The organism is Oribacterium asaccharolyticum ACB7, assembly GCF_000238075.1.
Classification (GTDB): Bacteria; Bacillota; Clostridia; order Lachnospirales; family Lachnospiraceae; genus Oribacterium; species Oribacterium asaccharolyticum.
The window spans coordinates 115,344-173,014 of record NZ_JH414505.1 but is presented as its reverse complement, the minus strand read 5'-3'; the positions used below and the strand labels follow the sequence as shown (position 1 = coordinate 173,014).

41 protein-coding genes and 1 tRNA gene (2 of these 42 cut by a window edge) are annotated in these 57,671 nt (G+C 44.9%); 23 read left to right on the top strand and 19 right to left on the bottom strand.

All coding sequences use genetic code 11. The features are described 5' to 3' along the window. From HMPREF9624_RS05815 to HMPREF9624_RS05765, 11 genes are all read left to right on the top strand, one after another. Nucleotides 1-452 carry the final stretch of a diacylglycerol/lipid kinase family protein gene (locus HMPREF9624_RS05815; protein ID WP_009536947.1) on the top strand. 517 nt of this gene lie to the left of the window's left edge, so the window shows 452 of its 969 coding nt (coding positions 518-969); its start codon lies beyond the left edge, outside the window; it ends in the stop codon at nucleotides 450-452. 71 nt (nucleotides 453-523) lie between these two features. Then, nucleotides 524-1,003 carry a 2-C-methyl-D-erythritol 2,4-cyclodiphosphate synthase gene (gene ispF / locus HMPREF9624_RS05810; protein ID WP_009536946.1) on the top strand — a complete coding sequence of 160 codons (480 nt, stop codon included), beginning with the start codon at nucleotides 524-526 and terminating at the stop codon, nucleotides 1,001-1,003. A gap of 81 nt (nucleotides 1,004-1,084) precedes the next feature. After that, the gene (locus HMPREF9624_RS05805) at nucleotides 1,085-2,488 is read left to right on the top strand and encodes a S1C family serine protease (RefSeq protein ID WP_009536945.1); all 1,404 of its coding nucleotides are present in this window, start codon (nucleotides 1,085-1,087) and stop codon (nucleotides 2,486-2,488) included. A 151-nt stretch (nucleotides 2,489-2,639) separates the two neighbouring features. Continuing rightward, nucleotides 2,640-4,058, top strand: coding sequence for a cysteine--tRNA ligase (cysS, locus tag HMPREF9624_RS05800; RefSeq protein ID WP_009536944.1), 1,419 nt, complete (start codon nucleotides 2,640-2,642; stop codon nucleotides 4,056-4,058). After that, on the top strand, nucleotides 4,043-4,462 hold the full coding sequence (locus HMPREF9624_RS05795; protein WP_009536943.1) for a Mini-ribonuclease 3: 420 nt from the start codon (nucleotides 4,043-4,045) through the stop codon (nucleotides 4,460-4,462). The genes cysS and HMPREF9624_RS05795 overlap by 16 nt, the downstream gene beginning before the upstream one ends. After that, entirely contained in the window at nucleotides 4,459-5,202 is a 744-nt protein-coding gene (gene rlmB / locus HMPREF9624_RS05790; protein ID WP_009536942.1) for a 23S rRNA (guanosine(2251)-2'-O)-methyltransferase RlmB, read from the top strand. The genes HMPREF9624_RS05795 and rlmB overlap by 4 nt, the downstream gene beginning before the upstream one ends. A gap of 92 nt (nucleotides 5,203-5,294) precedes the next feature. After that, a complete protein-coding gene (locus HMPREF9624_RS05785; protein WP_009536941.1) occupies nucleotides 5,295-5,969 on the top strand; it encodes a YoaK family protein in 675 nt (224 codons plus the stop codon). A 61-nt stretch (nucleotides 5,970-6,030) separates the two neighbouring features. Beyond that, nucleotides 6,031-6,906: a shikimate dehydrogenase gene (gene aroE / locus HMPREF9624_RS05780; protein ID WP_009536940.1), complete on the top strand. Its 876-nt coding sequence runs from the start codon at nucleotides 6,031-6,033 to the stop codon at nucleotides 6,904-6,906. A gap of 111 nt (nucleotides 6,907-7,017) precedes the next feature. Further along, nucleotides 7,018-10,233: a beta-galactosidase subunit alpha gene (locus HMPREF9624_RS05775; protein WP_009536939.1), complete on the top strand. Its 3,216-nt coding sequence runs from the start codon at nucleotides 7,018-7,020 to the stop codon at nucleotides 10,231-10,233. Nucleotides 10,234-10,284: 51 nt separating this feature from the next. Further along, on the top strand, nucleotides 10,285-11,157 hold the full coding sequence (locus HMPREF9624_RS05770; protein WP_009536938.1) for a DMT family transporter: 873 nt from the start codon (nucleotides 10,285-10,287) through the stop codon (nucleotides 11,155-11,157). A 17-nt stretch (nucleotides 11,158-11,174) separates the two neighbouring features. Further along, nucleotides 11,175-12,164: a LacI family DNA-binding transcriptional regulator gene (locus HMPREF9624_RS05765; RefSeq protein ID WP_009536937.1), complete on the top strand. Its 990-nt coding sequence runs from the start codon at nucleotides 11,175-11,177 to the stop codon at nucleotides 12,162-12,164. Between the two features lie 6 nt (nucleotides 12,165-12,170). Here the strand turns inward: HMPREF9624_RS05765 and HMPREF9624_RS05760 are convergent, their stop codons facing one another. The 5 genes from HMPREF9624_RS05760 to mgtE all read right to left on the bottom strand — a co-directional run bounded on the left by HMPREF9624_RS05760 (nucleotide 12,171) and on the right by mgtE (nucleotide 21,306). Next, entirely contained in the window at nucleotides 12,171-12,530 is a 360-nt protein-coding gene (locus tag HMPREF9624_RS05760; RefSeq protein WP_009536936.1) for a hypothetical protein, read from the bottom strand. A gap of 135 nt (nucleotides 12,531-12,665) precedes the next feature. Then, nucleotides 12,666-14,870, bottom strand: a complete 2,205-nt coding sequence (locus HMPREF9624_RS05755) for a methyl-accepting chemotaxis protein (protein WP_009536935.1) — start codon at nucleotides 14,868-14,870, stop codon at nucleotides 12,666-12,668. A 255-nt stretch (nucleotides 14,871-15,125) separates the two neighbouring features. Continuing rightward, a complete protein-coding gene (locus HMPREF9624_RS05750; protein ID WP_009536934.1) occupies nucleotides 15,126-17,324 on the bottom strand; it encodes a methyl-accepting chemotaxis protein in 2,199 nt (732 codons plus the stop codon). A gap of 221 nt (nucleotides 17,325-17,545) precedes the next feature. After that, a complete protein-coding gene (locus HMPREF9624_RS05745) occupies nucleotides 17,546-19,744 on the bottom strand; it encodes a methyl-accepting chemotaxis protein (RefSeq protein WP_009536933.1) in 2,199 nt (732 codons plus the stop codon). Nucleotides 19,745-19,908: 164 nt separating this feature from the next. Next, a complete protein-coding gene (gene mgtE, locus HMPREF9624_RS05740) occupies nucleotides 19,909-21,306 on the bottom strand; it encodes a magnesium transporter (RefSeq protein ID WP_009536932.1) in 1,398 nt (465 codons plus the stop codon). A gap of 271 nt (nucleotides 21,307-21,577) precedes the next feature. On the opposite strand from mgtE, the gene HMPREF9624_RS05735 reads away from it, so the two are divergent. The 3 genes from HMPREF9624_RS05735 (at nucleotide 21,578) to HMPREF9624_RS05725 (ending at nucleotide 30,032) form a co-directional block, all read left to right on the top strand. Further along, a complete protein-coding gene (locus HMPREF9624_RS05735) occupies nucleotides 21,578-22,255 on the top strand; it encodes a response regulator transcription factor (protein WP_009536931.1) in 678 nt (225 codons plus the stop codon). Then, complete coding sequence (locus HMPREF9624_RS05730; RefSeq protein ID WP_009536930.1) at nucleotides 22,248-23,495, top strand: sensor histidine kinase; 1,248 nt, start codon at nucleotides 22,248-22,250, stop codon at nucleotides 23,493-23,495. Before HMPREF9624_RS05735 ends, HMPREF9624_RS05730 begins: the two co-directional genes overlap by 8 nt. A 225-nt stretch (nucleotides 23,496-23,720) precedes the next feature. Beyond that, nucleotides 23,721-30,032, top strand: coding sequence for a Spy0128 family protein (locus HMPREF9624_RS05725; RefSeq protein WP_009536929.1), 6,312 nt, complete (start codon nucleotides 23,721-23,723; stop codon nucleotides 30,030-30,032). Between the two features lie 158 nt (nucleotides 30,033-30,190). On the opposite strand, the gene HMPREF9624_RS05720 is transcribed toward HMPREF9624_RS05725, so the two are convergent. From HMPREF9624_RS05720 to HMPREF9624_RS05705, 4 genes are all read right to left on the bottom strand, one after another. Next, nucleotides 30,191-30,562: a hypothetical protein gene (locus HMPREF9624_RS05720; protein WP_009536928.1), complete on the bottom strand. Its 372-nt coding sequence runs from the start codon at nucleotides 30,560-30,562 to the stop codon at nucleotides 30,191-30,193. Further along, complete coding sequence (locus tag HMPREF9624_RS05715) at nucleotides 30,559-31,683, bottom strand: phosphodiester glycosidase family protein (protein WP_009536927.1); 1,125 nt, start codon at nucleotides 31,681-31,683, stop codon at nucleotides 30,559-30,561. The genes HMPREF9624_RS05720 and HMPREF9624_RS05715 overlap by 4 nt, the downstream gene beginning before the upstream one ends. A gap of 132 nt (nucleotides 31,684-31,815) precedes the next feature. Next, nucleotides 31,816-32,907 (bottom strand): bifunctional glycosyltransferase family 2/GtrA family protein, encoded by a 1,092-nt coding sequence (locus HMPREF9624_RS05710; RefSeq protein ID WP_009536926.1) that lies wholly within the window; start codon nucleotides 32,905-32,907, stop codon nucleotides 31,816-31,818. A 23-nt stretch (nucleotides 32,908-32,930) separates the two neighbouring features. Further along, nucleotides 32,931-34,994 (bottom strand): carbohydrate-binding domain-containing protein, encoded by a 2,064-nt coding sequence (locus HMPREF9624_RS05705; RefSeq protein WP_036594978.1) that lies wholly within the window; start codon nucleotides 34,992-34,994, stop codon nucleotides 32,931-32,933. Between the two features lie 307 nt (nucleotides 34,995-35,301). On the opposite strand from HMPREF9624_RS05705, the gene HMPREF9624_RS05700 reads away from it, so the two are divergent. Together HMPREF9624_RS05700 and HMPREF9624_RS05695 are read left to right on the top strand one after the other, a co-directional pair. Next, the gene (locus HMPREF9624_RS05700) at nucleotides 35,302-36,405 is read left to right on the top strand and encodes a Fic family protein (protein ID WP_009536924.1); all 1,104 of its coding nucleotides are present in this window, start codon (nucleotides 35,302-35,304) and stop codon (nucleotides 36,403-36,405) included. Between the two features lie 176 nt (nucleotides 36,406-36,581). Further along, complete coding sequence (locus HMPREF9624_RS05695; protein WP_009536923.1) at nucleotides 36,582-36,995, top strand: AEC family transporter; 414 nt, start codon at nucleotides 36,582-36,584, stop codon at nucleotides 36,993-36,995. Here the strand turns inward: HMPREF9624_RS05695 and HMPREF9624_RS05690 are convergent. The 5 genes from HMPREF9624_RS05690 to HMPREF9624_RS05670 form a co-directional block, all read right to left on the bottom strand. Continuing rightward, on the bottom strand, nucleotides 36,973-38,352 hold the full coding sequence (locus tag HMPREF9624_RS05690; protein WP_009536922.1) for an ABC transporter ATP-binding protein: 1,380 nt from the start codon (nucleotides 38,350-38,352) through the stop codon (nucleotides 36,973-36,975). The genes HMPREF9624_RS05695 and HMPREF9624_RS05690 overlap by 23 nt on opposite strands. 153 nt (nucleotides 38,353-38,505) lie before the next feature. Next, nucleotides 38,506-39,240, bottom strand: coding sequence for an energy-coupling factor transporter transmembrane component T family protein (locus tag HMPREF9624_RS05685; RefSeq protein ID WP_009536921.1), 735 nt, complete (start codon nucleotides 39,238-39,240; stop codon nucleotides 38,506-38,508). Nucleotides 39,241-39,332: 92 nt separating this feature from the next. Beyond that, nucleotides 39,333-39,917: an MptD family putative ECF transporter S component gene (locus HMPREF9624_RS05680; protein WP_009428968.1), complete on the bottom strand. Its 585-nt coding sequence runs from the start codon at nucleotides 39,915-39,917 to the stop codon at nucleotides 39,333-39,335. Between the two features lie 29 nt (nucleotides 39,918-39,946). After that, nucleotides 39,947-41,683 (bottom strand): ABC transporter ATP-binding protein, encoded by a 1,737-nt coding sequence (locus HMPREF9624_RS05675; RefSeq protein WP_009536920.1) that lies wholly within the window; start codon nucleotides 41,681-41,683, stop codon nucleotides 39,947-39,949. Then, on the bottom strand, nucleotides 41,680-43,422 hold the full coding sequence (locus HMPREF9624_RS05670) for an ABC transporter ATP-binding protein (RefSeq protein WP_009536919.1): 1,743 nt from the start codon (nucleotides 43,420-43,422) through the stop codon (nucleotides 41,680-41,682). Before HMPREF9624_RS05670 ends, HMPREF9624_RS05675 begins: the two co-directional genes overlap by 4 nt. Nucleotides 43,423-43,723: 301 nt before the next feature. Between HMPREF9624_RS05670 and HMPREF9624_RS05665 the strand changes: the two genes are divergently transcribed. Further along, nucleotides 43,724-44,206, top strand: coding sequence for a pyridoxamine 5'-phosphate oxidase family protein (locus tag HMPREF9624_RS05665; RefSeq protein WP_009536918.1), 483 nt, complete (start codon nucleotides 43,724-43,726; stop codon nucleotides 44,204-44,206). 103 nt (nucleotides 44,207-44,309) lie between these two features. Here HMPREF9624_RS05665 and HMPREF9624_RS05660 read toward each other — a convergent pair whose 3' ends face one another. Continuing rightward, nucleotides 44,310-46,340, bottom strand: a complete 2,031-nt coding sequence (locus HMPREF9624_RS05660) for a leucine-rich repeat domain-containing protein (protein ID WP_009536917.1) — start codon at nucleotides 46,338-46,340, stop codon at nucleotides 44,310-44,312. A 370-nt stretch (nucleotides 46,341-46,710) separates the two neighbouring features. On the opposite strand from HMPREF9624_RS05660, the gene HMPREF9624_RS05655 reads away from it, so the two are divergent. After that, the gene (locus HMPREF9624_RS05655) at nucleotides 46,711-50,649 is read left to right on the top strand and encodes a hemoblobin-interacting domain-containing protein (protein WP_009536916.1); all 3,939 of its coding nucleotides are present in this window, start codon (nucleotides 46,711-46,713) and stop codon (nucleotides 50,647-50,649) included. Nucleotides 50,650-50,849: 200 nt separating this feature from the next. Here the strand turns inward: HMPREF9624_RS05655 and HMPREF9624_RS05650 are convergent, their stop codons facing one another. Together HMPREF9624_RS05650 and HMPREF9624_RS05645 are read right to left on the bottom strand one after the other, a co-directional pair. Beyond that, nucleotides 50,850-51,053 carry a hypothetical protein gene (locus tag HMPREF9624_RS05650; RefSeq protein ID WP_009429100.1) on the bottom strand — a complete coding sequence of 68 codons (204 nt, stop codon included), beginning with the start codon at nucleotides 51,051-51,053 and terminating at the stop codon, nucleotides 50,850-50,852. A 127-nt stretch (nucleotides 51,054-51,180) separates the two neighbouring features. After that, a complete protein-coding gene (locus tag HMPREF9624_RS05645) occupies nucleotides 51,181-52,263 on the bottom strand; it encodes a hypothetical protein (RefSeq protein ID WP_009536915.1) in 1,083 nt (360 codons plus the stop codon). Between the two features lie 247 nt (nucleotides 52,264-52,510). Between HMPREF9624_RS05645 and HMPREF9624_RS05640 the strand changes: the two genes are divergently transcribed. The 4 genes from HMPREF9624_RS05640 to HMPREF9624_RS05625 all read left to right on the top strand — a co-directional run bounded on the left by HMPREF9624_RS05640 (nucleotide 52,511) and on the right by HMPREF9624_RS05625 (nucleotide 55,474). Continuing rightward, nucleotides 52,511-52,583 (top strand) — tRNA-Thr (locus HMPREF9624_RS05640). 133 nt (nucleotides 52,584-52,716) lie between these two features. After that, complete coding sequence (locus HMPREF9624_RS05635; protein WP_009429370.1) at nucleotides 52,717-52,995, top strand: helix-turn-helix transcriptional regulator; 279 nt, start codon at nucleotides 52,717-52,719, stop codon at nucleotides 52,993-52,995. Nucleotides 52,996-53,125: 130 nt separating this feature from the next. Next, a complete protein-coding gene (locus HMPREF9624_RS05630; protein ID WP_009429865.1) occupies nucleotides 53,126-54,064 on the top strand; it encodes a DNA-directed RNA polymerase subunit alpha in 939 nt (312 codons plus the stop codon). Nucleotides 54,065-54,118: 54 nt separating this feature from the next. Next, on the top strand, nucleotides 54,119-55,474 hold the full coding sequence (locus HMPREF9624_RS05625) for a UvrD-helicase domain-containing protein (protein WP_009536914.1): 1,356 nt from the start codon (nucleotides 54,119-54,121) through the stop codon (nucleotides 55,472-55,474). Here HMPREF9624_RS05625 and HMPREF9624_RS05620 read toward each other — a convergent pair. After that, nucleotides 55,451-55,903, bottom strand: coding sequence for a hypothetical protein (locus tag HMPREF9624_RS05620; protein ID WP_009536913.1), 453 nt, complete (start codon nucleotides 55,901-55,903; stop codon nucleotides 55,451-55,453). The two genes, HMPREF9624_RS05625 and HMPREF9624_RS05620, sit on opposite strands and share 24 nt — an antisense overlap. 296 nt (nucleotides 55,904-56,199) lie before the next feature. Here HMPREF9624_RS05620 and HMPREF9624_RS05615 point away from each other — a divergent pair, with 296 nt between their 5' ends. After that, on the top strand, nucleotides 56,200-56,856 hold the full coding sequence (locus HMPREF9624_RS05615) for a methyl-accepting chemotaxis protein (protein WP_009536912.1): 657 nt from the start codon (nucleotides 56,200-56,202) through the stop codon (nucleotides 56,854-56,856). A gap of 86 nt (nucleotides 56,857-56,942) precedes the next feature. On the opposite strand, the gene HMPREF9624_RS05610 is transcribed toward HMPREF9624_RS05615, so the two are convergent. Then, nucleotides 56,943-57,671, bottom strand: the 3' portion of a protein-coding gene (locus HMPREF9624_RS05610) for an IS256-like element ISOrsp1 family transposase (RefSeq protein ID WP_009536911.1). 393 nt of this gene lie beyond the right edge of the window; 729 of the gene's 1,122 nt are visible here — the last part of the coding sequence; its start codon lies beyond the right edge, outside the window; its stop codon occupies nucleotides 56,943-56,945.

Genomic DNA, 57,671 nt, shown 5'->3' with positions numbered 1-57,671 from the left:
ACAGAGGACTCGTGAGCTCCATTTGCAATCATTCCGGTACCCTAAGCTATATCTATGCCTTTTTAAAGGGGATTGTCGGAGCCAAAAAGTGCAGAGGAACCATAGTTTTGGACGGAGAAGAGAGAATTGAGTTCAATCACATCCTTTTTCTTTCCGTGCATAATCACCCTTATGAAGGACACTATGCTTTCGGAAAAGGTGCCTCGGGAGAAGACGGTTTTCTGGATCTCTGCTTGGTGAGTACTACTCATAAACTTCGTTTACTTCGCTTTATGCTGGCTGCACTTTTCGGCATACATCGTTCTTTGCCGGGAGTGCACTGCTATCGCTTTAAGAAGGCGGAGATTCATATGGAAGAGGGACTGCTCTGTCATGTGGACGGAGAAACAGTGGGGAAAAAGCAGGATTTAAGCATTTCCTGTCGCCCCAGAAAATTGCGGATACAGATTTAATATTGCATATTACGGATTTTTCACATTACGGATTTTTCCCGTTACGGATTGAGCAAAGTGAGGAGACAGTCATGCGAGTAGGTTTGGGCTACGATGTACATAGATTGGTGGAAGGAAGAGATTTGATTTTGGGAGGCGTGAAGATTCCGCATGAAAAAGGGCTCCTCGGGCACTCGGATGCGGACGTCCTTCTCCATGCTCTGACGGATGCTCTTCTTGGTGCCGCGGCACTGGGGGATATAGGGAGACATTTTCCGGATACCGATGAACGGTATAGGGGAATATCCTCCCTTATTTTGTTGGAGAAGGCCTATGCACTGGTAAAGGGGCAAGGCTATACCTTGGGGAATGCGGATATGGTGCTTCTCATGCAGAAACCGAAGGTGAAAGACTTTATTCCTCTGATGGAGGAAAATATTGCCAAGGCACTATCCTGTGAGAGGGAAAGAATTTCCGTGAAAGCGACAACGGAAGAGGGCTTGGGCTTTACCGGACAGGAGGAAGGCATTGCGGCGAAGGCCATCGTGCTTTTGGAGAAGCTTGCAGACTGAGAAAATGCAATTTTATGTCTGCCTCGTCACAAAGTTGACACAAAATTTTTATACGATGTGCCCGAAAGAGAGGGAAGTGGAATGAAGAAAATAATAGGGGTTATCTTGTCTGCCCTGCTTTTTGGTCTTGTAGCAGGAGGGATGATGGTGGGGGTGAACTATATTGCCCAGGAACGGAATATCTATTCTATTTTACGAGATAGCGGAGTAGAAAATCCGGAAGCGATGCTGTCCAGTCCTTCCGTGATGCCGGAAACGGAGAAAAGCACACAGGCTTCGGAGAATACGGTAACTGCCTCTTCTCAAGGAAGCGAAAAAACCGTTGCGGAGGTGGCAAAGGAGGCTATGCCTTCCGTTGTTGCCATCACCAATATGATGCGTTATCAGCAAAACGGATTTTCCATTTTCGGAGAAGTACAGAAAGAGACGGAATTACCGGCCAGCGGTTCCGGGGTTATTGTGGGACAGAACGATACGGAACTTCTGATTGCGACCAACAACCATGTGATTCAGGACTCCAATTCTTTGACGGTCAGCTTTATCGATGAAAGTACGGCAAACGCACAGGTAAAGGGAACCGATGCGACAGTCGATTTGGCGCTGGTTTCCGTGAAGCTTTCAGACATTTCACCGGAAACAAGAGAGAAGATTAAGGCCATTAAAGTGGGTTCTTCCGATGATATGGAAGTAGGAGACCCTGTTGTGGCAATCGGAAATGCCCTCGGCTACGGACAATCCGTAACCAGCGGAATCATTTCCGCAAAAAACAGAGATGTACAGACGAAAGAGGGGGTATCCAAGGGGCTGATTCAAACGGATGCGGCAATCAATCCGGGAAATTCCGGCGGTGCGCTTCTGAATATGCAGGGAGAGCTGATTGGAATCAATGTAGCAAAATATGCGGATACGGATGTAGAGGGCATGGGCTATTCCATTCCGTCCTCTGCAGCGGAAGGCATTCTTTCTTCTTTATCCAACTTAACGACCAGAGATAAGGTACCGGAGGGCGAGCAGGGCGTTCTTGGAGTGCAGGTAAAAGATATTGATGCACAGACGGCGGAAAGCTTTGCGATGCCGAAAGGAATCTATATTTTCAAAGTATTGGAAGATACCGGTGCCGAGAACAGTGCAATCCAGGAGAGAGACATTATCACCAAGCTGGACGGGCAGGGCGTTTATACCACTGCGGATTTAAAGTCTCTGCTTTCCAAGTACAGAGCGGGAGAAGAGGTGAGGCTCACGCTGATGCGTCAGGACGGATCCGGAAAGTACAACGAGATGGAGGTCAAGGTGGTACTCGGAAAGGCTTCCGCCTTAAGCGGAAATACCGGAAACAACGGAAATGCACCCTCTCAGAACGGCGGTCAGGGTAATCAAAATACACCTGAAGAAACGGAGCCTTCTACCGAAAACGGAAATGGCAGTACAGGGGAAGAGAATCCTTTTAAGAGTTTCCAGGATTTCTTCAACGAATATAAGAGATAGAAAAAGAGATATAAAAAGAGATATAAGAAAAGATATAAGAAAAGCTGCTATGACAGGAAAAAGCGTTCATGGCAGCTTTTCCCTTTCTTGACTAAAATAGGGTGAAGATATAAACTACAAAGAACGTTAGGACTTAAGAAAAGAGGATTTTATGAAGATTTATAATACCATGTCAAAGGAAAAGGAAGAGTTCGTTCCGATTGAAGAAGGAAAGATCAGAATGTATGTCTGCGGGCCGACCGTATACAATCTGATTCATATCGGAAATGCTCGTCCTATGATTGTATTTGATACCTTTCGCCGTTTTATGGAGTACAAGGGTTATCAGGTAAAATATGTTTCGAATTATACGGATGTAGACGATAAAATCATCAAGGCTGCGGTAGAAGAAGGCGTAGATTGCCAGACCATTACAAAGCGCTATATTGCCGAGGTGGAAAAGGATATGGCGGATCTCAACATCGAAGCAGCTTCCGCCCATCCGAAGGCAACGGAAGAAATTGGCGGCATGGTAAGCCTCATCGAGGACTTGCAGAAAAAAGGCTTTGCCTATGCGGTAGACGGTACAGTCTATTATGATACGACCGCTTTTAAACCCTATGGGAAGCTTTCTCATAAAAATATGGAGGATTTGCAATCCGGACTTCGAGAGCTCAAGGTTTCCGGTGAGGAAGAGAAGAAGAGTCCCACCGACTTTGTGCTTTGGAAGCCGAAGAAGATGGGAGAGCCGTATTGGAATTCTCCCTGGAGTGAAGGAAGACCGGGCTGGCACACGGAGTGCTGTGTTATGGCACCGAAGTATTGCGGAGGGGCTCTGGATATTCATGCCGGCGGAGAGGATCTTATTTTCCCGCATCATGAAAATGAGATTGCCCAGTATGAGGCGGCTCACGGTGAACAGTTTGCCCGCTACTGGATGCACAATGCTTTTATCAATATTGATAACAAGAAGATGTCGAAGTCGCTCGGAAATTTCTTTACCGTGCGGGATGTGACATCCCAGTTTGATCCGATGGTTCTCCGCTTCTATATGCTTTCTGCGCACTATAGAAGCCCGCTCAATTTCTCTAAGGAACTGATGCAGTCCGCGAAGGCCTCTCTCGACAGAATCTTAAGCTGTATCTGGAGACTGGAGGATTTGCTTCCTCGTCTGAAAGAGCAGGGCATGTCCAAAGAGGAAGAGGAAGCCTTAAAGAAGGTAGAAGAATATACCGCTCTTTTCTCCGAGAAGATGGAGGATGACTTAAATACGGCAGATGCCATTACCCAGATTTTTGAACTGGTGCGTCTTGCAAACTCTACAGTAAATGAAGAGTCTTCCAAAGACTTCGGCTCCATCATGAAAGAGTCAATTGCTGTCCTTGTGCATGTTCTCGGCATTCGTACGGAGAAAAAGGAAGAGAAGCTGGACGAGAGGCTGGAAGAGAAGGTCAACGCTCTCATTGCAAAGCGGCAGGAAGCCAAGAAAAATAAAGATTTTACCGAGGCGGATCGGATTCGTGATGAACTGCTGGAGATGGGAATTGCCCTTAAGGACACCAGAAACGGAGTAGAATGGCAGAAGATCTAAAGGACAGCCTTGCATTGCAAATCCCCCCCCTAAGCTTAGCTTATGTGGGGGATTCTATTTATGACTTTTTTGTTCGGGACAGACTGATTCGCGACCTTTCCGGGTCCTTAAACAAGATAAACAGTAAGAAAAAGGACTTGGTTTGCGCGAAAGCGCAGTCGGATGTTATGGAATATTATCTTGCCAATGAACTTCTCACAGAGGAAGAGCTGGCGGTTTACCGCAGGGCAAGAAATCATAAGTCGCAGAGTCGTTCCAAGAATTCCGGAATCGGAGATTATCGCCGTGCTACGGGATTTGAGGCAGTGCTCGGGTATTTACATTATCAAAATAAGGAAGAAAGACTAAAGGCACTTATGGAAGCCGGTCTTTCCTTCCTTTTGGAAAGAGAAGAGGAAAAATGAGAGAAGAGGGATATACCCTTGTGGGAAGAAATCCGGTCATGGAAGCCTTTCGGGCAAAGAAAACCATTGATCGTCTGTTCGTGCAGGAAGGTCTGAAGGACGGGCCGATTTTAAGCATCTTACGGGAAGCGAAAAAACAGGATACGGTAGTCGACTTTGTTAAGAAGTCGAGACTTGATGAAATCAGTGCGGGAGAGCTGCACCAGGGAGTGATTGCCTATCTGGCAGCATTTTCCTATGCGGAGCTTCCGGAGCTCCTTTCTGTTGCCAAGGAAAAGGGAGAGGCGCCCTTCTTCTTTTTGTTGGATGGAATCGAAGACCCGCATAATCTTGGCGCCATGATTCGTACGGCGAATCTATGTGGTGCGCACGGGGTTATTATCCCGAAGAGACGCGCGGTAGGGCTGACTGCGACAGTCGCAAGAAGCAGTGCCGGCGCTCTGAATTATACGAAGGTCTGTAAGGTGACGAATCTTGTACAAACCATGGAGGAGCTGAAGAAAGAGGGGATGTGGTTCGTCTGCGCCGACATGGCCGGAGAAAGCATGTATAAGCTGAACCTGAAGGGGCCAATCGGACTCGTTATGGGAAATGAGGGAGAAGGCGTTTCTCGTCTCGTGAAGGAAAATTGCGATATGCAGGCATCTATCCCGATGAAAGGCGATATCGACTCCCTAAATGTTTCCGTAGCCTGCGGCGTGCTCGCCTATGAGATTGTAAGGCAGAGAACGATGGGGTGAAAAGCTAAGGCTTAGGAAAGCAAGATGGGGGAGAATACTAAGATATTAAGCAAAGAGATAGAGTAAGTTAAGGTTTAGGAAAGGAGAGCGCTTTGAAGTCGGAAGGAAATTACCGGGTTGTGGAAAAACTGTGGTTTTTTGCACTCCTCATGTTTGCCGGCGGCTTTTACGGGGGCTATACTTTTAGCCTTCGGGGAAAGGTTTTTGCCAATGCACAGACGGCGAATCTGGTAATGATGATGCTTTCCTTCGGAAACGGAGATTGGAAGAAAGGCCTCTATGCTTTTGTTCCTTTGACGGCTTATATCGTTGGGGTATGTATGGCGGAATTTGTTTCCGGGAAAATGAATCAAAAGAACAAGAGTCTTTTTGAAGAGAAGCTGCTTCTCTTTGAAGCTTTTGTTTCCTTTGCAATCGGTCTTATGCCATCTTCCGTACCGGATCATGTTCCGCAGGTCGCACTCAGTTTTATCTGTGCAATGCAGTTTACTGCCTTTAGACAGGCGGAGGGAGTCAATATGGCGACGACCTTCTGTACGGCACACGTCCGGCAGCTCGGGGTAAATCTTGTAAAGGCGGTTAGGGATAAAAATGAAAATGCGGCCGTTTTGTTCAGAGGACACGCCGTCATGCTCCTTTCCTTCTGTGCCGGTGCTTTTATGGCGGTCTTTTTAAGTCATATCTTCAGCTTTTATTGCATTTGGCTGGTATCCGCTTTGCATTTATTTTTGTTCTATCATACCAGAAGAGAGAATAAAGAAGGGTGAAACGAGATATCGCACGCTTTGCGAGCGATACTCGTTATGAATAAAGAAGGGAGAGATAAGAGTGAAGCAATGGGAAATTGACGGGGAAACAAGACTGTATGGCCTTCTCGGGAGTCCGGTTTTGCATAGCCTGTCTCCTTTTATTCATAATGAGGGCTTTCGGCGCCTTTCCCTAAATGCCCGTTATCTTGCCTTTCGTGTGGGAGAGAAGGAGTTGGAAGGCACTTTATCCGCTCTTCGGAAAATGGGCGTGGGAGGGCTTAACTTAACGATGCCGCTGAAAGAGGCGGTACTTCCGCTTTGCGATAGCCTTTCCAAGGAAGCATGGCTCTCCTCTTCGGTGAATACCCTTATCTTTTCGGAAAATGGAGAAATGACAGGAAGCAGTACGGACGGAATCGGTTTCTTCCGTGCTTTGGAAGATGCGAATGGCTCTACGCAGGGCAAGAGGCTTTGTCTTATGGGACTCGGCGGTGCAGGAAAAGCTGTCCTTTCCCGAGCGGTTTACACCGAGCTTTCAGAAATTCGACTTTTACAGAGAGCCTCGTCCATTGAAAAAAACAGGGCATTTATTGAGAAAGTGGAACAAGAAACCGGGAAGAGCATTTTCCTTGGATCCTATGAGGAAAATTTAGCAGAATTTCTGGAAGAAAGTGATATTCTTGTCAATTCCACAAATGTGGGAATGGGAGAAAAGCTGTCTCTCATTCCGGACGAAAAACTGCTCCATAAAGGCCTTTTTGTAGCAGATTGCATTTATCATCCTGCGGAGACAAAGCTGCTCTCACAGGCTAAGAATAAGGGACTTCGCTATATGAACGGCCTCCCCATGCTTTTCTACCAGGCAGCGGAAAGCTTTCGGCTTTGGACGGGACAGGCTTTTCCGGAAGAGGAAGTGCTGGAAGCGTTAAGAGGAAAGATTGAAAAGAATTCGTAAATCCCAACTAAAATATTTACTAAAATTATTGACTCGTTACTAGTAAAATGATACCCTTTCTATATTAAAGGAAGTCTGTGATATTTACTTTTTTATGGGATGGGGAATCGTATGGAAAGAATAAAAAAGCAGTGGGAAAATGAAGAACTGATCATGATTGGAAGAGAGGAAGCGGTGGCGGACTTTCACCACAAAGCGGAGCATGAAAAAGTTCTTTCTTTAAACGGAGAGTGGAATTTTCTTTATCTGAAAGCACCGGAGTACTCCCCTGAAAACTTTTATGAGGAAGATTTTGAGGATCGGGAATGGAAAAAGATTCCTGTACCTTCTTGCTGGCAATTTTATGGTTATGGGCAAAAACACTACACGGATGTATGGTATCTCTTTCCGATTAATCCGCCCTTTGTGCCGTCCGACAACCCCTCAGGAATCTACAGAAGAAGCTTTCATCTGGAGAAGAAGGAAGAAGGAAAGCAGTATTTGCTTCGCTTTGACGGAGTAAGCAGTGCCTTTGATGTTTGGGTGAACGGAAAACATCTGGGCTACAGTAAAGTGAGCCGTTTAGGCTCGTCCTTTGATGCCACGGCGATTTTACGTGAAGGTGAAAACAGGATTTGTGTCAGAGTATACCAGTGGTCGGACGGAAGCTACCTTGAGTGTCAGGATATGTGGTGGTTTTCCGGAATCTTCCGAGAGGTAAACTTGATTTCCCTTCCGGAAAAAGGAATGAAAGATGTCACAGTTTATGCGGATTATCGGTATGAAAGCGGATCCGGAAAGCTTCAGCTAAAGGTGGATTTAGGGATAGAGAGAAGCAGTTTGCAAGAGGACGACACCTTGGAAGAGGAGAGCGGCTCACAAGAGGACAGTTCTTCTATTACGGTTTTGCTAAAAGATCAGGCAGATACTCCGCTTTTCCGCGAAAGAGTCCGCTTCGCTAAGGGAGAGGCCGGAAGGTTAAGCGTAAATTTTGTAAAAGAGTTGGAGACTGTTCATCCCTGGAGCGCGGAAGATCCTTACCTGTATGAGCTTGAGATTGCCCTGGAAAGGGACGGCGCCATTGTGGATGCTGTGACAATGCCTGTCGGATTCCGAAGTATTGAAGTAAAAGGAGAGAACTTTTTAGTAAACGGAAAAGCTATTTTACTCAACGGCGTGAACATGCATGATTTTTCTCCAACCGGCGGGCTCACGGTAGAAAAAGGGGATGTGGAGCAGGATCTCCTCAGAATGAAGCGCTGCAATATCAATGCCATCCGGTGCTCCCATTATCCGAAGGCGAGCTGGTTTTACTCCCTTTGCGATCAGTACGGATTTTATGTCATTGACGAAGCGGACTTGGAAACCCACGGTTTTGAATGGATCGAGCGTTATGAGTGGCTGAACGACCTTAAAAGCTGGGAAGGGGCTTTCTGCGACCGTGCGGTAAGAATGGTGAAGGAGCATAGAAATCACCCCTCAATCATCATGTGGTCACTCGGAAACGAGTCTTCGGTCGGACAAAACTTTGTAAAAATGGCGGAAGCGATTCGCGCACTGGACCGGTCCCGTCTTATTCACTATGAGAGTGATGCCAAGGCGGACATTGCGGATGTGTATTCCACGATGTATACGCGTCTTGACGGAATGGTGAGAATTGCGGAAGGAAATGATGCCCATGGAAAGCCTCATATTCTCTGCGAATACGGGCACAGCATGGGAAATGGACCCGGAAACTTAAGAGAGTATCAGGCACTTTTTGAGAAATATCCGCGTCTTCAGGGCGGTTTTATTTGGGAGTGGTATGACCATGGACTGAAGGAAATAGGAAAAGAGGGAGAGACCGTTTACTGCTATGGCGGGGATTACGGCGACGAACCCAATAACGGCAATTTCTGTATCGACGGACTATTGCGACCGGACAAAGTCATGTCTTCCGGCTTATTAAACTATAAGCAGGTGATTGCCCCGCTGGTTCTTGAAATGCTCAATGCGGCTGAGGGAGAATTTGCACTTCGGAGTAAACGGTATTTCCGGGACAGTAGCGATACGGTTTTAGAATATCGAATCTGGAGCGGAGAGAGAACACTTCTTACGGGAAGCCTTCCTGAGCTTGTGGTGAATGCGCAGTCTTCGACGCGCTTCCGGATTTCGGAGATTCCGGAACTCCTAAAACAGCAGGAAAATAAGAGCTTTGAAAAGGATGCAATCTATATTGATTTCCGCATTTTATATCGAGAAGAAAGTGTTTTTGCCAAAAAGGGAGAAGAGCTTTCCGCGCAGCAGTTTGTTTTAAAGGAAGAAGGCTACGGCGGTGCAGAAAGAGATTACGAAAGGGAAAATCTCGGGGAGAACAAGTTATTTCTTGCACCCGCAGAGAAGACTGAGCCGGTCAAGTCTGTCGAGACTTCCGAGATTGCCGAGACTTCCGAAATTTGCGTAGAAGAGAACAATACCGCCCTCTCCTTTAGCAATGAAAACTTTGCAATACAGTTTAATAAGGTAAGCGGTAAGCTTGAGAAACTCAGTTACAGCGGAGAAGACTATATCACAAGCGGTCCTGTCCTCAATATGCTTCGGGCAAATATCGATAACGATATGTATAAGGTAAAGGACTGGAAGGAAAAGTACTTTATCCATAAGCAGCAGGAACAGCTCGAGGGCATCCGCTACCGAGAGGAGGCATTTGGGTACAGCGTTCTTGTGAATACGCATTTCTCCGCCTTAAGCATGGCGTTCGGCTTCAAAGGAGAATACAGTTATAAGATTTATAGAGACGGCTCTGTGGAACTTGATTTATCCATGAAGGGCTTCCGCTACAGCAGCTTTGCACCGGAATTCATCCCGAGAATCGGTGTTGAGCTTTCTGTACCGGGAAAGTTTTCTACAGTATCCTGGTATGGTCTCGGGCCGGAGGAAAATTACCCGGATGTGCAGGAGCATACACGAATCGGCATTTACAAAAAGCAAATAGAGGAGATGCATGAAAACTATGTGATGCCGCAGGAGAACGGACATCGCGAAGGAACACAGTGGATTACACTCGGAAATTCCGAAGGAAGCCTGCAGATTGTAAGTACGAATCCAATCGGTTTTGACGCACATCATTACACGATAGAAGCCTTGGAAGAGGCAAAGCATTTAGGGGAGATTCGGAAATCGGAAGATATTATTCTGCACTTGGATGCAAAGCACAGCGGGGTAGGAAGCAATTCCTGCGGAGAGGAGCAAATTTACCGAAATAAGACAAGATTCAATGACTACCGTTTACAGCTTCTCTTCCAAAAAATAGAGCAGAAGGAAGCATTTTCAGCGTACAGGAGGGCGAGGGAAAGAAGCTATGAGTAAAAAGACTTTTTCTCCGTTCCTTCTCTGTTCTTTCGGGCAAAGGGAAAAGGAATGAAAAAAATACTGGGAATTCTAGGTCTTGTGACGGTTACTATTATCTGGGGAGGCGGTTTTGTAGCAAGCGACATCGCCTTACAGACGCTTGCTCCGTTTCAAATCATGTTTTTACGTTTCCTGATTGGGGCGTTTTGCATGGGAATGCTGGCAAGAAAAGAAATAAAGACAATCACGAAAGACGAGATTCTTTGCGGCTTTCTGCTTGGCAGCGCGTTATTTTCCGGCTTTGCACTGCAGATTGTGGGTCTGCAATACACCACAGCTTCCAAAAATGCGTTTTTGACAGCCACCAATGTCGTTATGGTACCTTTTATCGCTTTTCTTTTGGAAAGAAAGAAAGTTGAGCTAAAGAGTGTGGCGGGCGCAATCCTTGCTTTAACCGGTGCGGGAATTCTCTCTCTGCAGAGCGGTTTTTCCATTGGACTGGGAGATAGCTTGACTTTAGGCTGTGCAATAGGATTTGCTTTCCAGATTTACCTTACGGGAAAATATGTGCATCGAATTCGTCCGGCAATTCTCAATTTTATGCAAATGCTTTCGGCCTGTATTCTTTCCTTTATCGGCCTTCTCTTTAGTGGTAGAATAGTTTTCGAAGGGGTATCTTCTTCCGGTTGGCTCGCGATGCTTTATCTGGGAGTTGTCAGTACGACAGTTTGCTATTTTCTGCAAACCTGGGCGCAAAAGTATGTGGATGAAACAAAATCCGCCATTATCTTATCGCTGGAAGCAGTCTTTGGTACCGTTTTCTCCGTCATTTTATTGCAGGAAGAAGTGACAAGCCGCATGATTTTGGGCTCTGTCACCATTTTACTGGCGGTGATGATTTCGGAGGTATCCTTCAAGAAAAAGGACAGTAGCTCTGTTTAAGAGAGGTGAAAATAACTATGGCAACTATCAAAGATATAGCGGAGAGGGCCGGAGTTTCTCCTGCAACAGTTTCTCGGGTACTCAATCATGATGAAACCCTGAATGTACAGGAATCTACAAGGAAGAGGGTGATGGAGGCGGCGGAAGAGTTGGAATATACCATGCCTTCTCCGAGAAAAAAGAGTAAAAAGCTGAAAATCGGCATTTTCGGCTCCTATTCTCCGGAAGAAGAGTTGGAGGATCCGTATTATCTTTGTATTCGGCTTGCGATAAAAAAGAAGCTGGAAGAGGAGCAGTGCCATATGATGGAGATTGGTCTTTCGGACTCTGCCGAGAAAATAGCAGGCTTGGACGGAATCATCTGCACGGGCACTTTTACCAACGAGATGCTGGAGAGACTTTCCGCCTGGAACAGACCGATTGTGATGGTTGATTGCAATGCGGATTTGGAGCAGTGTGATACGATTACGGTGGATTATAAAAATGCAGTCCGGGATCTCCTGGATTTTCTGATTGAGAAGGGGCATAGAAAAATCGGTTTTATCGGCGGCGGTGCGGAGCGCTGGCTCGACAGACGAAGCGAAGACCCGCGTTATACGGAGTTCTGTGCTTATTTGAAGGAAAAGAATCTCTTCTGTGAACGTTATGTAAAGCTGGGACAGCACGAGGCCCGTTATGGAAGATTGCTGTTTACGGAGCTCTATCGCGAAGGGAATCTTCCAACAGCAATCTTTGCGGCAAATGATTCCATTGCGGCAGGAATCTACAGGGCAGCCTACGAGATCGGTCTGAAAATTCCGGAGGATATCAGTGTAATCGGCTTTAATGATATTCCCGGAGCGAAATATATGGTGCCGCCTCTAACGACGGTGCGACTCTACATGGAATTTATGGGTGAGTATGCCGTGAGTCTACTTTCTCAAAGAATCCAGGAGAGCCGGGAAATCAATATTAAGATTATGGTGCCGACCAAGCTTCGGGTACGGAACAGCGTTAGGGAGCTGTAGAATGGACTATCTCCCCTCGCATTCTCCGGAGAGTTTTTTCTTGCAAAGTGCGCAGGAGCTTGTTTCGGGAATAAGGTGGGAGTAGGGGGCCTCAGCAAAGGGATTATCGGGAGAGTGAAACTCGGTTTTTGCCATGCAAAGCATTTCTCCGGAGTTGGAAAATAGGGCATAAGAAAGAATCGTGGAGAGCGCTTCGACTTCTTCACTGTAAATGTATAGTTTATATTCTTGCCCGTTAGACTTCAGGCGGAAAATCTGAGGGAAATTAGTTTCGGCATTTAGTTTTTCGATTGAGCAGGACATTGTCTTCAGCCCTGCTTTTTCCATACAGGCTTTTTTCATTAAGTCTAAAGAAACGGAAAGCATAGTTCTCCTCCTTATGAATAAGAAACGAGCAGTGTAATCACTGAGGCTATTTTATTTTTAAGCATTAATTAACTATACCAAAAAAGTGCTCAGATGAGCACTTTTTTCTTTTGGGGTGTTTTACATCCCCTATTTTTAGTCTTCCTTTAACTGGAAACGTCCTACCAATTCATTTAAGATATTGGCCTGACCGGAGAGCTCTTCGGAAGCGGCAGCGGATTCTTCGGCTGTTGCGGTGTTACTCTGTACAACGGAAGAAATCTGGTCGATTCCCGTAGATACCTGCTCTACAGCTCTGGACTGCTCTACGGAAGCCTCGGCAATCTGATTGACGAGTTCGGTCACCTTACCTGCTCCGGTAACCACTCTCTGTAAGGATTCTGCCGTGCTGTCCGCAAGGACGGTTCCCTGTTCTACCGCCTGCAAAGTTTCTTCAATCAGCATCGTAGTGTCTTTTGCCGCATTGGCGGACTTCTGTGCGAGGTTTCCGACTTCATCGGCTACTACCGCAAAGCCCTTTCCGGCTACACCGGCTCTTGCCGCCTCGATTGCCGCATTTAAGGCGAGAATATTGGTCTGGAAGGCGATGTCGTCGATGGTCTTGATAATCTTACTGATTTCACCGGACTTCTGATTGATGTTTTCCATAGCGGCCTTCATCTGTTGCATCTGCTTGTCGGAGTGACTGACTTCCTTACCGGCGTTCTGCGCTTCCGTATTGGCAAGGCGGGTATTCTCCGCAGTCTTCTTAATGTGTTCGGAGATGTCATTTACCGTAGCGGACAACTCTTCGATGGAAGAGGCTTGCTCGGTAGCGCCCTGAGAAAGTCCCTGTGCACCGGAGCTTACCTGCTCGGCACCGGCATTGACTTCTTTGGCACTGGTCTTAATTTCCGCCATGGTTTTATTCAGGTCATTGCTGATTTCCTGTAAAGAGTTTAAGAGCGGACGATATGCGCCCGGATACTGTTCGGTATTCTCCAAAGAAACCCTGAAGTTTCCCTTTGCCAACTCGGAAAGTTTATCGGAAAGGTCGGAAATAATTTCCTGAACATGCTGCATGACACTCTGGATGGCAGCTGCCAAATCCCCGATTTCATCCTGTCTGTCGTAGGAAACCTTTACATCGAAGTTTCCTTCCGCAACAGCTTTTCCTGCCAATGCAATGCCCAGCAAAGGATTTAAAGCCCTTTTAATCAAGAAGAAGCTGATGGCAATCAAAATCATAAGACCTACAATACTGAAAACGGCACACATGATGACCAACTGATTTCTTGCTGCCATAAATTCACTGTCGGCGATACTAATCATAGACCACAAGGTGGAACCGTGAATGATTAATGGACGGAAGTACATTCTCTCTTTTACCCCCACTGCATTCACCACCGTAGCGGTAAAGGCTTCCTCCTTATCCATATTTTGGCGAAGCATTTCATAGGTATCCTTATCCAAAACTTCTTCCAGCTTCTTTCCAATTGCCTCTTCCCTCATGGAATACAAAAAACTTCCGTTTGCATCCAGGATATTGGTGGCCAAAGACGGAAAACGGGCATCCGTCTGCTGAATGGTACTGAATACTTTGGTATTGATATCCAGAATCACCGCACCCACAAATTGATTGTTTTCATCGGTGATGGGATTTCCCAGACTGATCATCTGGATTTCCGGATGAAGGGTATCACTGTACACATCGGTTAAGACCATATCTCCGGATTCCTTCGCCCCGTTATACCAGGAGGAGTCCTTATAAAAGCTGTACTGGTAAGCCATAACGCTCTTCTTGTCCAAATCTTCTGCAGACATATATACGGCATAATCGGACACATTATCGGAAAATCCGTACGGCTCAAAGAAGATTCCTGCTCCGACCAGATCCTTGTTGTCGGTTAAAGCGGATTGTAAAGAATCCAATATCACGGTTTCCGCATTGTAACGGGAAGCGGGAAGAGCGGCATTCACAATTCTGGAGCGGAAAGTGGTGGCATCCATCCCGGGATTAGTCACTACATTTCCGGTGGCTCTGTCTTTTACAATCCATTGATTTTCCGGTGCCGCTCCAATGCTGTCATGTTGACTGTGCATGGAATGAATGCCGTTTTCCAGAGTCATGGAAATAGACTCCAAACGGGAAATCACCTGTTGCAAGTCTCCGATAGCCATGACGGCCTTATCGTTTAAGTTGTTATCCAAAGCAGAGCTGATGGAATGCTCTCCGGTTCGGATGATAGCTATGCTCATGACCAAAAACACCAAAACACTGGCAATGCCTAAAATCATAGACAGTCTTGTGCTGATGGAGGAACGCTTCTGCTTCTTCTCCACACGAATTCCCTTTTTCATCTTGTTCTTTCCTCCTTGAAAAAACTACTTCTATACTGGATGCATGACTTTTTAAATGAGATGAAGTGCGCTTTCCATAAGACACACAGAATATAAAAAAAGCCTATAATTTATCGACAGGATTAATAGAATATATAAGAAAAGAACTGCCTCCCGAGGGGATGCAGTTCTTTTCCATGCTTTATTCATAACGAGTATCGTGTGCATAGTCTGCGATATCTCGCTTTCCTTTTTAAAACCGTAAAAACGATATCTTTAGTTTTCTTTTAACTGAAAACGTCCTACCAAATCATTTAGGATATTGGCCTGACCGGAGAGCTCTTCGGAAGCGGCAGCGGATTCTTCGGCTGTTGCGGTGTTACTCTGCACAACGGAAGAAATCTGGTCGATTCCCGTAGAGACCTGTTCTACAGCTCTGGACTGTTCTACGGAAGCTTCTGCAATCTGGTTAACCAACTCGGTAACCTTACTTGCTCCGGTAACCACTCTCTGTAAGGATTCCGCCGTGCTGTCCGCAAGGACGGTTCCCTGTTCTACGGCCTGAAGGGTTTCCTCAATCAGCATCGTAGTGTCTTTTGCCGCATTAGCGGATTTCTGGGCAAGGTTTCCGACTTCATCGGCTACTACAGCAAAGCCCTTTCCGGCTACACCGGCTCTTGCCGCCTCGATGGCTGCGTTCAGTGCCAGGATATTGGTCTGGAAGGCGATGTCGTCAATGGTCTTAATAATCTTACTGATTTCACCGGACTTCTGATTGATGTTTTCCATAGCGGCTTTCATCTGCTGCATCTGCTTGTCGGAGTGACTGACTTCCTTACCGGCATTCTGTGCCTCCGTATTGGCAAGGCGGGTGTTCTCCGCAGTCTTCTTGATGTGCTCGGAGATGTCATTTACCGTAGCGGAAAGCTCTTCGATGGAAGAAGCCTGCTCGGTAGCGCCCTGAGAAAGTCCCTGTGCACCGGCACTTACCTGCTCGGCACCGGAATTAACCTGTACCGCACTTTGCTGAATCTCCGCCATGGTTCCGGAAAGGTCGGAGGTAATGTTGTTAATGGAATCGAAGAGCGGACGATACGCACCGCTATAGTATTCTTCGTTGTTCATTTCCACATTGAAGTTTCCTTGTGAGAGTTGATTTAATTTCTCGGAAAGGTCTCCGATAATGGAACGAATTCTGGAAACTACATCTCCCATGGAATGCATTAATTTTCCGATTTCGTCCTTGCTCTTATAGGAAAGATTCATGTCAAAATCCCCTACGGATAGCTTTTCTCCTACCTCTACCACCTTCTGCAGGGGCTTTAAGAAATAGCCAATCAACAGGGCGCATGCAAATGCAAGAGCAAATACCGTGCTAAATCCTGCTACAATTCCCACATTTCTTAATCTGTCCACTTCCTTACTATAATCCTGGTGAGAGATACTGAGTCTTGTCCACCAGGTACTGCCTTCCATGTCAATGGGGGAATAGTACTCTCTTCTTGCCTGTCCATGCTCATTCACAATATTAAGAGCAAAGGATTCCTTGGACTCCATCTTTTCGGTAATGGCAGTACTTGCCTTCTCCGGAAGAAGCTCCTGCAAGGTTTTACCGTTTACCGCATCCGACTTGCTGTGTATGAGTCCGTCCCCATCAATTAAATTCACAAACATGGAGGGGAATTCCGGGTCCTGTTGGGTGATATTCATTAAGATATCTTCTTTTACATCCATAAGAATGGTTCCCAAAAACTGATTATTCTTCATAATAGGATGGTAAATAGCAAACATTCTCTCTTCCGGCTTTGTAATATCTCCATAAACCGGTGTAATAAAAGTGGATCCTTTTTCTTTTACTGCCTTATAATAAATCTCATTTTGATAATTGGCATAAGGATGGTTTGTAATCACTCTTTTATCCAAATCTTCCCGAGAAAGAATTGGGGCGTAATTCTCTATCCCCTGATAAAATGCATTCGGCTCAAATAAAATACCGATGTCCGCCAAGTTTTCTTCTGTCTTAAGATTGGCATAGAGTGCATTTAAAATCACAACCTCGGCATTGTAACGGGAAGCAGGAAGGTAAGCATTTACCACACGGCTCCGGAAAGATACATTTTCCATAGGGGTAATCTTCTGAGGATTTCCATCCTCATCATTAATAGTCCAAGGATTTCCGGGAACACCTCCCACCTCATCATGCTGATCAAAAACAAAGCTGATGCTTTCTTCAATGTTATTGGCTGTAGCATTCAGCTTGGTCATCAAGTCTTCCAAATCGTAAGAAGCCTGGGCAGACTTATCCGCCATATTGGCATCCACCTTCTTATACATAGATAATCTAAAGCTATGTATCAAAAAAAACAGTAATGCCAATAAAAGCAAGAAGGTCAAAATCCCGATGATAATTGACATTTTCTGCCCTAATCCGAGATTCTCCAATAAAGACCCCTTCGCTTTTTGTTTCTTCTTCATGCTTTTTTCCTTCCTCCCTGAAAATAGTAAAGATATGCATCTTATTTAATGTAACGCATATTCATCGACAGAATGAGGAGGAACTATAAGCAAAAACGACAGAAGAACTGCCTCCCGAGGGGATGCAGTTCTTTTTCGTACTTTTCATGATGAGTATCGTGTACAAAGCGTGCGATATCTCATTTTTTGAATAAATGATAGAAACCGTAAAAACGATATCTTTAGTTTTCTTTTAACTGAAAACGTCCTACCAAATCATTTAAGATATTGGCCTGACCGGAAAGCTCTTCGGAAGCGGCAGCGGATTCTTCGGCTGTTGCGGTGTTACTCTGTACAACGGAAGAAATCTGGTCGATTCCCGTAGAGACCTGTTCTACAGCTCTGGACTGCTCTACGGAAGCTTCGGCAATCTGGTTAACCAATTCGGTCACCTTACCTGCTCCGGTAACCACTCTCTGTAAGGATTCCGCCGTGCTGTCCGCAAGGACGGTTCCCTGCTCTACGGCCTGAAGAGTTTCTTCAATCAGCATCGTAGTGTCTTTTGCCGCATTGGCGGACTTCTGTGCGAGGTTTCCGACTTCATCGGCTACGACTGCAAAGCCCTTACCGGCTACACCGGCTCTTGCCGCCTCGATTGCCGCATTCAGTGCCAGGATATTGGTCTGGAAGGCGATGTCGTCGATGGTCTTGATAATCTTACTGATTTCACCGGACTTCTGGTTGATGTTTTCCATAGCTGCCTTCATCTGCTGCATCTGCTTATCGGAGTGGCTGACTTCCTTACCGGCGTTCTGTGCCTCCGTATTGGCAAGACGGGTGTTCTCCGCAGTCCTCTTGATGTGCTCGGAGATGTCATTTACCGTAGCGGACAACTCTTCGATGGAAGAAGCCTGTTCGGTAGCGCCCTGAGACAGTCCCTGTGCACCGGCACTTACCTGCTCGGCACCCGAGTTGACCTGTACCGCACTCTGCTGAATCTCCGCCATGGTTCCGGAAAGGTCGGAGGTAATGTTGTTAATGGAGTCGAAGAGCGGACGATACGCACCGCTATAGTATTCTTCGTTGTTCATTTCCATATTGAAATTACCCTGTGCAAGCTCACTGAGCTTCTCGGAAAGGTCGGCTATGATGGAACGGATTCGGTTTACCACATCATTCATTGCATGCATAAGCGTACCGATTTCGTCGTTGTTCTTGTAGGAGAGATCCATAGAGAAGTCTCCGGCAGACAACTTTTTGCCCGCTTCCGCAACCTTTTGTAAGGGCTTTAAGAAATAGGAAATGAGAAGAGAGGTGACAATGACTAAGAGAATCACGGTTGCTACTCCGGCTACGGCACCGATATTTACAAGACGATCCACTTCTTTGTCATAGTCTTTTTCGGAAATATCCAGTCTTACCCACCAGGTGCTGCCGTGCATATCGATGGGGTTATAGTATTCCCGTCTTTCTTCCCCTTTTTCATTTACGATTTGCAAGGTAAAGGGCTTGCTTGCTGTCATTTTCTCGGAAATCGCATTGGCAGCCTTCTCCGGAAGAAGCTCCTGCAAGGTTTTACCGTTTACCGCTTCCACCTTACTGTGAATGAGTCCATCCCCGTCAATCAGATTCACAAACATGGAGGGGAATTCCGGATCCTGCTGGGTAATATTCAGTAAGATATCTTCTTTTACATCCAGAAGAATGACTCCCATAAACTGGTTGTTCGCCATAATGGGCTTTGTAATGGCGAACATTTTCTTTGTCGGATCGATAGAATCGCTGTACACCGGAGAAACGTAGGTATCGCCCTTGTTCTTTGCTCCGGTATAATAATCAATGTTTTGATACTTCTCGTAGGGGAAGTTCATGATTCGTCTGTTTTCCACTTCGGATCTTAAAAGAATCGGAGCATAATCTTCAATGCCTTTATAGAACGCATTCGGCTCGAAAAGAACGCCGATGTCTTCCAGATTTTCTTCTCCTTTCATATTGGAATAGAGTGCATTTAAGATAACGACTTCCGCATTGTAACGGGATGCGGGCAGAAATGAGTTCACTACACGGCTTCGAAAGCTTACGCTGTCCATAGGCGTAATCGTTTGTTCATTTCCTTTAATATCTCGAATTTTCCACGGATTTCCGGGGACCCCGCCCACTTCGTCGTTTTGCGCAAAGACAAAGCTGATACTTTGCTCAATGTTATCGGTAATAGCATCCAATTTGGTCATCAAGTCTTCCAAGTCTGAAGATGCGTCTGCGGACTTTTCCGCCATATTGGCATCAATCTTCTTATCCATTGTGATTTCAAAGCTATGGATTAAGAAATACAGTAATCCAAGCAAAACAAAAAAGGTCAGTGTTCCGAGAATAAGAGACATTTTCTGTCTTAATTTCAGATTCTCATAAAAAGACCCCTTCGCTTTTTGTTTCTTCTTCATGTTTTTTTCTTTCCTCCCTGAAAATAGTAAAGATATGCATCCTATTTAATGTCACGCATATTCATCGACAGAATGAGGAGGAACTATAAGTAAAAACGACAGAAGTGCAGGACGCAAATCTGTCGTTTTTAAATATAAATTTCTTATACTCGGAATTAAGAAATTTATCCGGAGATTTTCAGGATTTCCAGAAGTAAAATCCAAGTCAGTCCATAGTAGCTGACAACACCGACCAAATCGTTAATGGTAGTAATCAGCGGACCGGAAGCCGCTGCAGGGTCTACGCCGACCTTCTTAAAGAAGATAGGAGTTACCGTGCCGACCAGAGAAGAAATCACCATGGAAAGCATCAGGGAAAAGCCGATGCAAGAAGAAATGGCGATGGCAATGTGCGCCGGTTGGTGCTTAAAGAAATAAAGGTAAGCTCCGATGCCGACCAGGGAAAAGAGGCCGATTACGAGACCGTTTAATCCGCCGACTCCCATTTCTTTTGCGACCAAACTCATTTTCTGCTTACCGGTAAGACGTTCGTCCATCAAAACACGGATGGTTACGGCAAGAGACTGGGTACCGACATTTCCCGACATATCGAGAATCAGGGACTGGAAAGCCATGATAATGGTGAGCTGCGCCACTACCGTTTCGAACAGTCCGACCACGGTGGAAACGACCAGACCGAGGAAGAGCAGAATCACAAGCCAGGGAAGGCGCTTCTTCACACTGTCGATAAGCGGTTCATTCAAATCCTCTTCCGCAGTAAGACCTCCCAAACGAGCATAATCTTCACCCATCTCATCATCGTAAACTTCCAAAACGTCCTGCGCCGTGATGACACCGAGGATAATGCTGTTTTCCCCTAAGACAGGAATCGAGTTCTCGGCATAGCCTTTGATTCGCTCCAAGCAGTCTTCGATTTTCTCATCCGCATAGACGAAGGGGTATCCGGTTTCCGTAATATCATCGAGATTGGTTTCTTTTCGGGCGATAATCAGTTCCTTTAAATCTACAGCACCGTAGTAGGAACCGTCTTCGTTTACCACATAAACTTTGGAAATATTGTCATGCTCGGCCGCCTGATCAATCAGAGAACGCATGGCTTCCCGGATATTTAAACGCTTATCCAGAAATACGAAATTCGTGGTCATACGGGAACCGATGAAGCTCTCGTCATAAGCCGCCAGAATCTGCAATTCGTTCCGGTCTTTTAAACTCATCTTGGAAAGCCAGATGGTTTTTTTCTCGGGGTTGGCTTCTTTCAGAAGATCCACCGCATCATCGGGCTCCATCTCGGAAAGAATGACTGCCGCTCTTTCGGAGCTCATTTCTTCCAAATAGAGATAGCCGTGCTCGGCGTATTCCATGACCTCGCCGAGACGTTCATTCTCCAATGCATTATAAAGAAGCTTTCGCTCGTCTTCTTCCAAGAGGGGAAGGGCGGAAGCAATGTCATTTGCGTGGTATTCTTCTAATTTTTCCTGAAGCTTTTCAATATCTTCGCTGCTGCGAAGCAAATCTATAATTTCCTGAACGTAGTCTTGTTGAACTCTTTCATTTTCGTTCATTTTTCTCTCCTTTCCAAAACTGCATGGACACAGGGAAAAAGAACTTGGAGCTTTCCCCAAAAACCTGCATAAGTGTAACACTAAAGGGAAGAAGATAGCAATGCTTTTATGGAGTTTTTTCTTAAGGGAGAAGAGGGACGGAATGATAGCCTGCTACTTGTCCTTTGTATTCCCTGATTCCTGTTTTTTATAAGCCTTAAAATCCTTGACAGTTCGTTGTTTTCTCTATAGAGTCAAAATCGAGATAAAGGGAGCAGAAAAAGGAGTAGGTATGCGGGTTTTAATCGTAGAGGATGAGGTGTTGCTTGCGAAATCACTGCAGGAAATATTGGAGGATTCCGGGCATTCGGTATCCTCGGCCTACGATGGGCAGGAAGGCCTGGAGCTTGCGCGTTCCGCTCATTTCGATCTTTTGATTTTGGATTTGATGCTTCCTAAGTTAAATGGCTTTCAGGTCGCAAGAACACTTCGTAAAGAACGAAACGGACTTCCGATTTTGATGCTGACCGCCAAGTCGGATATTCTGGATCGCGTGGAGGGACTGGACTCGGGAGCGGATTATTATCTTACGAAACCCTTTGACAAGAGAGAACTGCTTGCCTGTATTAATGCGCTTCTCCGGAGACAGGGAAAGGAGGTGAATCAAATCAGCTTCGGGAATACGGCCTTAGACCTGGATTCCTCGGAATTGATTTGCGGAGAAAATACGATAAGGCTTTCCTCCAAGGAATTTCAGATGATGAAGCTGCTTCTTTCGGAGGGGAAAAATAACATCACAAAAAATACATTTCTGGAAAAAATCTGGGGATATGAGAGTGATGCGACGGAAAATAATGTGGAGGTCTATATCGGCTTCCTCCGGAAGAAGTTGAAGTCCCTTTCTTCGGATGTCAGTATTGTGGCCAGTCGGGGACTCGGATACCATTTGGAGGAAGAAAAGCATGATTGAACAATTACAAAAGAAACTTACCCTGCTTTTATCTTCCGTGAGTATCTTTTTGCTTCTGTTTTTATTGGTTTTTCTGTTTTTCTTTAACAGAAACAGTTTGTATAGAACGATGCGGAATGCGTTGTCTTCTGCCGTTACAAAACCGATGGACCGTTCTACCTCCGATTCTTACCCGATTTATCAGATTTTTATGAAGGAAAACGGAGAGATATTGGAACATTCCGGAGAGGATTTTTTTCTGGAAAGCGATACTGAAGAGAAGGCGGTGCAAGATGCCCTTTCACGGATTAAGGAGGGAAAGGAGTCTTTTTACGGCTCGATGCAGGGAGGAAAGCTGCAATATTATTGTAAAAAAGATGCTCCGCCGGATGGAAAAACCGCCTATCGAATTGCCTTAACGGACTTCAGTAAGGAAATCGGGAACATCCGTCAACTGTCCATAGTGCTCTTTATTTTGTTTTTTGCGCTTTCCTTCGTGATTATCGTTTTATCGCGATTTTTTGTACGGAAAACGGTGGCTCCGGTGAAAGATGCCATGCTGTCCCAGAGGCAATTTATTTCGGATGCCTCCCATGAACTGAAAACACCGCTTACCGTGATTATCAACAACGTGGGAAACCTGCAAAAGAAGATAGAAAATGTTCCCGCTCTTCAGGGGGAAGACGTGGAAAACATCCGTGAGAATATCCGGGGAATCGAGGAAATGGGCGGCAGGATGAAGCATTTAACGGAATCGCTCCTGGACTTAAGCCGTCTTGAAAGCTGGCAGGACAGAGGAAGTCAGCTGGAAAACGTTGCCCTGTCCACTCTTATAGAGCACGAGTGTATGTATTTTGAACCGCTCTTTTTCGAGAAGGGAAAGAGCCTGGACTATACAGTGGAAAAAGGACTCCATACTTTAGGGGATGAAAACAAGCTGAAGGAACTTCTTTCCATTTTGCTCGAGAATGCTCTGAAATATTCTCTTCCCCCCACCGCTACGGTACTTTCTTTAAAGAAAAAGAGGAATATTTTGCTTCTTTCCGTTTCCAATGCGGTGGAAAAAGAACTGAGTAAAGAGGAAAAGGAGAATCTTTTCAAACGGTTTTTCCGGCGAGATGAAGCCCATAGCGGAGGGGACGGCTACGGTCTGGGGCTGTCTATTGCAAAGGAAATTGTTCTTATGCATAAAGGAACAATCAAAGTGGAGAGTGAGAAGGGGCAGATTTGCTTTCATGTTGCTCTTTCGGAAAAGCTCTAAAAGTTCAATGTTTTTATTCAATAAACAGGATAGGTAAAATGTGGCAATTTTTGTTCGAATTCTCTAATCCTATCTATAATAATTTTCTAAGTTTTGCCGATAAACTGACAGGGACTTTTTTACTAAAATAAAGTTCGGAAAAATCCTTCTGATAGGAGAAGACGGAAGGAATGTACCATCAATGTTTACCAAGGTAAACAAGGCGAGGGAAAGCAGAGGAGTAAAATGATGAAGGAAAGAGAGAAAACTACCCTTTCCGGGAACGGTTTGTCACGCGGCCGTGTAAAAAGAAAGCATTTTGCAAAGAGGGGAATGGCATATTTCCTTACTTTTTTGATGCTTATGGGAAGCGTTCAAACTGTAACCTATGCAGAGGAAAATGCAAAAGAAATCGCAGGTCATCTGGATCTTGGCGAAGAGAAGCCGTCTTTGGAAGAGACGGAGGCTTTAGTCAAGACGGAAGAAAGAACGGATCGACCTGAAGAAGCGGTCACATCCGAAATGACAGTCTCATCGGACACGACAGGAGAGTCGGAAGAGGGATCTTCTTTAGAGGAGACAGGCGGAAAGGACAAGACCGAGCTCTCTTCGTCGGAAGGCGGGAATGAGGCTATAGGATCCGAAGATAAGAAGGAAGATTCTTCGGAACAAAAATCCGAGGAAGAGCTTAGCGAAGAAGAGAAGGCCAAGCTTTTTGAAGAGGAGAAAAAGGAAGAAGAGAAGGCGGAATACCTGGAAGCCTCTTCTTTTAGTGCACAAGCCGGAGAGGATCTTACTGTAACGGCGTCTTTTCCTGACGGCACTTTCTTTGAGGGCACCTATATGAAGGTGGAACCTGTGAAAGAGGAAGAAAAGATAGAGGAAGCAAAGAAAGCGTTGGAAAAGGAGTTCCAAAAGGAAGATCCTGATGCAGAGTCGGAGATAGAAGTCTTAGAGTCTGTGGATATTTCCTTTTACCGCGAAATAAACGGAGAAGTCAAGGAAGTACAACCTAAGAATGGAAAGAAGGTGGAAATCTCCCTTCAAAAAACGGAAAAGATTAAGGAAGCACTGAGCGGAATGGAAGCGGAGCAGGATCTTTCCGCTCCGGAAGAGCTGAAGATTGTACACCTCTCCGAGGAGCATCCGACAGAGATTCTCCCTGTTAAGGAAGAAGGAGAGAAGCTGCTTTTTTCAGCGAAGCATTTTAGTACCTTCACTATTATGGGAAGAAGGGGAAAAAGAGATTTAAGTCAGGCCGGACACGAATTAAAGGCCTTTTGGAAGGAAGCGCCTGACCCCAATGCGGGAACAAATAGGGCAAGTTCAGGACACAGTTATACGGATGGAAGCAATGGGGAGATGCGTAAGCAAACAGAACTAAGCATTATTCCCCCGGAAAATAATTCCAATGCCGTGAATACAACTACTTTAGGGGTTGAGCTTACCTTAAAGGGAGATAAAAACACGGTCTATAATAAGGGAACGGTAAATCTGTATATTCCCGCCCGTATCTTCAAGGGCTGGGAAGACGGTCATAGTGACAATCCAAGTCAAGATGATTATTTTAAGAAGAATAAAATCACTGTCTCTGCAGACAGAGTGAATTGGGTATACAAGGAATTACCCGGAATCATTCACGGCCTTCCCGAGTATCCGGCAACAAATGCACAAAGCAGCTTTAACTATGAAGTTGTGCCGAAGACGGTGGACGGCAAGACGGAGCCATACCTTCATTTAACAAACTATAATGATCTTAGCGGAGGTGTTCTGTTTAAGGCGGATATCGGCTACAACATGACGCCCAGTATGCTGAAAGTGGAAGATCGGATAGTGAACGGCGCGCCTAAGGGAGTGTATGAGTACAAGTTCCCTGTGAGCCTGGAAATCACGGAAAACGGCAATACTGTCGATTCCAAGAGCCAGGATATGTCTGTTCATGTGGAAACCGAGGTCAAAGAGACAAAAGTAACGCTTAAGCCCGGTACTGCGGATGTGAACGGCGGTGTTTTCTTTAACTGGGATCCTACTTGGGGAGCACCCCCTGCCGTAGGAGATCCTAAGGACTATTTTTATGCTGTATGGTATGTGAGAGTGGACAGAGCAAGAGGAAGCTCTCAGCCTTTCAAATATAAGTTCGCCCTGGATCCGACATTGACGGAGCAGGAAACTGCCGGTGGGGAACTGGTAGGCGCCAAAAAGATGCCCATGGATTATAGAAAGGATTATTATTTCTATAATGAGGATGGAGGCAATAATATTGAGGTTTATGCACAGAACGGCTATAAGGACATTGCCAAATATATGGATGGAACGGACCCGGATCCCAATGGAAATGACAGATACCTTGTAAATCCTATAGGAAAGGAACAAGTGGGAATTTCCAAAGACCCAAGCCTGTATAGACTTCCGGACAATGAACCTTACTTAACGGGACACAATTATGCCCCTTCGGGAAAGTACAATTCACAGCTCTATGCCTTACTGTTTAGATATCCTTATTCGAAAATGAAGCAAGTAACGGACCTCTACGATAAAGGCATGAAGATTACGAACCGAATAAATGTTACTGAGACTTGGGCGGATGGCCACGAAAGACCATTCAATGTAAGACCGGATGAGGATATGGTGATTTATCCCCGTCCGGGCGGAGGAGGAAAGTTCTCCTTTAATAAGTATGGGGTAGATCTGAGACAGAATTATCTGGATATCTTCGGTTTACAAACCATCTATAAGGACGGCACTCCGGCACCTTTACGGTACGGAAACCGGACGAAGAGCTTTACCTTATCCGCTGAGTACAATGCCAAAAATGAAAATGTAGTCATGGATCCGGGAGGTACGAATTACAGCACCACGAAAAATGATTCGCAAACACCGTTCGGCTCAGGCGTTACCCTTACAGACGGAAAGTACTTTCTCTTATCCTCTAAGATAAAGTATCCAAGTACCTTGAACGGAAAGTATGTAAATAGCAATCCTGCCAATCCGGATCTGGCAGGTCTGGACAACAATACCAATACCACGGACGATGTATATCGCGGGGATAAGTACACACTGAAGGATAAAGACTATTACTACAGCAGCATTTATTTAGACGGTATGAAAGTCTATGATGTAGAAAAGGTCGATACGACAGCCAGTCAGGGACTCGTTTCCTTTAACCAGAAGTCCACCTTGAGAGAGCGGAAGGATAATTACCCGCCGGTAGAGATATGGTTGAGAAAACAAGGAGCCGGGGAAGGGGATTTCTTTAAGTACGGAGAATTGTATTATGACAATTCGGGGCTCTTGCGTTTTAGACCGGAGGCGGGTTATGAAAACTGGACGACCAGTACGAATGACAGCACCAGGCCAATCGATGCGAACAACCAGCTTTCCTTAGTGAATGAGAGATTTGGAGTGCCGATAGTCGGATTAAAGCTTATCCAGAATTCTCCTTACTACAGAACGGGCTTTGATGCAAGTTATACTATGCAAATCACTCCGACTCCGGAGATGCAGAATGCCATTTCGGAGACTATGGCCAGAACGGATGACTATAATATCAGCTTCCTTGCCGGTGCCGCGACTGCGGAGGGAAGGCAATATGGAGATCCGAAGCCCCAAAGACTTCGTATTGGACAGTACTGGCCTCAAGTCGGCTATGCCTTAACGCCCTTGCAGATTAACTCCGTGATGTACAAGAGCAGTGCAAATTTTGTGGATCATCCGGAGAAAAGTGCACAAAGTATGACCGTGTATTTAGAAGGGTCGAACATGGGAAATTTGCCGACCAGCTTACAGGGACCGGAATACACGAAGAAGTATATGTTGAAAAAGGGGACAATCTATGATCTTCTTCCTGCCGGTACATCCGTAGAGGAAGATAGCATCAAGGTATCGGGGTGGCTTGGCGGCTGGGATTTGGATAATTCTTCCGAAAAGCTGACAAAGAATGATGATTATACCGTTCGTTTTGAGGATAACTGGGAAGGCTCCAAACAGACGATGATGATCATCGATTTCACCATCCCGGAAGGACTGCAGTCTTGGAGCTCTTACCATAACCGTAGCGGTTGGAAGGTCATGTATACCCTTTGGAATCCTTACACGAATATAGTGGATCGAGGAAGGTCGGTTAAGAACACGCTGGGCTTTATCAATAAAGACAAGAATACGGTCTGGAACGGAAACTACATTTCGGAGGAGAGAGGCAAGAATCCGGGTGTAGAGAAATTGACATTCTATAAAGACATCAAAGAAAAAGCGGCAGAAGAGAACCCTCGGTTCACGACTTCCGTAATTGACAGAGTGATGCCTTTCGGTCCGGTAACCGTATTGGAGGCGGCTTTCACCAATGGTGTATCTACCGCTATTGATCCCAGCTTCCTTTCAGACAATGTCAGCTATATGGGAGATCCCTATAGCCATCGTCTCCTGTATCAGGCCCAGGCAACTACCAGAACCACGGATATTGTACTTTTTGATGTTCTGGGAGATACGGAGGAAAGAAACGGAGATTTTAACGGTGTAGATATAAGTTCCATGCTGACTAAACCCAGCTATGATAAAACGAATCCTAATAATACGGATACGCTACTTCCTAAGGTGTACTATGCGACTGTAGTGCCAAGCAAAGAGCAGATGGATGTCTCTAACCCAATCTGGCACGTATGGAACTATGGGAATGAAAGTGCGAATACCGTGGATCGAAAGTTGATTAAGGCATTGGCATTTGATCTTCGGAAAACGGTGAACGGGAAGAACTTTGTCCTGGATCAACAGGGGCTGTTGCTGGCAAAAATCAATATGGTTGCTTCAACGGACAAGAGTAAGGTTGACCCGGAAGTGAAAGTGAACAACAATAAGGCGTACATGTACAGCACTCAGTTTAAGGGAGCAGATGTACCGCTAAGCTCAATTCCGGATGTTCAAACGTCCATAAGCAGTCATCGTTTAGTAAAACCGCTCATTTTCGATTTGCCGGTAAGAAAGGATTATGACTTTAAGGAAGGAAGCTCGCCTCCCTCCATTAAAGAGTGGTTTACTTTCGAATTGGCGAGAGTGGATGGAGAGCCGGTGTTAAACGAAGACGGAACTTCTGTTGCTGCAATGAAGAATCCGGATGATCATGGCGGATTGATGGTATTTGAAAAGCTTCGACTATTGAAGCCGGGAACGTATACCTTCAAAGTCAAAGAAAAGGGAAAGAATAAAGCGGCGGCTGCCGGCGTGGAGAGCCAGGATATGGGAGATAAGTTTGTTACGATTACCGTGACGGACCCGGATCACAAGAAACTGGTATCAGACTTAAAATACACGAAGGACAAACCTCTTACCTTTAAAAATATCTATGTGGTCGGCGCCTTGAATATGGAGCTTAAGGTGAATAAAATTCTTACCGCGGCTCCGGGATTGAAGAAACCGGATATCAGTAATGCTTTTTCCTTTACTTTAGAAAGAGTAAGAAAAGACGGATCTCCACTTCCGCCCATGCCTGCAGGAGCCGGAACAGAAGACAGCATGACGCTGACGAATCCCGATAAGGATGGAGGAGAGATAAACTTCGGCAGCATTACGATAGAGAACCAGGGGGTATATGAGTACATTGTCAAAGAAAGCGGATTCTTCCATGGCGTGGTAAATGATCCTCAGTCGGAAAAAAGAATCAAAATTTCTGTAAAAGATATAGGTGTAGGAAAACTCTTTGCCTTGGTAACCGGAGATGAGCCGGAATTCACCAATACTTTTGAACCGATTTCGAATGAGGAACGAATTGAGTTGGAAAAGAAGGTATCCGGAGCAAGTCCTGCAACGCCTGCCCTGTTCCGTTTCACTTTGCGCCCTGAAGAGACCGGTGGACAGCCTATGCCGATAGGCAGCTCGGCAGACAGCAGTACGATAGAACTGGCGGGAGAGGGGCACACTGATTTTGCACCGATTACCTTTACCAAGCCCGGTGTATTCCATTACACCGTTGAGGAGGTAAATGACGGGATAGCAGGATATACCTATGATCCTTCCGTATATACGCTTAGCTTCACCGTAACGCAGAGCGAGGATGATATTTACAATCTGATTGTGGATCGAAAGATTTATAAGGACGGTGTAGAGGTAGAAAGCATAGTCTTTCATAACCAATACAAGTCGAATTCCGGTGGCGGTGGGGGAGGAAATCCTCCGAAGCCGATTCCGGTAGGGCCAGTAACACCGGGCGGCCCCGGAGAGAAGCCGCAGGAGCCTGAAAAACCGACTGTACCGGATGTGCCGGAGGAGCCGACACCGACTCCCGGTGAAAATGTTCCGCCTACTCCTACAATTCCGGAGAGAATCCGAGAGATTGAAAAGCGAATCGGAGAAATTCTTGGAGAAGGTCGTAAGCGTCCTTTGACGGAAGCGGAAAAGAAGGAGTTGAAACGTCTGGGAGAGGTTTTAGGCGCTCTTCGAAAAGAACAGTCCCGAAAGGTGAATACAGCGGATGCATCGCATATGATTTGGTATGCTTTTGCCTCCATGATCAGTTGCTTCTGTCTTGCTCTTTACTATCTTGTGGATAGAAAAAAGAGAAGAAGATAAGGACAAGATGTCTCAGGCTTCGCCTGTGCCACTTGTTATAAACGAGATAGTGCACGCTATGCGAGCGATACTCGTTATGAATTAAAAAGCGAGAGATTCGGCTTTTGCCGAATCTCTCGTTTTTTGTATCCGCTGCAGAAAGTAAAATGTGAATGCCTCTAGGCCGTGCCGAGCGAAATCGCTCTTTTCTTTGTGCATATCATAAAGATTGCTGCGATACAAAGTCCGGCACCGAGGAAAAGGTAGGGGAATTCAAAGTAGCCGTTTGTTCCGTATATTTCGAGTATGCCTTTATAAATAGAGCCTACAGTAAGTGTTGCGATTCCGCATTTCCATAGGAAACGGGAATTTGTCGGGAGAGCTTTCTTAAGACTATGCAATAGGAAACTTGGCACAGAGAGCCCCAGGAAGGGAATTAAAAAGGCGTAAAGCATATAGTTTGAGTATACGCCATGGGAGAAATACTCGTATATTTGAGAAAAAACAAAGACAAATACAGAAAGGAATAAATACCGGATTGTCTTTTTCATGACTGCTTACCTCCTATATAAAGAATGTCGCTGACGGCTCTTTCCTCACTGGAATGCCCGTTGGTAGTTGGGGTATTGATTATTTTACCCTTAAAGACCATGGTGGAGGATCCGCCGCCATCCAGATTATAGGCATCGACAACCCCCAGATTCTTCATAAAGCTTGCCAGCTCATAGAGACTGAGTCCTGCGCTTTCACTTGTTCTTCCGTCCGAAACCACAAAGACATAGTGGTTCTTTCCGAGATAGCCGATCGCGGTTCTCGGGTTACTGGCCATAGCCATGCCGACTTCCTCATTTTCCGTAACGGAAATACTGCCGTCTTGTAAGAGCACCGGACCGAAGGAAAATACCTGCAAGGCTCCATTTTCAAGAAGAGTTTCTGCTGAAGTCTCACCTTCCGTTACAAATCTAAATTCTCCGTTTTTCATAATGGCAAGGGCGTCCCTGTTTCCGGAACTGTTTCGATATAGACTTCCGTTACGAATGACATAGCCGCTTTGTCTTGCCCCGTAGTAGTCTCCGTTAATGGCAAGAATAGCGTTGTTCTCACTTGCCATGTCAGAGGTGGTATCCGTGATATTTCTACCGTAGGTATTACTTGCGAGAGCAGTTTTTAAATAGGAAACATCCGATACCGTAACATCTGCAACATAAATTGCGCTGTCGTACTCCCGGTATTCCTTAAGTGTTATGGAAACATTGCTGTCGGAATAGCTTCCGATTACGGTTCCGCCTTCCACGGTGGAGGAAGCGGTAAGGTTTGTGCTGCCTCCGGTATTGGCGCTATTCTCGGAGGTATCATTTGCTTCGGAGCTGCTTACTGCGCTTCCCGAACTGTTTTCAGCTTCGCTTGTGCTTTGTCCCGTGCTATAGCTGCTATTTCCGTTTGTATTTTCCGTAAGAGAAGTCTCGGCGGATTCGGAAAGGCCCAGCTTTTCGTTAATTTTAGCTTCGATACTTTCCTTTATCCCGCTTGTTGCCTCGATGTTCGCACTCTCTGCCAGGACTGTCTTCATCGGATGCGGGATGACAAAGGTATCGAGGAGTGCATAGCTTGTATAGGAAAATAAGACCAGACCATAGAGCAGGCCGGCTTTTTTTGTATTCAGTCTTTTCAATGGATTTCTCCCTTCTTTATGGTGAACATTACGGGGTAATGTTTGTTTTCTAAGTGTTGCCTGTACTTTATGCGGTGTATTCGTGTGTGTGGGCCGTTTCACGCGGTGTATTCTCAGTACGTCGTCTGTGCTTCACGCTGTGTATTCATTGCGAAAAGGTATATTTTCATTGTGAAACGGTGCATTTTCCTGTTTGGAAAAAATGAGGTGCTTCTGTACAAAGTAGGACAGGATAAATAAGAGAATTTCGGTGATGATTTTTGCCAGGTAGGCGTTCACGCCGAGGACCTCTACGACAGCACTTAAGAGCAGAGTGTTCATGGCAAAGAGAGATAGGGCAAGTCCCAGGTAGGAGAGGTATTCTTTTAAATGCTCTCTCTTTGTGCTTTCGGAAGCATTTTGGAAAACATAGTTTTGATTCATAAAAAAGTTGCAGTGTAAGGAAATGAGTCGGGCAAAAGCATTTGAAAAAAGGATGCTTCCGATTAGGGACAAGCTCAAGGTATAGAGCAGAAAGTCGATACAGAAGGAGAGCAGGGAGCTTGAGATAAACTTCAAAATCTGGCTGTAAATCCGGACGGAATCCTTCACGGTATCAAAGTGACTTTCTTCATTGTCGTTAATGTAAATGGTTTCAATAGGATATTCTCGAATAGGAATTCCCTCCTTTGTAAAGTCTAAAAGCATATTCATCTCGTACTCGTAGCGATTTCCCTGAATTTTGAGAAGCTTCGGAATCAGTTGCTTTGAGAAGGCTCGCATTCCGGTCTGGGTGTCCTCTACCTTTACACCGGTGGTGAGAGAAAATACCTTTTTTGTAATGTAATTTCCGATTCGGGAACGGAGCGGAGAGTCCTTGGACTGTGCCCTGGATCCGAGAAGAAGGCTTCCTTCATTCTCGAGAGACTTCTGTAAGAGGAAGAGAGCATCCTGTATGGAATGCTGCCCGTCCGCATCGAGGGTGATGACTTGAAAGTCATCGTTTACGGTATTTAGGTAGGAAAGCCCTGCTTTTAAGGCGGCGCCCTTCCCTTGATTTTTCTCGAGGTGAATTACTGTTGCAAGGCTCTGCTCCTGAATTTTATGGAAGAGGGGAAGATAGTCTTCCCCTGAGCCGTCATTCACCACTACTACCTCGAGGCCCCTTGTTTCCAGAGACTGTATAAAGGAAATCAAATTTTCGTTCGGTTTATAGGCCGGTATTAGGGCGAATTGTCTTTTCATGCTTTCTCCTTTCCGGGAAGCTCCTAATTGGTCGGTGTGCTTCCACTTGTAGCATCATTTGGTTTTGCTGCATTATTTGTATTCTGTTTTTGTGAGTTGGCTTCATTTTTGTTTGGCTTTGCACTTCCGGCATTGTTCGGCTTCTGTGGTTTATTATGTTGGGAATTTTTATTGCTGCTATTTTTGGACTTATTCTTTTTCTTGGAGCCGGAGTCGGGCATTTGACCGTTATTCTTGTTTGTCCCATGGCTGCCATTTTGTTCGTTGTTGCCCATCATTGGAGGCTGTCCCATGTCGTTTCCGCCATTTTGGCCGCGTCCGCCACGTTGACCCTGTCCACCCATAGGAGGTTGCCCCTGCATTCCGCCTTGACCGTTTTCACCCATGGGAGGCATTGGTGGGCGTCCCTGGTCATTACCGTCGTTCTGCCCGTTGTTGCCCATCATCGGGGGCTGACCCATACCATTTTGACCATTATTTTGGCCACGTCCGCCACGTTGACCCTGTCCACCCATAGGAGGCTGGCCCTGCATTCCGCCTTGACTGTTTTCACCCATGGGAGGCATTGGTGGGCGTCCCTGGTCATTACCGTAATTCTGCCCGTTGTTGCCCATCATCGGAGGCTGTCCCATGCCCATTCCCATACCGCCGTTTCCGATGGTATTGGTGGTGTCACTAATCGTTACGGATTCTTCATTGCTGCCGGCGCTCACTTTATAGGTCTTACCGTTTTCAAGTTCCGGACTGCTGTAAAGCACGGCATTGTAGCTCTGTGCGAGATTGCTTGCAGAGAAGAGTTCTTTTCCGGACTCATCACTGATTTTTATTGTGTCTCCGGCACTGCCGTTTCCGCTTAAATAGTAAACAATACTGTTCTGTGTGGTATTGTTTCCGTTAAAGCCCTGGAACATCCCGGAATTACCGCTGGCAAGGATGGTGCCGCCAGTCACGGTTGCCGTACCGTCATAGTCAATCGGGGCATTACCGCCGTCAGAGGGACCGTCTACAATAATGGTTCCGCCGGACACATTCAGGTCTCCGTTGGAATCGATACCGTCTCCACCCGGAACGATCTTGATCTTTCCGCCGGAGATATTGATGGCGTAATTTACGGTAGAACCGTCTTCGGACTCTCCGGCAGCATTGATGCCGTCATCCGTGGAAGAAATGGCAATGTCTCCGCCTTCCACATTTACGGTAATTCCTTCCAAACCCTCGTTGGAGTTCTTGATATTGATGGTGCCGTCCTTTACTGTCAGGGTATTATCCGCATGGAGCGCATCGTCTCCCGCATTGATGTCGATGGTTCCTTTTTCAACTGTGACATCACCCTTTGAGTGCAGTGCGTCCTCTACCGTTGTGATATCAAAGGAACCGTCCTTTACGGTAAGGAGCTTCTTCGCATTTAAACCGTGGTGAGAAGCAGTGATGGTGTAAGTTCCATTTTCAATGGTAAGATTGGTCTTACTGTGAATGGCATCTTCGTAACCACCCTCAACTGTGAGTTTTCCTTTTCCGGATATCGTGATATCGTTTTCACTGTAGATAGCTGCATCATAGGTTTCTTCGGAAGTATCGATCTTTGCGCTTTCATTAGAGTTACCATCTCCATTCTGTGCATTTGTACTTTCAGTAGAAGTATTTTCCTCTTCCGTATTGGCGGCTCTCTGATCGCTTACCGTATTTTCCGTATTTTCATTAAGGTAAATATTCAGATTCCCTGTTTCTCCGACAATCGGGGCGACTTTCGAGTTCGATAGGGAGAAATTATCGAAGATAAAGTTTACATTGCCGTCAGTTTTCAGTTTGATCTGTCCTTCACTGAGCTTTCCGCTAAACTGATAAGTTCCCGCTTCGTTGATGGTGATGGTTTTTCCGTCTGCTGTTGCGCCGTTGCCATTAATGGAAACCGTATCATTTTGAATGGTAATGACGGTTTTCTCGCCCTTGGTAATGGCTTCAGCATTAGAAAGGGTTGCGGCATTTGCATTCTGTCCGGATGCGCTGCAGGCATTTAAGGCCAGTACCATTCCGATTCCCAAAAGGGATAAGGCTACGTTTTTCTTGTTTTTAATATTCTTTTTCATAAGCTCCTCTTTTCGATTAAAGTTGTTCTCTGATTTTGGGGAAGGACTCATTTCCTTTCCTGCAACGAGAATACAAAGTGAAGCTGAAATGAAACTGAAAAATTTCGAGGAATTTGTGAAGATAATGTGAAAACGAAAAAGAGGATAGGAAAAAGAATTTTACTTAGAGAGGCATTTGATTATGTAAGTAAAAATAATGCTTTAAAATTTTACTTATAGCAAGTGTACTTATTCTAAGTAAAATAGATTTTACTTAGGGGGGGATATTTTGAAATTAGAAAATAATAGAGCATGACAATTAAAGAAAATGCAAAGTGATTATCAAGGCTTTGTTCCCCATAATCTAAAAGATATAAAGTTAAATATTGACAGCGAAATAAATGCTTTAGTCAATAAAGCATATTTACTATTAGGCAGATTGGACGGAATGGCCATTACATTACCGGATATTGATCTTTTTGTATCGATGTACGTACAAAAAGAGGCGGTTATAAGTTCTCAAATAGAGGGAACACAGGCATCTCTTGTTGATGTGTTGCAAAAGGATAAGGGAAAAGAAAAGATAAAAGATACGGAAGAAATTGTAAACTATATCAAAGCAACTCATTATGCATTTAAAAGACTCAATAAGATGCCGCTATGTATGAGACTGATAAGAGAAACACATGCTGTTCTCCTCTCTAATGTTAGAGGGGAAGAAAAGATGCCGGGTGAATTTAGAAGATCACAGAATTGGATTGGCCATGCGGGTTCAACTTTAAAAGATGCAAGTTTTATTCCACCGGCACCGGACGAGATGGATATTTGCTTAGGTGATTTAGAAAGATATATACATGAAGATAGTACTATTTCAAATTTAATAAAGATAGCTCTAATTCACTATCAATTTGAAACAATACACCCATTTTTAGACGGTAATGGAAGAATGGGCAGGTTGCTGATTATATTATATTTAAGAGAGCAAGGTTTGATTGAATACCCTGTTCTGTATTTGAGTTATTTTTTTAAGAAAAATAGAAACAGGTACTATGAACTCCTTAATAACATTCGTATTAAAGGAGAATTTGAAGAATGGATTAAATTTTTTATAGATGGAATTTGTGAAATATCGGAAGATGCAATTACATCAATTCAAAAGATTGTTGAGCTGAAAAATACGGATATGAAAAAGATTCGTGAGCTTTCAGGTAGTAATATTTCCAATCTTCTTTTGATATATGATTATCTATTGCAACATCCTTTTTTAGAAGCGGAAGATATAAAAAATTTAGTAGGTGTCAGTAAACCGACTGCTAATAAGCTTTTAGAAAACTTAATGACTATAGAAATAGTGGAGCTTGTAGAAGATAAAAAAAGATATAGACAATATGTATATAAAAAATATGTAGATATTCTTTCAGAGGGAACATGAACTGCACAGCCTTCTTCATAACTTAAACCTAACAGAAAAAGTAAGCTGGGATTGGTTTATTTTACTCATTGCCAAAACGGGAATGCGTTTTTCGGAGGCACTTGCGATAACGCCGGCGGATTTTGACTTTTCTCATCAGATACTTTCTGTCAGTCAAACATGGAATTATAAGGCCGGTGGCGGTTTCTCTCCCGGCACCGATTTCCCTTGCCATCTCGGATTTAGGGAAAATGATTGGGCCTATCAGTATGTTGATTACCGGTATCGTTTTGGGTAGTATGTCTTTCAAAAAGATTTTATCTTATCGAAGAATCTATATGGTTACGGCTTTCCGTCTGCTTTTCTTTCCTTTTATCTACCTTTTGCTGATTTCTGTGCTCAGCAGGATAAACGGTTTTCTGGACAATCCCGTCCTTTTCCTCGTGAGCTTTTTAAGTGCCATGGCTCCAGCGGCCGCGAACGTTTCCCAGTTTGCCATCCTCTATGGAAAAGAAGAGGAGTATGCGAGCTGTATCAACATTTTCACGACCCTCTGTACTATCATTTCCATGCCGATTCTGGTGTATTTTAGCGGGGTGATTCTGAAGTAGGAGGGAATCTGAAATTTCCCGTTAAGCAATCTATTTCCACCACCTCATCCGCAACTTCCTGTAAAAAGGCATAGTCGTGAGACACAATGAAGAAGATTCGATCCTCATGAATGGTGGACTTTAAGAGACTAGCGATTCGAAGCATATTTTTCTGATCCATCCCGCTGGTAGGTTCATCAAAAAAGAAAAGCCTTGCCTCCTGATAGAGAGTTGCGGCAATGGCCAGACGTTGCTTCTGCCCGCCGGAAAGACTCATGGGATGGCGGTCCTTTAACGCGGAAAGTCCCAGTGCGCTGAGGAGTTCTTCTTTTGTCGCCTTACCACATTTTCCCAATTCCATCTCTTCTTCCACGGAGTCTCCGAACAATTGCTGATTCACGTCCTGCATAACCATCGCGGAAAGAGCAAGACGCTGTCTTTTTGTTAGCTCTTTTCCAAACAGGGAGAAATGACTTCCTCTTTCATTCTCCAAGCCGCTGAGTTTGCGAAGAAAGGTGGATTTGCCAATTCCGTTTTCTCCCACAATGCCGTAAATTTTTCCAAAGGAAAAAGAGGCACAGTTCTCTTCCTTATAATATCTTAGCGCTCCTTCATTTTTCCATTCCGGAAGAGAAAGGATCGGTTTCGTTCTTGCGCGAAGCCCCATGGCTTTGATATTTTCCTCCGGAAGTGCCAGAAAATCCTCCCGGGAAAATAACTTGCTGAGTATTCCCTTTTCTAAAAAGGCCACCCGGTCAACGAAGTCCATCAGATAGTAAAGGCGGTGTTCAGCCACAAGAATCGTCATCCCTTTTTCTTTCAGGGTCTGGAGCATGGTTTTTAGGACACCAATAGCGCCTTCATCCAGGTTGGAAGAGGGCTCGTCCAGAACAAGAAGGGGACAGCCGGAGAGGTAGGAGGAAGCAAGGGCAAGAATCTGTTTTTCTCCTCCGGATAAGGCGAAGATATTTCGCCCAAGCAGTTTTTTAATGGGGAAAATGGAGAGAAGATCTTCCATTCGCCTGTCCATTTCCGCTCGGTTCAGTCCCATATTTTCCATGGTAAAGAGCAATTCTCTTGTGGTGTTAATATTGAAAAAATGGGTTTTCGGATTTTGAAAAACGGTGGCAATTCGTAGGGCGATTTTGTAAATGGGAAGGGAAGACAAGTCTTCTCCCTGAAAAAGGACTTTCCCCCTGCTTTTTCCGTTGTAGTATTGATAAGCCAGACCGTTTACGGCATGAATCAGGGAGGATTTCCCGCTGCCGCTTTCTCCCGTAAGAAGCAGACATTCCCCCTCTTTTATCGTGAGGGAAATGTCCTGTAGCACCGGGGCACTCTCCCCGTAGGATAAAGAAAATTCTTCGAAAGAAAGCATAAAAACTCCTTTTTTATAATCTGGTTACCGTCTATTTTCCTTACGAGTTCCTTCCGTATCTAAACAGGATAAGGAAGGGGATGGATATTCCTCTTCGTTCCTTGATTGCACCGGGAAGAAATAGTGTAGTCACCGAATTCCCAAATAGTGTAGTCAGCGAACTCCAAAATAGCTTAATCCAAGTATCAGCAGGATTGAAAATAGAAAAACAGCGTCTACGATTTGCAGACGAACCGTATTGTAGCGCGTCTTTTTGACGGGATTCTCGATGCATTTGCACTCCGCCGCCTTCGCAATATCCTCCGCAATGTTCGCGGAAATGATGAGGAGCGGAATGGAAACATAGAGCAGATTCTGAATTGGGTTCCAAGTCTGAATTCCCCGAATCTTCATGGCTCGTTCAATGGCTTTTTTTTCTTCCGTGAAGGCGGGAAAAAAGCGGAACATCACGGCTATAGGGATGGAAATGCATTGGGGGATATGGAGGAAATCCATGGAGCTTAAGATGGCCCCCACATCCGAAGTTCGCATGAAAAAGCTTCCTGCAAGATAGGGTAAAAAAAGCAGACGAAAAATATAGAGAAAGGAAAACAGAATGCGTAAGGGGACCGGCATAAAATACTGCGCGGAATATCCCGGAATAAAGCAAAGCACGGCAAAAACAAGAGGGGCGAACAGCGCGATTCTTCGGAAGCCATTCAGAAAGAAGAAGACAGAGAAGAGAAGCACCACTGCCCATTCGCTGTAAAAGGGCAGATAGTGCATGATCGTGAAGCCTAAAAACAGTAAAACGAGAAGTTTCGTAATCGGGTTTGGATTAAAGGGATTCCGTTTTTCCGCCCAGGGTTTTTCTTTTATTGTCGATTTCAAAGAGTTTTTATCTTGCATTGTTCTGCTCCGTATGGTTCTATTTCGTATTGCTATACTCCGTTTTATTTTATTCCGTATGGCGCTACTCCCTATGGCTCTGCTCCGTGTTTCTATACAATTCCTGCTTTTTCAAAATGTTTTTTCAAAAGCTTTCTGCCGAGAAAGGCACCGAGAAGGCCAAAAAGGAAGGTGCAGACATAAACGATAGCCATATTTTGTACGCTAATCAGCTTTTCAATGGCATTTCCGTAATTCTCTCCCATTTCTTTGATAACCATCTCCATATAACGCTCTTTCAAAAGAAGCATTTGCAGAAGGGAATTGCAGGGCCAGAGACTAAAAATTGCATAGCTTAGCATCGTGGCAGAGCCGGACTGATAGTTTCCCATCCGCCGGATGCCTTCTGCAAGGAGGCAGAAGAGAAGGGAGAGGAGGGGCACCACAAAGGTATGTCCGAATAGGAACATGATACAGGGGGTAATCATGCCGAAAATGAGAAGCCCGAAGGGTTTATTCACCTTCGCCATAAAGAGCATGACGATAGGTCCGCCGATAAGCGCGTAGGCAGCAGGGTAGACAAGAAATAAAATCGGAATGACGCCCATCATCCCCACAGCAAACATACAGATAAAGTAAATCACGGCAAAAACGCCGATAGACACCAGGTCTTTAATGGTCAGTTTATTTCTATTCATAAGGCAAATCTCCTTTTCGTAAAACGGCTTTAATAGCTGAATTCTTCGGCAAGCCGGCTCTTTTCTACCAGGTTCCGATAGACTTTGGAGCGCTCCAGCAGTTCTTCGTGGGTGCCCACGGCGTCCACCTCTCCGGAGGACAGCACTAAGATGCGGTCTGCTTTCTCGATGGACTTCAAACGGTGGGAAATGAGAACCACGGTTCGGTTTTCTCCGCGGATTAAGCTGCTGAGGCTTTCCTGAATTTTCCTTTCATTGTCAATATCCAGATTTGCGGCAATTTCATCTAAGAGAAGTATGGGAGCATCCTTTAAGAAGGCTCTGGCAATGGAAAGTCGCTGTCTTTCTCCGCCGGAGAGTTCCGCGCCGTTTTCCCCGATTCTGGTTTGGAAGCCCTCGGGAAGCTTTTCAATAAAGTCCAGGCAGTTGGCAAGACGTGCCGCTTCCCGCACTTCTTCGTCCGTGGCATCTGCTCTACCTAGACGGATATTCTCCAGGATAGTAGTATTAAAGAGATTCACTTCCTGGAAGACCATGGCGATTTTTTGGAAAATGGAGTCTGTCGCCGTGTTTTGTAAATCCTTTCCGCCGATGAGAATTTTTCCGGCATCTGCGTCATAAAGTCTGGACAGCAGGCGTAAAATGGTGGTTTTTCCGCAGCCGGAGGGACCGACTAAAGCGAAAAGTTCTCCTTCCTTTACTGACATGGAGACGTCTTTCAGAATCGCCCTGTCTTCGTTGTAGGAGAAGGACACATCCTGAAAGGCAATGGAGAAGTCGGAAAGCGCTGTACTCACTCCTTCCTGCTTCTTTGCAGCCTTGATTTCGGAGATGCGCTGCACCGCCGGTGCGATATAGAAGATTTCCATCAAGCTTTCCTTGGAAATGTCGAAGATTTCCTTTAGCTTCATAGAAGCGATGATAAAGCCCAAGAAGTAGAGGAGGGAAAGGCTGCCATTTTGATAGAGCGGGAAACCGACGAAAATCACCGTAGCCACACTCAGGAAAGCAAATATGGAAGAGCATCCCATGACGATAAAGGAACCCATTTCCGTTTTTAAGTGAAGTTTTTCTTGCTCGTCCATTTTTTGATATAAAGCTTCTCTAACCTCCCTGTCCGGGAGAAAGCTGCTGATTTCCTGATGCAGGTCGATGTGTTCCTGAAAAGCTTCCGCATTTTCCCGCAAAAGATGATAGTACTTCTGATTGTTTTGCACTACGAGCTTTCTGGATAAGGGAATCAAAAGAAAGCTGAAAATCGTGGGGAGAAGGGTGGCAAGGGACAGCTTCCAGTTCGAGAAGCACATGAGGATTCCCATAATCGGGAAGAAGAAAAACATGGCTACGATTTTAGGGACGGAATGGCTTAAAGCGTGTTCAATCCTCTCCACGTCGGACATAATGCTTTCCGACAAATCACTTAAGTCATGTTTGGAAAAATAGGCAACGGGAAGGTCTGCCAGGGTTTCTGCAATATTTTTTCTCAGGTTTGCCGATTCTTTGTAGGTCGCATTATAGAGGCAGACATACTCCTTGGAAAGCAGTAGGTAGAGGACGAGCAGGATAACGAGCGCCGGAAGAATCAGCTCCCATGGCGAAAAGGTCGTTCTAGCCGCATTTTCCAGAAGGAGCTTTGCAAGATAGAGTAAGAGCATAACGGGCCCCATATTGATGCAATAGGTAAGAAAGCAGTAGAGACTGGCTTTTTGCAGGTTTTTCGCTCCCTGCTCCGTAAGGGAGAACTGTTTTTTGAACCAATTCATCATTTGTTTATCCTCCAATCTTCCGTAGTTTGATACAGTTCCCAGAGCTTTTTATAGCGACTGTCTTTTTGTAAAAGCTCCTTACTGCTTCCCCGTTCCAGGATCTTTCCTTCTTCCAAAACCAGGATTTCATGGAGTCCCTGAATACTGGAAAGACGGTGGGCGATCATAATCACGGTTTTCCCTTGAATCAGATTCTTAAAGGCATTTTGCAGGGCATACTCCTGATCCGCATCGATGGAGGCACTGGCTTCGTCCAGAATCACGATGGGAGCATTTTTCAAGATCGCTCTGGCAATGGCGATTCTTTGCTTTTCTCCGCCGGAGAGGTAAACGCCTTTTGCGCCGATTAAGGTATTTTCCTTCTCGGGAAAACGTTCCAGAATTTCTCTGCAACCCGCCATATCCAAAGCGCGATGGACTTCTTCCGGAGTAGCACTCGGTTTTCCTAACAGCACATTTTCATAAATCGTCTTATGGAAGAGCTTGCTGTCTTGGAAAACGAAGGAGATAGCCTTACAAAGGGCATTTTTGCTGTAGCTTTCAATGGGGAGGTCCCCGATTCGAATCTGCCCTTTATCCGCTTTGTAGAAGCCGGAGAAAAGCTTTGCAATGGTGGATTTTCCCGAACCGGAGTGCCCCACAAGGGCATAGCTTTTTCCTTCTTCCAAACGGAAGGAAAGCCCTTCCAAAACTTTCTTGTCTCCGTAGGAGAAATCTACATCTTGGAACTCCATGCTGTAATTGGGGAAATTTTCTTCCTTGCCGTATTGTAGGCTGTCTTCCTGCATTGCCTTGTAGAGCTTTTCCATTTCGTCGATGGCAAAGCTTGCATTGAAAATGTACATGCCGGACCACATGATTTTCATGAAAGCCACCATGATGACCCCGTCCAGAAAGAAAATCATAATCAAATCGATAATCAGTTTTTCGGGTTGGGGTTCTTTTACCAGAAGAAAGGACAGGGGAATCGAAAGAATCGGAATTAAGCCTAGGAAGATCCATTGGTAGAGAACATAGGGCGTTTTACAGCTTAAACTGTATTCAAAGGCGTATTTTGCATAGTTTTCAATGGCTTCTTTCATGGCTTTGAAGCTTTGTAAGCGATTTCCGAAGAGCTTTACGACCTGAATACCCCGAACATACTCCACGGTTTCCGCACTGAGATGATTTAAGGATTCCTGATACAACTTCATAAATTGGCTCCCACCCATCATTTTCTGGAGGAAGAAGCCGCTAACGAGAACCAGAAGCAGGAGAATTACCCCTACCCGAAGACTCACAAAGAAGCCAAGAGCCAGGGTAAGGAGGGGCACAAGAAAAGCCTGGGCACTGTCTGGAATCATGTGGGCCACTGCCTGATGGGTTTTCTCTGCGTTACTGTCGATGGTTTTCCGAATATAGCCGGAAGAATGCAGGTCATAAAAACGAAATGAAGCGGATGCCAGTCCTTCAATCCCTTTCTTCCGGAGATTCGTCTCCAGGCGGAAGGCAAAGATGTGGGATAAGACACCGGAAAAGAGATAGCAAAGTCCTGCCAGGGTAAGGGCAAGAACAATTTTCAGACTCATGGCGTAGCTCTGTCCTTCATCTCGGAAAAGGATGAGGTTTTCCAGAAAGAAGTAGAGGAGCATATAGGCGTAGACCAGAATCACTCCGGAAAGAAGGGAAGTCAGGATAGAAAGGATTCCCGGCACGATTTTTTCCGGAACGTAGTGAAATACTTTTTTGTAAACGTTCATGGAGGCCTCCTAAAAAGTTTGACGTAAGAGTTAGCTATAACTATCTAAAATCATATAATACATACAAAAGAATAATCTCTATCATATAATAGTTAGTCTTATATAACAATAAGAAGGCTCGTATTTTTCCCATCGTTCTCTATAAATAGTTTATTTTTAAGGATAAATTTTTTAAATAGAAAAATGGGATGGGGACAAGATATTCATTTTTCAATAGTTGATAGTATGGGAAAAAGTTTTTTTCTATGCTATAGTTTTCTGACTGTTTCAGCTTGTGAGATGAGGAAGGATGGAAGGTTCAATGGAAGAATTCAGAAAGATGCGTCGATTTAAGCAGGAAATCACAGAGGAGGAGTGCATAAAGGTACTGAAAGAAGCCCCGAGAGGAGTGCTTGCTCTTCACGGAGAAAACGGCTATCCCTATGCTATTCCTTTAAATCAATTCTATAACGAAGAAGACGGAAAACTTTATTTTCACGGAGCGATGCAGGGACTGAAGCTGGATCTTATTACAAAGAACAACAAAGTTTGCTTTACTGTGCTGGACGAAGGATTTAAGAAAGAAGGAGAGTGGCCCTGGCACTTTCATTCCGTTGTATGTCTCGGAAGAATGGAAATTGTAGAGGATCGAGAAAAGGTGCTTTCCATTTGCAGAAAGCTTGCAGAACGCTTCTATCCGACGAAAGAATCCATAGAAGAAGAAATCAGAAACGCGGGAAGCAGGGTAAATGGACTTGTGATGACCATTGACCGAATGAGCGGAAAACTCGTAAAAGAAGCATAGAAGTAAAACTTATCAAAGGGGCTGTAAAAATCATTTTGATTTTTTACAGCCCCTTCAAGTATTTCAAATAAGACAGTCTTTAGTATAATAACAGTTCTTCGCTTTATCCCACTATTTCGACGCCATCGGGTAGAAGCTCCGCATTCACGATGGAGTTTCCGCTCATTTTCACTCTCTTTAGGTTCGGGAGATTCCGAAGAACGGAGATATCGGTGATATAGTTATTCGAGAAATCCACTTCCTCCAAGCTGGTCAGACCATTAAGACAATCCAGGCTTTGCAGTTTGTTGTTACTGATATCGAGACTCTTTAAGGCCTTGTAATGAGAAAGGAAAGGCTGAATATTGGCGGAAAAATCTTCCGACTCGTTATCTATATTCCTAAGAATGGCCTGTGTGAGAGTCAGGCTCTCTACCGTGTTGTCATCCGCCATGCGGCTTAGGGAAACGGGAAGGACAGGGTCGTTACTTGCGACTTGGTTTTTGTTCGGAGTGAAAAGAAGTTCTTTTACCCCGGTATTTGTAAACGTCTCTGTATAATCCTTATAGCGGCTGAAGGGGGAATCCTGAAATTCCAGCTTGGAAAGAGAGGGAAGTGCCCGAAGGACAGACCCGAGGTCCGGCTCCACCTCATCGGTAATGCCGTTTCCTATGATGGTAAGGTTCGTTAAAGCATTCATTCCCTGCAGGAAATCGGCGCTGTATTCACTACCGTAGTTATCGATGGTGAGATTCTTTATGGAAGGCATGTGGGAAATGGAATCTCGGTCCATGGAATAACACTTCACATTTTCCAGCGCGCTTAAACCGTGTAAGTCGGGAACCTCATACGTGTGATAGCTGATGGAAAGGGTCTGTAAAGAACTGAGGGTGCTGAGCGCATTGACATTTTCCAGAGAAGAGCAGTCAATGGAGAGGCTATTTAAGGAAAGATGCCCCGATAAACCGTCCAGATTCAAAATCGCAAGATCTTCCAAGTTCAAGGACTTTAATTTCGGCATGTTCTGCACGAAGTTTAAGTCCTTCACATCCTTTAAATTTCGTAAGGAAAGCTGTTCCAGCTGCGGCATACCGGAAAGTACCCCGATATTTTCCACAGTAGAATCATTCGTTCCCAAGAGGTCCAGCTTACTCAGGCTACTTAAAGAAGAAAGAGGGGAAAGGTCCGTGGGCTTGTCTCCATAAAACCCCAGAGCAAGCGTCTTGAGACTCGGAAAGTTTCGAAGGAACAGAAGCCCCTTCGTATAGTCGTCATCGATATGAACGGTGAGCTCTTCCAGAGAAGAAAATGCTTTAAAAAAAGCATCCGGATCTTCTCCTTCTGTATTTTCGTCGGAGTAGGAATCACCGGTAGCATCATCGTCCAGCATCATGTTGTAGAGACCGATAATCTGCTCAGGGTGTGCGAAAAGCTTTGCGACAGTTTGAAAGTCCTCATTTTCTCCGGAAAAATAGCGGAGATTGGTCAGACTCTTCAAGGTCTTCGCATCGGAGTCGGTATCATAGTTGAAATGCACCTGATATCCAAGGGAGAGCGTGGTGAGCCCCGTAAAAACCTGCATATCCGCTTCGTCAAGACTATCCGTGGCAGGAAGATAGATGGTTTCCGGATCCTTCGCCGTGCCGTCCTCATTCACAGACTTGGCATAGTCAAACTTCCACTTCTCACTTTTATCGGAGTCGGTACTATTTACTATATGAATGGACAGGGCAGCGATGGAGTTATAATCCTCCGTTGTGATATCCTTCAATTGTTTTCCGAAAGCCTTCTCTACGAAGCTCTTCACGGTTTCGTCCTCCGGCACGCTGCGGAACGTTGCCGTCGTCTGGGTGGATCCGATAGAAGTTGTATGAGGCGTGCGGAATATGTTGCTGAGAATGAACATAAAGAAAATAAAAACAATTCCGCCAATGATGGCCGCCGCCTGAACTGCACCAAGGTCCTGCCTTACCGGAGCAGTTCTTTGGCCCATATTCAGGTTATCAATATGAATGTTCTGCGTAATGTTCGGCTTATGCGGCTCGATATAGACCTTCGTCTTGCAATATTCACAGGTAACAAAACCTTCCTTCATTCCTTCCGGAATATTGAGTGTACCGTGACAATTCGGGCATTCCATTTTTGTAAGATTCATCTTCTTCTATCCTCTTTTCCGTATTGTGGGTAATGCAGTTGTTTCCACAGCATAAAAGGAGACAGGCTCCATACTATTTTCTTTCGTTTTTGCGAACTTTTTAAGTATAACACATTGAACGCATCGGGGGAATTTTTTGTTATAGAATTTCCCGTTTCTTTTATTGACGTTAGCCTTGGCTAATGATAAGTTAGTTGCGGCGAATATAAAATACGCACTGAAATTAATTATTTTAATAAACTTACACTTTTGAAGGCATATTTAAGCGCTTAAAAGAAGGGATTTTTCTTTTATATGATTTTTTAACGACAGAAGTGTATTTTTTGAAATTTTTTGTGTAAGTGCAGGCAAAAGAAAGGAATAAGAGAACATGGTAAAACGTGGGTTTCGAACGCTTGCCGTTGTTGCGGCGATGTCGATGATGTTGAATCCGACAATTTCTGTCTTTGCGGAGACAAACAGAGTAAGCACGGACGGTTCCTGGAAGGTTGAGGAAAAGAAGTGGATTTTTACAGATGAGAAGGACCGGAAGATCACAGGATGGATAGTTTACAATAAGAATTGGTACTACTTGAGTCCCGAAGACGGAAGCTTAAAGACCGGCTGGTTAACACTGAACGGGAAGTCCTATTTCTTAAGTACGGAATCGGGGCAGTTCACGGGAAGACTTCTTAGCGCTTGGCAGTGGATTGACGGCTATTGCTATTATTTTATTGCGGAAGATAATGCAAGATATGGAGAACTTTTTACAGGCGGAACGACACCGGACGGGTATACGGTGGATAGCGCCGGACGCTGGACAAAAGACGGTACCGCCGTGTATGAAAATGGAAAGGGACTCTCTTCCTCGGAAAATGCACAGCAGGTAGCCGGTGCGGACAGACCGATTCCTTCAGGCGGAACGGGAAGTTCCGCCGGGCGTAGCGGTAGCGGCCGAAGCGGAAGTTCTCGAGGCAGTGGACAAAGTAGCGTCTCCGGGGGAACAGAGCAGAATGCAAGTCAGGACAAGCAGAAAGAAGATTCCGGAAAAAAGGGTAGCGCTACAAAAGAAGACGATACCAAGAAAGAAGAACAAGAGGAGAGCAAGACAGCAAGTCTCGTAGCGACTGCACAGACCAAACTGGTGAATACCGAGCTTGGGAATTTCCTTTCTCTTGCCTTTTTAGAGGGCACGAAAGAGGACTATACCGTTACAGTGGACGGAACGGACATTTCCTCCGCTCTCACGAATGTGGACGATTCCGGGCAGATTGCGAAGTGGAGAGCTACGGTTGCCCATCCGAAGAAACTCGTGATTTCCAGAAAATCGGACGGGAAGACAGAGGAAATTGAGCTGGAAGAAGGGAAAGCCCAAGCGGAAGAGTCCAAGGTAGAAGTCACGGCGGGTGACCCGCAGGATCATCCGAAGTACCTTCTTGCACAGGGAACGGCGACCGTATTTGACCGTCTTCTTCCGAATAACGGGAAGGACGGAAAAGAAAGATTTACGCCGAAGAAGAGCACTTTTACTCTTTTCGAAAAGAAGAAGGAGGATCCGGATGCCATTCAGGCGGAATTTTATGTGAAACCCGTTGTTATTGATGCGGAAGGAAATGGCGTCGGCGGAAAAGGAATCAAAGCGGAATTCAGCTTGGGAACGGATAAGGAGAAAGACTGGTTTAACGGCATTGATCAGATTTCCCTTCTTCGGTATGAGGACAATACCGTCCTGAATCGAAATTTAAACTTCAAGAAGACGGATCCGGTATCCGGAAAGCATGGCTTTGTAGGCACATTGCAGGTGCCGGTCGGACAGGACAATATGCGTTCTCGCGGACTCTATATTTTGGCGATTCACTCCAAGAAGACGGAGGAAGTCATCACTCTTCCGATTGAGTTGCAGAGCAACACGAGATTCCAGGTGGACATCGCGCAGGAGACCATGGCACCGAAGACCGGAGAGAGAGTAAAGTTCCGGATTAACGGCGAGAATGGGGAGAGCTTCGGAAATGAAATCAAAGTCGATGATATGCAGGTGACTTTGGAGAAACCGAGCGGAAAGAAGGAGAAGCTTTCCTATATCGATGATTACTTCAACTTCGGCGGCAATTTCATCCTCTACGGCACGAGTTCCAATAAAGAGAAGACGGTCAATACCGATGAAGCCGGGATGTATACCATTAAGATTAAATATTCCGGCTATCCTACGCTCAGTAAACAGTTTATCGTTTACAAGGGAGAAGGACAGAATACGGAAGATAAGCAGGAAGACACGGCAAGAAGCAGTGCGAGAGCTGCCTACAGCGGAAAGAAGGCGGATGCGGTTTCTGCGGCAACAAGTGGAAAAACTTCCACCCACGCGGGAAAGAAGGAATCCGGGAAGAAGGAGAAGGAATCCGTGTATGACGGGGTGTCCTCTGCAACCGGAACCGTGAATACCCGTGTGAATGTGGTATTTGACTATGATCTCCTTGAAAATGCCCTAGTTTTAAATGAAATTAAAGCCTTAAACGAAGATGCCCGGAATGTCCTTGTTTGGTACTACGGCATGAACTTTGACCGCTTCGGGTACCTCTTTGATGAGGGGGCAAAAAACTACTACAGTGTAGAAAAATACATGAATGCTCTGAAGGATGACGAGACGAAAGGCGGAAAGATTCGCTCCTATAGCGAGTATCGGAAAGAGGCCGAAGCAGCCGATTTTAACGGGGTATCGGAAGTTCAATTTGTTCTGGAAGACGGAACGCTCGGAAGTCTGAGTGATTTCAAGAAGTACAAAGGAGAGGATACACCGAGCTTTAGCGGAACAACCATCAAGAAAGGGGAGGAAATTGTCCTTCATACGGACAACAAAGAATACCTTTCGAAGATACAGGGTGTATATACCGATGGCAGCAGTGAAAATCAGATGAATTACAATTATCCGAAGAGAGTAACAATTGATTCGGAGAAAGGCACCATTACCCTGCATCGTTATGCCTTTAATTTCCTGAATCCGGTGACTCCGGAAGTCGGAAAGCATACGATTACGCTTGATGCGGGAGCGGACTACAAGAAGGTGGATATTATTCTTACGATTACGCAGGAAGAGATCACCGAGAAGCCGACTCTGGTAGGAGAAGCCGCAGTTGGAAAGGATCTGACACTCTCCCTTCCGAGAAACGCGATACTACGCTTTGCAGGGGTTTCTTTACAGAAGGGGGACGGCGAAGTAAAACCCCTTCTGGATGAGTCTGCAGGCGGAACTTCCGGAAACGATTACTACGTTTTGGATAAAGAGAATGACCAACTGATCATCAAAGCCGGACGCTTCAAGGAGGCAGGCGAGTACACCGTTTTTGTGAAAGTGAAAGAGCAGAACGGAACGCTGAACACGACCTTCCAAGTGAAAGAAAAGTCCGATACGCCGGAAGAGCCGAAAGAAGAGGAGGACAAAGGACTGGAGGCGCCGGAAGTAAAGTACTTTGAGGAAGACCGGAAAGGATATAACAATCGAAATGTGCTTTCTTTCGTGCCCGAGAAGACGTATCCGAAAAAGGATGTTACCGATTACCTGGAGAAAGTCAACAAAGTCGTGGTAAACGGTGAGGAATATAAGAAAGCATCTTACTACACGGAGGTGAACCGAAAGGACGCGACATACGCGTTACACAATAACAATGGCGGCGGAAATTATAGCATTATTTGCCTCTCTCCCTCTGCTTTCGTAGAAGGGGAAAATGTAATTGAAGTCTATGCGGAAGGCTATAAGAAACTACAGTATAAGGTCACTTTGAAAGGAAAAGAAGAAGCGGATAGCATAGCGGTGCCGGAAGGGGCTGAAGTGAAGAAAGCGGCTTTTGGAGGAACTTACTATGTTTCTTTCGGAAGAAATCGAAAGAGTGCTGAGGTTACCGCATACATTGCGAAAGTAAAGTCTGTTTCCGTAAATGGCACGCTTTATACTAGAATAAACTATTCAGGAAATGTTAATTACAAAGAAGACAGTTTTGCAACCACGGATATCGGCGGCAACAATGGGAAGCATAATGCAATTTCCATTTCCGGTTCGAAAATGACCGGTGTAAAAGACAAGGTCATTGTACAAGCCGAAGGCTATAATGATTTAGTGCTTTCTTATCCAAGTACTGCGAGCAGAGTGAGACGGTCTCTCCTGGAAGATCCGTTTTTAGAAGAGAGTTTGGATAGCGAAGAAAAGAGGGAAGAAAGTACGGAAGGTTCTGAAATTACAGAAAGCGCTGTAACGATGGAAAGCACTGAAACTTCAGAAGGTGTTGAAACCACCGGAAGTGCTGTAACTGCAGAAAGCGCTGAAAATACAGCCGAATAAACGATTCTGCTTGTTAAGACGATTTCGTAAAAACATATTGCAAAAAATGAGTATCCGGCCTCAGTGCAGGATACTCGTTTTTGTATAAAAAGAAGGGGGAGGCCATTGAATAGATAGCTTCCCCCTTCTTTCATTTCTTATTCTTAACGAGTACAGCCCTAAGAGCGTGCGATATCTCGTTCAGAAAATACCGCGCTGAACTATCCTACGTTCAGGATATAGTTTCCGGTAACCAGAGAATAGATTCCCATTAAGACGATTGCGATGCATGCGATCAATCTGATGGGGTGAATGGTTGTCGGTGTGTCAATCTGCTTCGCATAACGGATGTTTTGAATCTCCGCGAAGGCAATACCGGCACAAACAAGGCTAACAACGATGGTCAAAATCTGCTTTTGTGACATAATAATCTCCTCTTTCTTTTTGGTTTAAAAATATAGGAAAGCATTGACGAAAGCATCCTCCTCTCCGGAGGAAGTATCGTGAAATGTATTTTCTTTAGGACCGGAGTCCATTTTATCTTGTACCGGCTTAGTTGGCATTCGTGTCGGTATCGTCACCGACTCCGCTTGTATAGTCCCTGTTGCTATCCGCATATTCCCCTAAACCGGAAAGAGCGCTTAAATCCGGTGTAGCGGAATAGCTACCTGCTGTAGGAATGCTATAACTTTCATTAAGGACGGGATAGGACGGCAGGGCTTTTTTGTCTGTAAAATAGGTGGTAATCGTAGCGAGGGCTCCGGTTGCCAGGGTGAAGGCTAAGAGCAAGTAAAGGTTATGAAGATAGTCTGCAGCAACCTGCGGTTCACCCGTTTCCTGGATTCTTTCCCGAACATATTGGAAGCATTCCAATACGTGATTGAAGTCCCCGTAGAAACCTTCGGATAAGTAAAAAGAGAAATCCAGACGATTGACAAGGTATGCCATGATGCCCATGAAGGCTAAACAAACAGGGATACCGATCAGACCGAACCGTCCGGCAAAGAGCTTATAGCCGAGAACAGTAGAGAAGCCCATGATTACACCGCCATAGAGGGAAATATACCCGAGTCTTGCAATGAAAAAGACGAAGATGGCACCGACAAACGCACCAATCAGTGCACCGAATATACCGAGAATCACACCGATAATCCCTCGATTTTCTTCTTTCTGCCTTTTTTCTTCCGCATTCAGCCGAAGAGCATCGAATTGATTTCTGGTGTAGATATGGCATTTTCCGCTGAGACAGTAGATGGAAATATTTTCCTCCTGCCCGTCCACTTCACTGCAGTTTGTCAGTTCGTTTTCAGAAAAATGCGTTGTCAGCTGAGAAATCCCGTCAATCATGTTCTGTATGGTCCCCTTATCCGTAAAACCGTTTTTAAAAACGGCATTCACGAGGTAGCCGGACAAATTGAGGTGGCTCACTTGCTTGACGCTTTTGTCAATGAGTTTCAAAAGGTCTTTGCTCGGGTGCTGCCCCATCTGTGATAGGGAAAAGGAACCTTCGTGAAACTTTCCGCTGTAACGGATGGATATGAAATACCCGTTAAAGACCCCTGCAGCTTCTCCGATATCTTCCAGGTATTTTAGCCCCAGAGCCTCGGCAACTGCCATTATCGTTTTGCTTTTCATTTTTACTTCCTGTCCTCCCGCCTTATTTTAGGTGAAATGAATTTCTATGATTCATAAAATGTAATCCTGAATCATAAAAATTAACTTCGCCTATTATAGCTTTTATGCTCGATTATGACAATACGTTATAGAAAGGAAAGAAAAAAGCGTAAGAAGGAAATAAAGTGAAAAAAGCGAGGCATAGTTTTTTCCAAAAAGAATTGACAGGGAGTAGGTTCTTATGCTATTTTCTTAATGTTCTGAGTATGCTGATGTAGCACAGTCGGTAGTGCGTCGCATTGGTAGTGCGGAGGTCACGGGTCCGATTCCCGTCATCAGCTTTTTCACACAGCGGAAGCTTGGCTAGTTAAGCTTCCGCTTATTTTTAGCAAATGCTTTATTTTTTAGAGATAAGCGCTCGCTTAGGAGAAATCTTGATTCGGGCAATAGATTATAGAAGAAGGGAGCTCTTTAATGGAAGAATGCAGAACACTGGAATATCCTGTGATTGATGTGTATGCTACGGGAAAGAATATTGAACGCCTTAGAAAAGAGAAGGGATTTTCCGTAAAAGATATTGCTTCCTTTATGGGCTTTGTGGAGCCGCAGGCGGTATATAAGTGGCAGCAGGGAAAGGCTCTTCCGAGTCTGGACAACATGTTTGCTCTGAGTATTTTGTTTCAGGTTTCTATAGAAGAGATTCTTGTGAGACAGCTGGACGGCCTCGAGAACGGGAAACATCTTGCAGCTTAGTTGTCTTTTCCGCTCATTTTCGGAAAAACACTCGAAAATTTCCGGAAAATGAGTATAATAGATAGGCTGGATTAATTTATATAATTTATATAGGTAATTTCTTTTCAAAAAACTATAGTAGGAGTACGGAATGGAGAATGCTATGAAACCGGTATTAGAAGTAGAAGAGCTTATAGAGGATCAGGGGTTTGGTCGTTTTGTTTGTACTTCTCTTGTTAAGGGAGAAGGAACTGTACTGGGGAACTCTCTTCGGAGAATTCTTCTTTCTTCCATGCCCGGAGCCGCAGTCAGTGAAGTGAAAATTGACAGTGTATATCATGAGTTTTCCTCCATCCCCGGAGTGAAAGAGGATGTTTCCGAGATTATTATGAACTTAAAGAAGCTTGCGGTTCGCTATACCGGAAGTTCCGAGGAGCCCGTTATGGCCTATGTGGATTATATGGGAGAGGGGATTGTTAAGGCTTCCGATATCAAGGTGAGCTCGGAAATTGAGATTATGAACCCGGATTTGGTTCTTGCAACTCTTTCGGGAGAAGATGCAAAGCTCTATATGGAATTGACCATTACCAGAGGAAGAGGCTATGACGGGGCAAACACCCGTGATCACAGTGACTTGGCTATCGGAGTGATTGCAGTGGATGCCATTTATTCTCCGGTGAAGAAAGTGAATGTTTTTATTGAAGAGCAGGGAGAAGAGGAAAAGCTGACGCTGGATGTCAGCACGGATAGAACGCTTGCCCCGGAAGAGGCGGTTTCACTTGCAGCGAGAGTTTTACAGACTCATTTGAAGCTTTTCATTGATATGGAAGGAAATGTGCGTGAAAATGCAGGCGCAGGCAGCACGGATGAGATGAAGAGCGATGAATTAAACAAGAGCATTGATGAGCTGGAGCTCAGCGTACGTTCCTACAATTGCTTAAAGCGAGCAGGAATTAATACGGTAGAGGATCTTTGTGCGAAAACCATGGACGATTTGATGAAAGTAAGAAATATGGGAAGAAAGTCGCTGGATGAGATTTTAAATAAGCTGGAAAGCATGGGACTTCGTTTGACAACAAAGGCAGAGTAAAAGAAGGCAGGGGATCGTTTTTACGATGCCCTGTTTTTTAAAATAGAGGGTAGAATGGAGAAGAGCAAGAGATTTTGGACTGAGCAGAGGAAGAGGGAGTATATCCGGAGTGCGGAGGATAATCTCTTCATCATTGCAGGGCCCGGAACAGGGAAAACCACCCTACTTTCGAGGAGAATTTTAAACCAGATTATGGGAGGTGAAAGACTCTCCCATTTTCTTTTAATTGCCTTTACTGAAGAGGCAGTACAGGAATTTAAGCAGAAAATCAAGAAGCATTTGTACAGAGAAATTGCAATCAATCGAGAAGCAAGTCACAGACTGAAGAAAAAAGTCCACGGCATAGACTTAATGCATATTATGACCTTTGACGATTTTTGTCTGTGGGTTCTTTCCATGAAAAAGAAGGAAACGACGGAGGAAAAGGAAAGGAACGAGATAGAAAAGGATAAATCCGGAGAAGAAGCTAAGATCGGAGAGGAAGCTAAGACCGGAGAGGAAGCTAAGATCGGAGAAGAGGCTAAGACCGGAGAAGAGAAGGAAAAATCAGAAGAAGTTCTGTCCGTAGAGGAACGCTGCTACAGGCTTTTACAGGAAGATAAGGCGCTTTTACAGGTGCTGAGAAGAGACTTTAGCAAGATCTATGCAGATGAACTCCAGGACTTAAATCAGACCCAGCTGAGTATTCTTCTGAGCCTGGCTACGGATAAAAAAGGAAAGATGCGGCACAACTGTCTTTTTATGGTGGGGGATCCCAGACAGACCATTTATCAGGAGGCGGAAGAGGACAAGCAAGTCTTTTTCGATATGAAGAAAAAGATGGAAGAGAAGAAGAACGTACGGGTTTTATATCTGAACGAAAATTACCGTGCGAATAAAATGCTTGTGGATTGGATTAATGAGGCTTTTCGGAAACGCATGCATTCCTATCGGGATATGTATCCTTCTCAGAGAAAAGAGTTCCTGAAGTACTGTCCCTTCCATGGTGTATTCCGAAGAGACTTTACGGGAGAAGACGGAATAGCCCTTCGAGAGCTTGTGTCCGAGATTCTGTTCGCTTATCCGAATTTAAAAGAAAGGGATTTTCTGATTCTGTGCAGAAGCAAAGAGAAACAGGAGTATTACAAGAAAAGTCTGTCCGGAGTTGGGTTTTCCGACAGTGCACTCGATAAGATGGTTTTTGAAGCCCATTTATCCAAGGGCTTAAATGCCAACATTGTCATTATTACGGAAGCCGGAGGGAACTGTAGCGGGAAGATGGAAAACCGCCTCACCCGTTTGGAATACGTTGCCGTAACCAGAGCAAAGCACGTGCTCATTTTCCTAAAGGGAGAGGCGGAAGAGTGGTTCTGTGATCAATACTATGGACTACATGCCTTGCAGGAATTACGCCTTGGCGAGAAGCAGTAGTTGATAAACGTGAAAGGCAAGGGAAAGAGGAGTGGGAAGAATGAGGTCCGCTATGGCTTCCAAACTAATCTCTTTCCCGATTTTCTTTTTTAAGCCGGGATTCATTTTCTTCGTCTTGCTTAATTCTCTTATAATTTCTTTTCCGCTTGGTAGAAGCTGAACATGAAAATCTTCCGTTTTGGGAAGTCCCTCGGCAAGAAAAAGGATATTGCCATATGAGATTGCCTCCAAGCTTTCCAAAAGCTTTGCTTTGCTTCCTTTAAAAAAAATGCGAAGTCCTGCGGTTGCAGGATAAATCTGGATCCCGGTAATTTGCGGATGCAAAGAAAGTATATCGCTTAAGATTTGCTCCTCTTTCCCGCTTAGGTGGTGACGATCCAAACGAAGTCGAAGAGAAGTATCATTTTCATGGCAGAGTTGAAATTGCATGTTTATCCTTTCTATACTGAAGTCGGAAACGGCGTGATAGGAAACCGAACCGAGCCTATTTCATACTGATGGTTAGTATACACTATTTCTTGCATCCTGACTCTTAAAATTTTATGCATTGTAAAAATTTCGGATAAGAAACCGGTTGGAAAGGGATTGCATGAATGAAAAAGCATTTTTTTAAAAGGGAATAATTTTTTAAAAATTTGTTATATCTCTTTTTTCCTTTGTCGATATAAGAGTATACAATGTTAATTTTCATATTCTAAGAATAGGATAGAAGAGGAAGGAAGAAAATGGCAATTCAAATTCAAGATTTTGCAGGGAAAGAGCAATTTCAATCCATACTTCGTGACTGGGCAATCGCTACAGGACTTGAGGCGATGGTACAGGCGACAGATGGAAAAACGGTATATTTTGCCGATGCTGAGAAGAGGGAGCCAGGGAAGGCCGATACTTTAGATCGCAGTTCCCATGAATTTGGCTCTTCCTCTATCCAAGAAGAACTGCAGTACCAGGGAGAGAAAGTAGCAACAATTTTTCTGAAGGATGATGCTTCAGTAGAGCAGGAGAGAGGAGAGGCTGCACTTCGTTTGCTCAATGTAAGTCTTTCCAATTATTTGGAAGCGGAATGCAGTGAAAGTCGTTTCCACTCTTTTGTGGATAAGCTTACATCCGGAATCAATGAAACCCAGAGTCTGGTAAAAGAAATTCGGAAAAGCACAAATGACTTAAAGAGTATTCAAAGCAGACAGAAGATTCTTGCTTTAAATGCAAACATTGAGGCTGCAAGAGCCGGAGAGCACGGTAAGGGCTTCGGCGTGGTTGCTGATGAGGTTGGACGTCTGTCCGACAGCAGTTCTGCCGTAAACGAGAAGATATCTTCCGTTGTAAAGCGAATTTCCGATGTGGTAAACAGCATTAGCGGAGAAGAACTGGTAGAAGAAGTTTAATCCTTGAAAACGGAAACAGAAAAGACTACGGGGCGGATTTCACCGCCTCGTTTTTTTGCGAGTTATAGGACAAAACGTGTTGATGGCTAATCCCAATCAATGAATGTTTTATTCTCGTTATGGAGATCGCTCCACACAATAGCATCACCCCAAATGGAAAGGCTTTTTTCTAACCTCTGTTTCTCATTCATCTTTTTATAAAGCCTTACAATGCTTTTATCAGTTGGCATTATCTTTAATATTTCAGACGAAGAAAGCGGCTCTGGAGAGTGCATATAACACCACCAGAAGACCGCTTTTATTCTTCTTTCTATCGATAACCCTCTATGATTCCTTAGCATTTCCCTAAGACGCGAATTAATGCCACCCTCTATTCTATTATTCGTTGATGGCGTAGAAAAGCTAGTAGTGAATTCATCATCAAGATATGTAAATAGAGTATTCTCTCGAATGAGTCTTAGTAAGGACCTTTCTGCTTTTAGTAGTCTTTCATGTGTTGGTCTTTTATTCCCATACTCATCTATAGTCATTGCACTAAGGAATTCCTGGTATTTCTTAATCCAGTCCACAAAGCGTTTCATCCAGTTTCCACCTTCGTTTTTGTTTTCTATTTTTAAGAGATCTTTAGCCAAAGAATAAAGTTCTATACCCGCCATAGTATTTGGCCTTGAAGTTGTATAACGCTTTATCTGACAGAACACGTGGAATATACACCTTTGATGCTTGGCATTAGGCCATATTTGCTTTAGTGCTTTTCCAAAGCCGGTTCCCCCGTCTGAAACAACCATTCTTGGTTCTGCTATACGCTTCATAAG

Coding starts and splice junctions, on each gene's coding strand:
- ispF (WP_009536946.1), top strand. CDS start 524: ATGCGAGTAGGTTTGGGCTACGATGTACATAGATTGGTGGAAGGAAGA.
- HMPREF9624_RS05805 (WP_009536945.1), top strand. CDS start 1,085: ATGAAGAAAATAATAGGGGTTATCTTGTCTGCCCTGCTTTTTGGTCTT.
- cysS (WP_009536944.1), top strand. CDS start 2,640: ATGAAGATTTATAATACCATGTCAAAGGAAAAGGAAGAGTTCGTTCCG.
- HMPREF9624_RS05795 (WP_009536943.1), top strand. CDS start 4,043: ATGGCAGAAGATCTAAAGGACAGCCTTGCATTGCAAATCCCCCCCCTA.
- rlmB (WP_009536942.1), top strand. CDS start 4,459: ATGAGAGAAGAGGGATATACCCTTGTGGGAAGAAATCCGGTCATGGAA.
- HMPREF9624_RS05775 (WP_009536939.1), top strand. CDS start 7,018: ATGGAAAGAATAAAAAAGCAGTGGGAAAATGAAGAACTGATCATGATT.
- HMPREF9624_RS05770 (WP_009536938.1), top strand. CDS start 10,285: ATGAAAAAAATACTGGGAATTCTAGGTCTTGTGACGGTTACTATTATC.
- HMPREF9624_RS05765 (WP_009536937.1), top strand. CDS start 11,175: ATGGCAACTATCAAAGATATAGCGGAGAGGGCCGGAGTTTCTCCTGCA.
- HMPREF9624_RS05760 (WP_009536936.1), bottom strand. CDS start 12,530: ATGCTTTCCGTTTCTTTAGACTTAATGAAAAAAGCCTGTATGGAAAAA.
- HMPREF9624_RS05755 (WP_009536935.1), bottom strand. CDS start 14,870: ATGAAAAAGGGAATTCGTGTGGAGAAGAAGCAGAAGCGTTCCTCCATC.
- HMPREF9624_RS05750 (WP_009536934.1), bottom strand. CDS start 17,324: ATGAAGAAGAAACAAAAAGCGAAGGGGTCTTTATTGGAGAATCTCGGA.
- HMPREF9624_RS05745 (WP_009536933.1), bottom strand. CDS start 19,744: ATGAAGAAGAAACAAAAAGCGAAGGGGTCTTTTTATGAGAATCTGAAA.
- mgtE (WP_009536932.1), bottom strand. CDS start 21,306: ATGAACGAAAATGAAAGAGTTCAACAAGACTACGTTCAGGAAATTATA.
- HMPREF9624_RS05735 (WP_009536931.1), top strand. CDS start 21,578: ATGCGGGTTTTAATCGTAGAGGATGAGGTGTTGCTTGCGAAATCACTG.
- HMPREF9624_RS05730 (WP_009536930.1), top strand. CDS start 22,248: ATGATTGAACAATTACAAAAGAAACTTACCCTGCTTTTATCTTCCGTG.
- HMPREF9624_RS05725 (WP_009536929.1), top strand. CDS start 23,721: ATGATGAAGGAAAGAGAGAAAACTACCCTTTCCGGGAACGGTTTGTCA.
- HMPREF9624_RS05720 (WP_009536928.1), bottom strand. CDS start 30,562: ATGAAAAAGACAATCCGGTATTTATTCCTTTCTGTATTTGTCTTTGTT.
- HMPREF9624_RS05710 (WP_009536926.1), bottom strand. CDS start 32,907: ATGAAAAGACAATTCGCCCTAATACCGGCCTATAAACCGAACGAAAAT.
- HMPREF9624_RS05705 (WP_036594978.1), bottom strand. CDS start 34,994: ATGAAAAAGAATATTAAAAACAAGAAAAACGTAGCCTTATCCCTTTTG.
- HMPREF9624_RS05700 (WP_009536924.1), top strand. CDS start 35,302: ATGCAAAGTGATTATCAAGGCTTTGTTCCCCATAATCTAAAAGATATA.
- HMPREF9624_RS05690 (WP_009536922.1), bottom strand. CDS start 38,352: ATGCTTTCTTTCGAAGAATTTTCTTTATCCTACGGGGAGAGTGCCCCG.
- HMPREF9624_RS05685 (WP_009536921.1), bottom strand. CDS start 39,240: ATGCAAGATAAAAACTCTTTGAAATCGACAATAAAAGAAAAACCCTGG.
- HMPREF9624_RS05680 (WP_009428968.1), bottom strand. CDS start 39,917: ATGAATAGAAATAAACTGACCATTAAAGACCTGGTGTCTATCGGCGTT.
- HMPREF9624_RS05675 (WP_009536920.1), bottom strand. CDS start 41,683: ATGATGAATTGGTTCAAAAAACAGTTCTCCCTTACGGAGCAGGGAGCG.
- HMPREF9624_RS05670 (WP_009536919.1), bottom strand. CDS start 43,422: ATGAACGTTTACAAAAAAGTATTTCACTACGTTCCGGAAAAAATCGTG.
- HMPREF9624_RS05665 (WP_009536918.1), top strand. CDS start 43,724: ATGGAAGAATTCAGAAAGATGCGTCGATTTAAGCAGGAAATCACAGAG.
- HMPREF9624_RS05660 (WP_009536917.1), bottom strand. CDS start 46,340: ATGAATCTTACAAAAATGGAATGCCCGAATTGTCACGGTACACTCAAT.
- HMPREF9624_RS05655 (WP_009536916.1), top strand. CDS start 46,711: ATGGTAAAACGTGGGTTTCGAACGCTTGCCGTTGTTGCGGCGATGTCG.
- HMPREF9624_RS05650 (WP_009429100.1), bottom strand. CDS start 51,053: ATGTCACAAAAGCAGATTTTGACCATCGTTGTTAGCCTTGTTTGTGCC.
- HMPREF9624_RS05645 (WP_009536915.1), bottom strand. CDS start 52,263: ATGAAAAGCAAAACGATAATGGCAGTTGCCGAGGCTCTGGGGCTAAAA.
- HMPREF9624_RS05635 (WP_009429370.1), top strand. CDS start 52,717: ATGGAAGAATGCAGAACACTGGAATATCCTGTGATTGATGTGTATGCT.
- HMPREF9624_RS05630 (WP_009429865.1), top strand. CDS start 53,126: ATGGAGAATGCTATGAAACCGGTATTAGAAGTAGAAGAGCTTATAGAG.
- HMPREF9624_RS05625 (WP_009536914.1), top strand. CDS start 54,119: ATGGAGAAGAGCAAGAGATTTTGGACTGAGCAGAGGAAGAGGGAGTAT.
- HMPREF9624_RS05620 (WP_009536913.1), bottom strand. CDS start 55,903: ATGCAATTTCAACTCTGCCATGAAAATGATACTTCTCTTCGACTTCGT.
- HMPREF9624_RS05615 (WP_009536912.1), top strand. CDS start 56,200: ATGGCAATTCAAATTCAAGATTTTGCAGGGAAAGAGCAATTTCAATCC.